54 protein-coding genes and 9 pseudogenes (2 of these 63 only partly in view) are annotated in these 54,698 nt (G+C 69.4%); 35 read left to right on the top strand and 28 right to left on the bottom strand.

The window, feature by feature from the left end; translation table 11 throughout:
* Both LRS10_RS11635 and LRS10_RS11640 read right to left on the bottom strand, forming a co-directional pair.
* Positions 1 to 117, bottom strand: the 5' portion of a protein-coding gene (locus LRS10_RS11635) for a flagellar hook assembly protein FlgD (RefSeq protein ID WP_257837395.1). The gene continues 606 nt to the left of window position 1, outside the view; only the first 117 of its 723 coding nucleotides appear in the window; the start codon lies at positions 115 to 117; the stop codon falls past the left edge of the window.
* Between the two features lies 1 nt (position 118).
* Positions 119 to 787: a flagellar hook-length control protein FliK gene (locus LRS10_RS11640; RefSeq protein WP_257837396.1), complete on the bottom strand. Its 669-nt coding sequence runs from the start codon at positions 785 to 787 to the stop codon at positions 119 to 121.
* A 1,340-nt stretch (positions 788 to 2,127) separates the two neighbouring features.
* Between LRS10_RS11640 and flgK the strand changes: the two genes are divergently transcribed.
* Both flgK and LRS10_RS11650 read left to right on the top strand, forming a co-directional pair.
* Positions 2,128 to 4,230, top strand: a complete 2,103-nt coding sequence (flgK, locus tag LRS10_RS11645) for a flagellar hook-associated protein FlgK (RefSeq protein ID WP_257837397.1) — start codon at positions 2,128 to 2,130, stop codon at positions 4,228 to 4,230.
* Between the two features lie 13 nt (positions 4,231 to 4,243).
* Positions 4,244 to 5,173, top strand: coding sequence for a flagellin (locus LRS10_RS11650; protein WP_257837398.1), 930 nt, complete (start codon positions 4,244 to 4,246; stop codon positions 5,171 to 5,173).
* Between the two features lie 10 nt (positions 5,174 to 5,183).
* Here the strand turns inward: LRS10_RS11650 and LRS10_RS11655 are convergent, their stop codons facing one another.
* Entirely contained in the window at positions 5,184 to 5,381 is a 198-nt protein-coding gene (locus LRS10_RS11655) for a hypothetical protein (protein WP_257837399.1), read from the bottom strand.
* Positions 5,382 to 5,588: 207 nt separating this feature from the next.
* On the opposite strand from LRS10_RS11655, the gene mnmA reads away from it, so the two are divergent.
* Both mnmA and LRS10_RS11665 read left to right on the top strand, forming a co-directional pair.
* Positions 5,589 to 6,782, top strand: a complete 1,194-nt coding sequence (gene mnmA, locus LRS10_RS11660) for a tRNA 2-thiouridine(34) synthase MnmA (RefSeq protein WP_257837400.1) — start codon at positions 5,589 to 5,591, stop codon at positions 6,780 to 6,782.
* A gap of 187 nt (positions 6,783 to 6,969) precedes the next feature.
* Positions 6,970 to 8,162 (top strand): annotated as a pseudogene (locus tag LRS10_RS11665) (acetyl-CoA C-acyltransferase).
* 18 nt (positions 8,163 to 8,180) lie between these two features.
* Here LRS10_RS11665 and LRS10_RS11670 read toward each other — a convergent pair.
* Positions 8,181 to 8,735 (bottom strand): hypothetical protein, encoded by a 555-nt coding sequence (locus LRS10_RS11670; RefSeq protein ID WP_257837401.1) that lies wholly within the window; start codon positions 8,733 to 8,735, stop codon positions 8,181 to 8,183.
* A gap of 97 nt (positions 8,736 to 8,832) precedes the next feature.
* Between LRS10_RS11670 and LRS10_RS11675 the strand changes: the two genes are divergently transcribed.
* Positions 8,833 to 9,105 carry a GNAT family N-acetyltransferase gene (locus LRS10_RS11675; RefSeq protein ID WP_257837402.1) on the top strand — a complete coding sequence of 91 codons (273 nt, stop codon included), beginning with the start codon at positions 8,833 to 8,835 and terminating at the stop codon, positions 9,103 to 9,105.
* A 112-nt stretch (positions 9,106 to 9,217) separates the two neighbouring features.
* Positions 9,218 to 10,024 carry a hypothetical protein gene (locus tag LRS10_RS11680; protein ID WP_257837403.1) on the top strand — a complete coding sequence of 269 codons (807 nt, stop codon included), beginning with the start codon at positions 9,218 to 9,220 and terminating at the stop codon, positions 10,022 to 10,024.
* A 454-nt stretch (positions 10,025 to 10,478) separates the two neighbouring features.
* On the opposite strand, the gene LRS10_RS11685 is transcribed toward LRS10_RS11680, so the two are convergent.
* Entirely contained in the window at positions 10,479 to 10,772 is a 294-nt protein-coding gene (locus LRS10_RS11685) for a hypothetical protein (protein ID WP_257837404.1), read from the bottom strand.
* 347 nt (positions 10,773 to 11,119) lie between these two features.
* Between LRS10_RS11685 and LRS10_RS11690 the strand changes: the two genes are divergently transcribed.
* Entirely contained in the window at positions 11,120 to 12,055 is a 936-nt protein-coding gene (locus LRS10_RS11690; RefSeq protein ID WP_257837405.1) for a hypothetical protein, read from the top strand.
* A 7-nt stretch (positions 12,056 to 12,062) separates the two neighbouring features.
* Positions 12,063 to 12,641, top strand: a complete 579-nt coding sequence (locus LRS10_RS11695; protein ID WP_257837406.1) for a hypothetical protein — start codon at positions 12,063 to 12,065, stop codon at positions 12,639 to 12,641.
* Positions 12,642 to 12,649: 8 nt separating this feature from the next.
* Here the strand turns inward: LRS10_RS11695 and LRS10_RS11700 are convergent, their stop codons facing one another.
* From LRS10_RS11700 to uvrB, 4 genes are all read right to left on the bottom strand, one after another.
* Entirely contained in the window at positions 12,650 to 13,042 is a 393-nt protein-coding gene (locus LRS10_RS11700) for a hypothetical protein (RefSeq protein ID WP_257837407.1), read from the bottom strand.
* A 2-nt stretch (positions 13,043 to 13,044) separates the two neighbouring features.
* Entirely contained in the window at positions 13,045 to 13,974 is a 930-nt protein-coding gene (locus tag LRS10_RS11705) for a ParA family protein (RefSeq protein ID WP_257837408.1), read from the bottom strand.
* A 140-nt stretch (positions 13,975 to 14,114) separates the two neighbouring features.
* Positions 14,115 to 14,492, bottom strand: coding sequence for a GFA family protein (locus tag LRS10_RS11710; protein ID WP_257837409.1), 378 nt, complete (start codon positions 14,490 to 14,492; stop codon positions 14,115 to 14,117).
* 112 nt (positions 14,493 to 14,604) lie between these two features.
* Entirely contained in the window at positions 14,605 to 16,854 is a 2,250-nt protein-coding gene (gene uvrB / locus LRS10_RS11715; protein ID WP_374569846.1) for an excinuclease ABC subunit UvrB, read from the bottom strand.
* 85 nt (positions 16,855 to 16,939) lie between these two features.
* On the opposite strand from uvrB, the pseudogene LRS10_RS25110 reads away from it, so the two are divergent.
* The 3 genes and pseudogenes from LRS10_RS25110 to LRS10_RS11725 form a co-directional block, all read left to right on the top strand.
* Positions 16,940 to 17,224: pseudogene (locus tag LRS10_RS25110) on the top strand (peptidylprolyl isomerase); the annotation flags it as partial.
* A gap of 149 nt (positions 17,225 to 17,373) precedes the next feature.
* Positions 17,374 to 17,454: pseudogene (locus LRS10_RS25115) on the top strand (hypothetical protein); the annotation flags it as partial.
* A gap of 84 nt (positions 17,455 to 17,538) precedes the next feature.
* Entirely contained in the window at positions 17,539 to 17,700 is a 162-nt protein-coding gene (locus LRS10_RS11725) for a hypothetical protein (protein WP_257837411.1), read from the top strand.
* Between the two features lie 244 nt (positions 17,701 to 17,944).
* Here the strand turns inward: LRS10_RS11725 and LRS10_RS11730 are convergent, their stop codons facing one another.
* On the bottom strand, positions 17,945 to 18,127 hold the full coding sequence (locus LRS10_RS11730; RefSeq protein ID WP_257837412.1) for a hypothetical protein: 183 nt from the start codon (positions 18,125 to 18,127) through the stop codon (positions 17,945 to 17,947).
* Between the two features lie 91 nt (positions 18,128 to 18,218).
* On the opposite strand from LRS10_RS11730, the gene LRS10_RS11735 reads away from it, so the two are divergent.
* From LRS10_RS11735 to LRS10_RS11745, 3 genes are read left to right on the top strand one after another with little or no spacing between them, the layout of a single operon-like run.
* Entirely contained in the window at positions 18,219 to 18,911 is a 693-nt protein-coding gene (locus tag LRS10_RS11735; protein ID WP_257837413.1) for a Crp/Fnr family transcriptional regulator, read from the top strand.
* A 60-nt stretch (positions 18,912 to 18,971) separates the two neighbouring features.
* Positions 18,972 to 20,234 carry a dicarboxylate/amino acid:cation symporter gene (locus LRS10_RS11740; RefSeq protein ID WP_257837414.1) on the top strand — a complete coding sequence of 421 codons (1,263 nt, stop codon included), beginning with the start codon at positions 18,972 to 18,974 and terminating at the stop codon, positions 20,232 to 20,234.
* Between the two features lie 10 nt (positions 20,235 to 20,244).
* Complete coding sequence (locus tag LRS10_RS11745) at positions 20,245 to 21,423, top strand: pyridoxal phosphate-dependent aminotransferase (RefSeq protein ID WP_257837415.1); 1,179 nt, start codon at positions 20,245 to 20,247, stop codon at positions 21,421 to 21,423.
* Here the strand turns inward: LRS10_RS11745 and LRS10_RS11750 are convergent.
* A complete protein-coding gene (locus tag LRS10_RS11750) occupies positions 21,408 to 21,668 on the bottom strand; it encodes a DUF1294 domain-containing protein (RefSeq protein WP_257837416.1) in 261 nt (86 codons plus the stop codon). The two genes, LRS10_RS11745 and LRS10_RS11750, sit on opposite strands and share 16 nt — an antisense overlap.
* Before the next feature lie 91 nt (positions 21,669 to 21,759).
* Between LRS10_RS11750 and LRS10_RS11755 the strand changes: the two genes are divergently transcribed.
* Complete coding sequence (locus tag LRS10_RS11755) at positions 21,760 to 22,602, top strand: MBL fold metallo-hydrolase (RefSeq protein WP_257837417.1); 843 nt, start codon at positions 21,760 to 21,762, stop codon at positions 22,600 to 22,602.
* Here LRS10_RS11755 and LRS10_RS11760 read toward each other — a convergent pair.
* A complete protein-coding gene (locus tag LRS10_RS11760) occupies positions 22,599 to 23,198 on the bottom strand; it encodes a hypothetical protein (protein WP_257837418.1) in 600 nt (199 codons plus the stop codon). The genes LRS10_RS11755 and LRS10_RS11760 overlap by 4 nt on opposite strands.
* 26 nt (positions 23,199 to 23,224) lie before the next feature.
* Positions 23,225 to 26,207, bottom strand: a pseudogene (locus tag LRS10_RS11765) (hydantoinase B/oxoprolinase family protein).
* A gap of 29 nt (positions 26,208 to 26,236) precedes the next feature.
* Here LRS10_RS11765 and LRS10_RS11770 point away from each other — a divergent pair.
* Positions 26,237 to 26,437, top strand: coding sequence for a hypothetical protein (locus LRS10_RS11770; protein WP_257839246.1), 201 nt, complete (start codon positions 26,237 to 26,239; stop codon positions 26,435 to 26,437).
* Here the strand turns inward: LRS10_RS11770 and LRS10_RS11775 are convergent.
* A pseudogene (locus LRS10_RS11775) lies at positions 26,368 to 26,853 on the bottom strand (hydantoinase/oxoprolinase N-terminal domain-containing protein); the annotation flags it as partial. The gene LRS10_RS11770 and the pseudogene LRS10_RS11775 sit on opposite strands and share 70 nt — an antisense overlap.
* Before the next feature lie 69 nt (positions 26,854 to 26,922).
* Between LRS10_RS11775 and LRS10_RS11780 the strand changes: the two are divergent.
* The 10 genes and pseudogenes from LRS10_RS11780 (at position 26,923) to glf (ending at position 35,038) form a co-directional block, all read left to right on the top strand.
* Positions 26,923 to 27,618, top strand: coding sequence for a DnaJ family molecular chaperone (locus LRS10_RS11780; RefSeq protein ID WP_257837419.1), 696 nt, complete (start codon positions 26,923 to 26,925; stop codon positions 27,616 to 27,618).
* 101 nt (positions 27,619 to 27,719) lie between these two features.
* On the top strand, positions 27,720 to 28,010 hold the full coding sequence (locus LRS10_RS11785; RefSeq protein ID WP_257837420.1) for a hypothetical protein: 291 nt from the start codon (positions 27,720 to 27,722) through the stop codon (positions 28,008 to 28,010).
* Between the two features lie 129 nt (positions 28,011 to 28,139).
* Positions 28,140 to 28,829 carry a PepSY-associated TM helix domain-containing protein gene (locus LRS10_RS11790; RefSeq protein ID WP_257837421.1) on the top strand — a complete coding sequence of 230 codons (690 nt, stop codon included), beginning with the start codon at positions 28,140 to 28,142 and terminating at the stop codon, positions 28,827 to 28,829.
* A 9-nt stretch (positions 28,830 to 28,838) separates the two neighbouring features.
* Positions 28,839 to 29,361, top strand: a pseudogene (locus LRS10_RS11795) (DUF2271 domain-containing protein).
* 21 nt (positions 29,362 to 29,382) lie between these two features.
* Positions 29,383 to 30,189, top strand: coding sequence for a DUF4198 domain-containing protein (locus LRS10_RS11800; protein ID WP_257837422.1), 807 nt, complete (start codon positions 29,383 to 29,385; stop codon positions 30,187 to 30,189).
* A 2-nt stretch (positions 30,190 to 30,191) separates the two neighbouring features.
* Positions 30,192 to 31,178 (top strand): FAD:protein FMN transferase, encoded by a 987-nt coding sequence (locus LRS10_RS11805; protein WP_257837423.1) that lies wholly within the window; start codon positions 30,192 to 30,194, stop codon positions 31,176 to 31,178.
* Positions 31,179 to 31,247: 69 nt separating this feature from the next.
* Entirely contained in the window at positions 31,248 to 31,541 is a 294-nt protein-coding gene (locus LRS10_RS11810; protein WP_257837424.1) for a putative quinol monooxygenase, read from the top strand.
* A 6-nt stretch (positions 31,542 to 31,547) separates the two neighbouring features.
* The gene (locus LRS10_RS11815; protein ID WP_257837425.1) at positions 31,548 to 32,771 is read left to right on the top strand and encodes an acyl-CoA dehydrogenase family protein; all 1,224 of its coding nucleotides are present in this window, start codon (positions 31,548 to 31,550) and stop codon (positions 32,769 to 32,771) included.
* 90 nt (positions 32,772 to 32,861) lie between these two features.
* Positions 32,862 to 33,890, top strand: coding sequence for a hypothetical protein (locus LRS10_RS11820; RefSeq protein ID WP_257837426.1), 1,029 nt, complete (start codon positions 32,862 to 32,864; stop codon positions 33,888 to 33,890).
* Positions 33,887 to 35,038, top strand: a complete 1,152-nt coding sequence (gene glf, locus LRS10_RS11825) for a UDP-galactopyranose mutase (RefSeq protein WP_257837427.1) — start codon at positions 33,887 to 33,889, stop codon at positions 35,036 to 35,038. The genes LRS10_RS11820 and glf overlap by 4 nt, the downstream gene beginning before the upstream one ends.
* Positions 35,039 to 35,040: 2 nt before the next feature.
* On the opposite strand, the gene LRS10_RS11830 is transcribed toward glf, so the two are convergent.
* The 7 genes and pseudogenes from LRS10_RS11830 to LRS10_RS11860 all read right to left on the bottom strand — a co-directional run bounded on the left by LRS10_RS11830 (position 35,041) and on the right by LRS10_RS11860 (position 39,756).
* Entirely contained in the window at positions 35,041 to 35,199 is a 159-nt protein-coding gene (locus tag LRS10_RS11830; protein WP_257837428.1) for a hypothetical protein, read from the bottom strand.
* A gap of 191 nt (positions 35,200 to 35,390) precedes the next feature.
* Positions 35,391 to 35,846 (bottom strand): hypothetical protein, encoded by a 456-nt coding sequence (locus tag LRS10_RS11835; RefSeq protein ID WP_257837429.1) that lies wholly within the window; start codon positions 35,844 to 35,846, stop codon positions 35,391 to 35,393.
* Positions 35,847 to 36,063: 217 nt separating this feature from the next.
* Positions 36,064 to 36,576 (bottom strand): RcnB family protein, encoded by a 513-nt coding sequence (locus LRS10_RS11840; RefSeq protein WP_257837430.1) that lies wholly within the window; start codon positions 36,574 to 36,576, stop codon positions 36,064 to 36,066.
* A 126-nt stretch (positions 36,577 to 36,702) separates the two neighbouring features.
* A complete protein-coding gene (locus LRS10_RS11845; RefSeq protein ID WP_308238018.1) occupies positions 36,703 to 36,927 on the bottom strand; it encodes a CHRD domain-containing protein in 225 nt (74 codons plus the stop codon).
* Between the two features lie 61 nt (positions 36,928 to 36,988).
* A pseudogene (locus LRS10_RS25120) lies at positions 36,989 to 37,183 on the bottom strand (hypothetical protein); the annotation flags it as partial.
* Between the two features lie 128 nt (positions 37,184 to 37,311).
* Positions 37,312 to 38,589, bottom strand: coding sequence for a cytochrome P450 (locus LRS10_RS11855; RefSeq protein ID WP_257837432.1), 1,278 nt, complete (start codon positions 38,587 to 38,589; stop codon positions 37,312 to 37,314).
* A 255-nt stretch (positions 38,590 to 38,844) separates the two neighbouring features.
* Entirely contained in the window at positions 38,845 to 39,756 is a 912-nt protein-coding gene (locus tag LRS10_RS11860) for an SMP-30/gluconolactonase/LRE family protein (RefSeq protein WP_257837433.1), read from the bottom strand.
* 283 nt (positions 39,757 to 40,039) lie between these two features.
* Between LRS10_RS11860 and LRS10_RS11865 the strand changes: the two genes are divergently transcribed.
* Positions 40,040 to 40,555 (top strand): TonB-dependent receptor plug domain-containing protein, encoded by a 516-nt coding sequence (locus LRS10_RS11865; protein ID WP_257837434.1) that lies wholly within the window; start codon positions 40,040 to 40,042, stop codon positions 40,553 to 40,555.
* Positions 40,556 to 40,825: 270 nt separating this feature from the next.
* Positions 40,826 to 42,481: a TonB-dependent receptor domain-containing protein gene (locus tag LRS10_RS11870; RefSeq protein ID WP_257837435.1), complete on the top strand. Its 1,656-nt coding sequence runs from the start codon at positions 40,826 to 40,828 to the stop codon at positions 42,479 to 42,481.
* Positions 42,482 to 42,547: 66 nt separating this feature from the next.
* Here LRS10_RS11870 and LRS10_RS11875 read toward each other — a convergent pair.
* Together LRS10_RS11875 and LRS10_RS11880 are read right to left on the bottom strand one after the other, a co-directional pair.
* Positions 42,548 to 43,067: pseudogene (locus tag LRS10_RS11875) on the bottom strand (dihydrofolate reductase).
* Between the two features lie 38 nt (positions 43,068 to 43,105).
* Positions 43,106 to 44,125, bottom strand: coding sequence for an amidohydrolase family protein (locus LRS10_RS11880; RefSeq protein ID WP_257837436.1), 1,020 nt, complete (start codon positions 44,123 to 44,125; stop codon positions 43,106 to 43,108).
* A 73-nt stretch (positions 44,126 to 44,198) separates the two neighbouring features.
* Here LRS10_RS11880 and LRS10_RS11885 point away from each other — a divergent pair, with 73 nt between their 5' ends.
* The 5 genes and pseudogenes from LRS10_RS11885 (at position 44,199) to LRS10_RS11905 (ending at position 50,628) form a co-directional block, all read left to right on the top strand.
* Entirely contained in the window at positions 44,199 to 44,846 is a 648-nt protein-coding gene (locus tag LRS10_RS11885; RefSeq protein ID WP_257837437.1) for a hypothetical protein, read from the top strand.
* A 69-nt stretch (positions 44,847 to 44,915) separates the two neighbouring features.
* A pseudogene (gene katG, locus LRS10_RS11890) lies at positions 44,916 to 47,163 on the top strand (catalase/peroxidase HPI).
* A 178-nt stretch (positions 47,164 to 47,341) separates the two neighbouring features.
* Positions 47,342 to 47,929 (top strand): alpha/beta fold hydrolase, encoded by a 588-nt coding sequence (locus LRS10_RS11895; RefSeq protein WP_257837438.1) that lies wholly within the window; start codon positions 47,342 to 47,344, stop codon positions 47,927 to 47,929.
* Positions 47,922 to 49,580 (top strand): glycosyltransferase, encoded by a 1,659-nt coding sequence (locus LRS10_RS11900; protein WP_257837439.1) that lies wholly within the window; start codon positions 47,922 to 47,924, stop codon positions 49,578 to 49,580. Before LRS10_RS11895 ends, LRS10_RS11900 begins: the two co-directional genes overlap by 8 nt.
* 226 nt (positions 49,581 to 49,806) lie before the next feature.
* Positions 49,807 to 50,628 carry a hypothetical protein gene (locus tag LRS10_RS11905; protein ID WP_257837440.1) on the top strand — a complete coding sequence of 274 codons (822 nt, stop codon included), beginning with the start codon at positions 49,807 to 49,809 and terminating at the stop codon, positions 50,626 to 50,628.
* Here the strand turns inward: LRS10_RS11905 and LRS10_RS11910 are convergent.
* Positions 50,553 to 50,861: a phosphoribosyl-ATP pyrophosphohydrolase gene (locus LRS10_RS11910; RefSeq protein ID WP_257837441.1), complete on the bottom strand. Its 309-nt coding sequence runs from the start codon at positions 50,859 to 50,861 to the stop codon at positions 50,553 to 50,555. The genes LRS10_RS11905 and LRS10_RS11910 overlap by 76 nt on opposite strands.
* A gap of 2 nt (positions 50,862 to 50,863) precedes the next feature.
* On the bottom strand, positions 50,864 to 51,724 hold the full coding sequence (locus LRS10_RS11915) for a thymidylate synthase (RefSeq protein ID WP_257837442.1): 861 nt from the start codon (positions 51,722 to 51,724) through the stop codon (positions 50,864 to 50,866).
* Between the two features lie 163 nt (positions 51,725 to 51,887).
* On the opposite strand from LRS10_RS11915, the gene LRS10_RS11920 reads away from it, so the two are divergent.
* Positions 51,888 to 52,127 carry a hypothetical protein gene (locus tag LRS10_RS11920; protein WP_257837443.1) on the top strand — a complete coding sequence of 80 codons (240 nt, stop codon included), beginning with the start codon at positions 51,888 to 51,890 and terminating at the stop codon, positions 52,125 to 52,127.
* Positions 52,128 to 52,142: 15 nt separating this feature from the next.
* Here LRS10_RS11920 and LRS10_RS11925 read toward each other — a convergent pair whose 3' ends face one another.
* Positions 52,143 to 52,685: a DUF924 family protein gene (locus LRS10_RS11925; RefSeq protein ID WP_257837444.1), complete on the bottom strand. Its 543-nt coding sequence runs from the start codon at positions 52,683 to 52,685 to the stop codon at positions 52,143 to 52,145.
* 448 nt (positions 52,686 to 53,133) lie between these two features.
* On the opposite strand from LRS10_RS11925, the gene LRS10_RS11930 reads away from it, so the two are divergent.
* Positions 53,134 to 53,814, top strand: a complete 681-nt coding sequence (locus tag LRS10_RS11930; protein ID WP_257837445.1) for an RcnB family protein — start codon at positions 53,134 to 53,136, stop codon at positions 53,812 to 53,814.
* 4 nt (positions 53,815 to 53,818) lie between these two features.
* Here the strand turns inward: LRS10_RS11930 and LRS10_RS11935 are convergent, their stop codons facing one another.
* On the bottom strand, positions 53,819 to 54,289 hold the full coding sequence (locus LRS10_RS11935) for a hypothetical protein (RefSeq protein ID WP_257837446.1): 471 nt from the start codon (positions 54,287 to 54,289) through the stop codon (positions 53,819 to 53,821).
* A gap of 16 nt (positions 54,290 to 54,305) precedes the next feature.
* A protein-coding gene (locus LRS10_RS11940; protein WP_257837447.1) for a Fur family transcriptional regulator crosses the window boundary here: on the bottom strand, positions 54,306 to 54,698 show its 3' portion. Its footprint extends 90 nt past the window's final position; only the last 393 of its 483 coding nucleotides appear in the window; its start codon lies beyond the right edge, outside the window — the gene reads right to left on this strand; it ends in the stop codon at positions 54,306 to 54,308.

A 54,698-nucleotide genomic window follows, 5' to 3' on the forward strand; every position in this document is an offset into this window, starting at 1 on the left:
CGGGTCCTGGTTCTTCAGCTGTGCGGTCAGCAGCGCGAGGAAGGTGTCGAAGCTCTCCGCCAGCCGGGTGCGGCCCAGGGCGCTCTTGTCTGTCGCTGCGGAAACGGCGTCGACCATGTCAGATCCTCACGTCCACGCCGGCGCTCACGCCGCGCCGCAACCTCAGTTCGCCGGACCCTGCCGCGAGGTCGGCCTCGTTGGCGGTCTCCAGCGCCTGCTGGAAGGCCCGGCCGCGGAAGCCGTCCCTGCCGTCCTGCCAGTCCTGGCGCGCCTGGCCGCGGTCGCCGGGCGTGTCGAACGACAGCCCGCCCGACAGGTCGAAGCCCGCCTGTTCCAGCGCCTTCTGCAGTTCGCCCGACCGCGCCTTCAGGTCGGCGGCGGCCTGCGGGTTCTCGAAGCTGAGGGCGGCGGTCATCCGGCCGTTCGCGCCGATCTCGACGCGGACGTCCACCTTGCCGAGGCCCAGCGGGTCGAGCTCGACGTCGAAGCGGGTGGAGCGGGCGTCGAGCTTCTTGATGATCTCGGCGGCCAGGCTGGCCACGGTCTCCGGCGCGCCGCGCACCGGGTGGGCGGCCGGGCCGGCGGCCTGGGCGGCTGGGCTGGACGCGCGGCTCTCCGCCGCCTGCACCGGGTCGAACCGCTCCGGCCGGTCGGACGGCCGGGCGTCCAGCTCCGGCGCCGCCGGCTTCGGCGCCTTGGCGGCGGCCGGCCCGCCCTGGCTGGTCGCGGCCGCGGCGGCCGTCGGTCGGGCCGCTTCGCCGCGAGTGTCGGCGCCGGCGTCGCCCAAAGCCTCGGTCCGGGTCTCGCCGCCGCCCTTGGCGGCCGCGCCCGGCTTGTTCTTCTCGGTCCTCGACGGCGGCAGGCCCGGCGTCGCATCCGCCGCCCGCGCGATCTGCTCCGGGGGCGCCGGCCTGGGCCAGCGCCGCCGGCGGCGGGACGACCGCGGGATCGGCGGCGCTCGACGGCGCGTCCGTCGGCTGTGCGGCGTCGCCCGTCACGGCGCTCCCGGCGGCGCCCGGAGCGGCGGCGGCCGGGGCCGGCGTCTGCGCCGCGGCTTGCGCCGCCGCTGGAGGCCCTGCGGCAGGCGCAGCGTGGGCCGCAGGCGTGGCCGCCTGGGCGGCCGTCGCGAACTGCATCGCCTCGGCCCGGACGGGGCCGGCAGCGGCGCCCGTCGCGGTCGCGGGGATGGTCGCGGCGTCGGCGTCGGTCTTGCCCGTGGCCGATGCGTCGACGTCCGCCTGGCCCGTCGGCGGATCCGTCGCCCGGTCCGTCACCTGACCGGCCGCCTGACCCATCGCCTGGCTGGCGGCGACGGCGGGTTGGCCGGCGTCCGGCGCCGCGGCCGTGGTTTCGGCAACCGCCGGCGCTTGTGCGGGCGGCGCGGCCGCCAGGGCCAGCAGCGCGTCGGGAACGGGCAGGGCGTCGGCGGCGTCCCCGCCGACCGCGGCGATCTCCGCGGGCGGCGTCTCCGGACGCGCGGCGGGGTCTTCGAAACTGGCGAAAAGCGGCGCCGCGACCGGCGGACCGCCCGGGGGTCTGCCGGCCAGCGCGGACATCGGGGCGGCCGGGGCGAGCGAACTGGACCCTCCCGTCACGCCGGCGATGTCGGCCTCGCCGAACAGGGCGGCGAGCAGGGCTTCGAAGCCGGCCAGCGGACCCGCGGCCTGACCGTTCCCGCCGCCGGCCAGGCCGGGCAGGGCAGAGGTCACAGGACTGATCGCAGGTGCGGTCATGGGGCGGCGGGACACCAGGGCTCGAGGATCAGCGCGTCTTGCGCCGGGTTCATTCGACCGGTCCGCAGCAACCTTCGCGCCAGAATCGCAAGTGATTGAAAACGCATCGGAACCGCTCTTTCGGCTCCGGACCGGGAGGCGCCGGCGAGGGCCGAAATTGCCGAGCCGGTGGGGCGTTCCCTGCCGCCCTGCAGACCTTGGCCCTGCAGCGCCGTCCAGGCCCTGCCGCGCTCTGGCGCCGGAATTGCGCAGCACAGCCCAAGCTCACCGGGCCTAGAAGGGCCCACCCTTGAAACGATTAGGTTTTCCCGGCGGCGTACGCGCGCGTTCATCCTTCTCCCGGCAGAATCCGCCGGGCGCGGGGGTGAGCCTTTGCCGGGCGGAGCGTTAAGCGATGTCGCTGAACGTCACCTTGCAGACCGCCTCCTCGGGCCTCAATGCGGCCCAGGCCGCCTTGCGCGCGGTCTCCGACAACATCGCCAACGTCAACACGCCCGGCTACGTCCGCAAGGCGGTCGACCAGCAGCCGCTGGTGGTGGACGGGGTCGGCATGGGCGTCCGCGTCCAGGGCGTGAAGCGGATCACCGACGACTATCTGCAGATGGCCAGCCTGACGGCGGCGTCGGACTCCAGCCGCTGGGCGATGGTCTCCCAGTACCTGGACAACGCCCAGAGCCTGTTCGGCAACCCGTCCAGCGACACCTTCTTCTTCAACCGCCTCGATGCGATCTACGGCGCCTTCGCCACGGCGGCCGACGATCCGTCGTCCAGCCTCCTGCGCAGCCAGGCGCTGTCCAACGTCCAGGATTTCCTGGCCGAGGCCGACCGGATCAACGTTCAGCTGAAGGAGCTGGGCGGCACGATCGAGACCAAGATCATCGCCGACATCGACCGGGCCAACAGCCTGCTCACCCAGATCAACCAGCTCAATGTCGAGATCGGCCGGGCGAAGCTGGTGAACGCCGACGCCTCGGGCTCCGAGAATATCCAGAGCCAGCTCCTCGACGAGCTCTCGACGCTGATGAACGTCCGCATCATCCAGCGGGATTCCGGCGGGGTGACGGTGCGCTCCAACGAGGGCGTGCTTCTGGCGGGCGACGGCGTGGCCGCCAAGCTGGCCTATGTGCGCAGCGACACCACGCCGGGCTACATCACAGCCCAGCCCAGCGCCGGTTCGGCCGCCCAGCCGATCCAGATCGCCAGCGGCGAGCTGCGCGGTCTGATGGACCTGCGCGACGTGGAGCTGCCGCAGCTCTCCGACCAGATGGGCGAGTTCCTGACGCGGGCCGCCGACCGGATCAACGCCGCCCACAACGCCTCGGTCGCCTATCCCGCGCCCAACTCGCTCACCGGCCGCAACACCGGGCTCGACCTGCCGACCGCGGTCAGCGGCTTCAGCGGCCAGACCACCATCGCGGTGATGGGCGCCACCGGGGTGCTAGCCCGCCGCGTCGACATCGACTTCACGGCCGGCACGATGAGCGCCAACGGCGGCCCGGCGGTGGCGTTCACGCCCGCCACCTTCCTGGCGACGCTGAACGGCGAGCTTTCCGGCCAGGCGACCGTGGCGTTCACCAACGGCACGATGTCCCTTACCGGCAACGGCACGAACACGGTCGCGGTGGACGAGGGCACCTCGATGAAGTCCGGCCGGGCGTTCTCGCACTTCTTCGGCCTGAACGACCTGATCCGCTCCAACGGCTTCACCAACTACGACACCGGCCTGACCGGAACCGACGCCCACGGCTTCACCGCCGGCCAGCAGATCTCGCTGCGGCTCTCCAGCCCCGAGGGCCTGCCGCTGCGCGACGTCGCCGTGACGGTGCCGGCCGGCGCCACGATGAACGACCTGCTCGCCGCGTTGAACAACACCACCAGCGGCGTCGGCCTCTACGGCAGCTTCAGCCTGGACGCCCGGGGCAACCTCACCTTCCAGGGCGCGCCGCCGACGGACGCCAAGCTGTCGGTCATCACCGACAACACCGAACGCGGCGGCGCGGGCGGCCCCTCCATCAGCCAGCTGTTCGGCCTGGGCGGCCTCGAGCGCGCCAGCCGGGCCAGCCGGTTCCGCGTGGACACCACGCTGGACAGCGACCCTACGCGGCTCGCCTTCGGCAGGCTCGACTTCTCCGGCGGCTTCACCCAGCCGCTGATCCGCCCCGGCGACGGCCGCGGCGCGCTGGCGCTGTCGCAGGCCGGGGACGTGCCGACCGGCTTCCAGGCCGCCGGTTCGCTCGGCGATGTGACCATGACGGTCTCGCGCTACGCCTCGGAGTTCGGCGGCTCGATCGGCCGCAAGGCGGCGGCGGCCGAGACCCGCAAGGAGAGCGCCGCGGCGGTGATGACCGAGGCCACGGCCCGCCGTCAGTCCGTCGAGGGCGTGAACCTCGACGAGGAACTGGTGAACATGACGACCTACCAGCAGGCGTTCAACGCCTCGGCCCGGGTGATCCAGGCGGCCAAGGACCTCTACGACGTCCTGCTGGGCATGGTGTGAGGAGACTGAAGCGATGGTGACCCGCGTCTCGACCCCCGGAAACTATTCCGCCGTCCTCTCCAACCTTCTGGCCGCCCAGCAGCGCCAGATGGCGGCCGGCGTGAAGGTGGCCACCCAGAAGAACGGCTCGGACCTCAAGGACTACGCGCGCGACGCCGAGATGCTGACGGCCATGCGCTCGCTGAAGACCCGCATCGAGGTCTATCAGGACCAGAACACCTTCATCTCCGAGCGGCTGGCCACGCAGGACACGGCCCTGAACGCCATCGCCAATTCCGCCCAGGGCGTGCGCCAGGCGATCGCGGACGCCCTGGCCTCCGGCCGGGTCGACACCCTGATGGAGGACCTGCAGGCCCATTTCCGAACCGCCATCGAGGGCATGAACGCCCGCTACGGCGGCAAGTACGTCTTCGCCGGCGGCCAGGTGGATACGCGGCCGGTCACCGCCACCGCCCTGGCCGACCTGACTTCCGGGCCGCCGATCGCCAGCTGGTTCCAGAACGACCAGTTCGTCGTCGAGGCGAAGGTCGACGAGGCCACCAGCGTGCAGCTGGGCATCCTGGCCAACAACCTCGGCACGGGGATGCTGACCGCGCTCCAGACCATCCAGACCTTCCACGAGGGCGGCTCCGGCCCGTTCACGGGCCAGATGACCGCCGCCCAGCGGACCTTCCTGGAGGGCCAGCTCTCAACCTGGGACGGGGTGCGGGAGAACCTGACCAACATCACCGCGCGCAACGGCCTGCTCCAGAAGCGCGTCGAGAGCGTGCGCGACGACCTGCAGACCCGCCACAACCAGCTGTCCGGCATGATCGGCGACATCACCGACGCCGACATGGCCGAGGCGGTGGCCCAGCTGGAGCAGGCGCAGCTGGCGGTGCAGTCGGCGGCCCACGTCTTCACGACGCTGCAGGAAAGCTCGCTGCTGAACGTTCTCCGCTAGGCCGGCCTTCTCAGGCCGGCAGGCCCAGCCTGAGCTCGCCGCCCAGGCGGGCGACCAGCCGCTCGCCCTGCCACACCTCGGCGGCGTAGCCGTGGCCCAGGGCGGTCTCGGCCCGCCGCAGGGCCGCCGCGTCGGTCTCGAACACCGCCTCGATCAGGTCGGCGATGCGATCATGCGGGTTGAGCACATAGATCCGGTAGGAGGTCACGACGCGTCCCCTCTGCTGCACAAAGGGAGGCGGGAGCCCGTCACAAGTCTCTCGGCCGCCGACGCCTCGTGGAATACATGCCGGCGATGGGACCTATCCTACGCCTGGACTATGACGGGGCTGCCATCACGAATCCGAGCGCTTGCCGTTTGTGATGTGAAGGCCGCACCCTCGAAAAAGTCCGGCCCAACCGCTACATAGGCGCCCATGAGCGTCTGCACGGTGCCCGCCGCCATCACCGCCGATCGTCTGTCCGACGGCCTCGTCGAGGCCGCGCGCGACGCCGTGCGCCTGCCGGTCGGGACCCGCATCGTCGCCGCCATGTCGGGCGGGGTGGACTCCACGGTCACCGCGGCCCTGCTGGCCCGGGCCGGCTACGACGTCGTGGGCGTCACGCTGCAGCTCTACGACCACGGCGCCGCCATCCAGAAGAAGGGCGCCTGCTGCGCCGGCCAGGACATCCACGACGCCCGCACGGCGGCCCAGTCGCTGGGCATCCCCCACTACGTCCTCGATTACGAGAGCCGCTTCCGGCAGCAGGTCATCGACGACTTCGCCGACGCCTACCTTCGCGGCGAGACGCCGATCCCCTGCATCCGCTGCAATCAGACGGTGAAGTTCCGCGACCTGCTGGACGTCGCCCGCGACCTGGGCGCCGAGGCCATGGCCACCGGCCACTACGTCCGACGCGTCGAGGGCCCGGCCGGTCCCGAACTCCATCGGGCCTTCGATCCGGCCCGCGACCAGTCCTACTTCCTGTTCGCCACGACGGCCGAACAGCTGGCCTACCTGCGCTTCCCGCTGGGCGGGATGCCGAAGCCGGCCGTGCGCGCCGCCGCGGCCGAGCTGGGCCTCGCCGTGGCCGACAAGCCGGACAGCCAGGACATCTGCTTCGTGCCCGAGGGCAAGTACACGACCCTCATCGACAAGCTCCGCCCGCAAGGGGCCGAGCCCGGCGAGATCGTGCACCTCGACGGCCGGGTGCTCGGCCGTCACGACGGCGTCACCCGCTACACCATCGGCCAGCGCCGCGGCCTCAACGTCGCCGTGGGCGATCCGCTGTTCGTGGTGAAGATCGACGCCGAGGCGCGCCAGGTCATCGTCGGGCCGCGCGAGGCGCTGCTGACCCGCGCCCTGTCGCTCAAGGAAACCAACTGGCTGGGCGACGAGGCCTCCATCGACGCCGCCTGCGGCGCCGGGCGTCCGGTGCTGGCCCGCGTCCGCTCGACCCGCGAGCCCGCGCCCGCGCGGCTGGCCATCGTCGACGGCGTCCCGGGGCTCACCTTCGACGCCCCCGAAGAAGGCGTCGCCCCCGGCCAGGCCTGCGTCCTCTACGCGCCGGAGGCTCCCACCCGCGTCCTCGGCGGCGGCTTCATCTCCGGAACCGTCCGCGACCACTAAGTCCCTCCTCTTCAGGGGAGGGACAGGCCGCGCAGCGGCCAGGGTGGGGGGGGACCGTGACCGGGCGCAAGGTCGGCCCGCGGCCCACCCGGTCGACACACCCCCCACCCGACCTCGGCTTCGCCTCGGCCACCCTCCCCTAAAGAGGAGGGGTGAAGTTCATCGCATGCCGAATTATATCCCGCCCATGACCCAGACCTCCGATCCCGTCGTCATCGCCGCCTACGCCCGCACGCCGATGGGCGGCTTCCAGGGCGTCCTTACCGGCGTGAAGGCCACCGAACTCGGCGCCGCGGCGGTGAAGGCGGCGGTGGAGCGCGCCAAGGCGCCCCGCCGACGCCGCCGAGCAGATCCTGATGGGCTGCGTGCTCCCGGCGGGCCTTGGCCAGGCGCCGGCCCGCCAGGCCGCGCTCGGCGCGGGCCTTCCGAAGTCGGTGGAGGCCACCACGGTCAACAAGATGTGCGGCTCGGGCCTGCAGGCCGCGATCCTCGCCCACGACGCGCTCGCCGCCGGCACGGCGGACGTCATCGTCGCCGGCGGCATGGAGAGCATGACCGGCGCGCCCTACCTGATGACCAAGCACCGCGGCGGCGCCCGCATCGGCCACGACACCATGTACGACCACATGTACCTGGACGGCCTCGAGGACGCCTACGAGCCCGGCCGGCTGATGGGCTCCTTCGCCGAGGAGACCGCCCGCCAGTACCAGTTCACCCGGGAGCAGCAGGACGAGTACGCCATCGGCTCCTTGACCAAGGCCCGCGCCGCCGCCGAGAGCGGCGCCTTCGCCCGCGAGATCGTCCCGGTCACCGTCCCGGGCCGCAAGGGCGACACGGTGGTCGAGCACGACGAGCAACCGCTGAAGGCCGACCCGGCCAAGATCCCGACGCTCAGGCCCGCCTTCGCCAAGGACGGCACGATCACCGCCGCCAACGCCAGCTCGATCTCCGACGGCGCCGCCGCCCTGGTGATGACCCGCGAGAGCGTCGCCCGCCGGCTGGGCATGACCATCGTCGCCCGCGTCGCCGGCCATGGGGCGCACGCCCACGAGCCCGGCCTGTTCACCACCGCCCCCGTGCCGGCCATGCAGAAGGCGCTGAAGCGCGCCGGCTGGAGCGTCGACGACGTCGACCTGTTCGAGGTCAACGAGGCCTTCGCCGTGGTCGCCATGATCGCCGAGCGCGAGCTGGGCCTCGACCGCGACAAGCTGAACGTCAACGGCGGCGCCTGCGCGCTCGGCCACCCGATCGGCGCGTCCGGCGCCCGCATCCTGGCCACCCTGCTCAGCGCCCTGGAAGCCCGCGGCAAGCGCGAAGGGCCTGGCCTCGCTCTGCATCGGCGGCGGCGAGGCCGTGGCCATGGCGGTGGAGCTGGCCTAGGGCCCTGGCGCATCGGCCCTAGCGCATGGGCCGGGTGTTCAGCAGGCTGAAGCGCTCGCCGTTCTCAAGCCGCACCTCGCCCGGCCGCCAGCCGTCCGGGCAGGGGCCTTCCAGCTCGGCCTCGATGCGCGTCTGGTGACGGCCGTTGGCCTGGGCGAACGCGGCGCCTTCGACGATCGAGGTGGCGGTCATCGCCCAGCGCCGGGCCAGGTCGCCGGTCACATGGCCGGTCACCTCCTGGCGCCCGTCGCTCAGCAGGTCGCACTGGTGCTCGAACGACCAGCCGTCGCCGTCGCGCCAGGTGCGGTTGGCCACGCACCGGAACCGGGCCAGCTCGTCGCCCATCAGGTTCAGCCGCCGCGCCGCCGCCGCGTCCAGGCAGATCCGCCGCGTCTGGGCGCTTCCGTCGGCCGTCACCGCCTCGCGCCACAGCCCGGGCGCCCGGTTCGGCATGATCTCGCCCGGCGCCGGCGTCTCGCCCGCCGGCCGGCGCTCCTGGCAACCGTTCAGGCCGGCCGCCAGCCCCCCGGCCAGCGCCAGCCCCGTCATCATCGTCCAGACACGCCCCCGCATCTTGCCGACTCCCTCGCGACGTCCAAGCTTAGGCGGGAGCCGCCGGGCCGGCGAGGGGTTCTAGGCCTGACGACCGCAATCCGAGGAGACCTGCCCGATGGACAAGAGCACGCTTCGCGATACGGGCGACCGCTACGAGATGGACGAACAGGGCCTGACCTCCCACGCCGACTACCGGCTGAAGGACGGCGTGCTCTACATCGACTACGTCTTCGCCCCGCCGGCCCTGCGCGGCACCGGCGCGTCGGACCGGCTGATGAAGGCCATCGGCGCCGACGCCCGCGCACGCGGCCTCACCATCACCCCCATCTGCGGCTACGCCGCCACCTGGCTCCGCCGCTCCAGCGAGTTCCGCGACCTGTTGAACTAGCCCCGCCCGCATACCCCATCTGGGGGAGGCGGGGCCGCGCGACCCCATGCTTAAGCTTCACCCGAGGGGAACGCCGGTCGCCGACCGGCATCTTTTAGGGGGAGCTACCACTGTGAGGACCACTCTGTTCGCCGCGGCCTTCGTCGCGGTCGTCGCGCTCGCGCCCATCGGCTGCGCCTCCGCCTTCGCGGGCGAGCCCATCCAGGGCGCCACGGGCAAGTACATGAGCCCGTTCACCACCGACGGCACCACGTCGGGCTGGGTCACCAAGTCGATGCAGGTGCGGGCCACCGGCCAGGTCGCCGGCCTCGCCGGCCAGTACGCCGCCCAGAAGGCGCTCGAGAACGTCCCGTTCGTCGGCATGTTCGGCAAGCAGATCGGCGAACAGGCCGGCCGCGCCGTCGCCCTGCAGTCGATCGGCGGCGAGGAGTTCCTGAAGTCCACCTCGGACCTGTCCTTCGCCACCGCCCAGGACCTGGCCGACTATGTGAAGGCCCACCACGCCGACCATCCCGAGATCGGCAAGGTGATGGAGGCCACCTACGCCATCTACCCCGACGTCCAGCAGGCGTGGCTGATGGCCAAGCGGCCGCTGGCGGTGGGCCAGGCGCTGAAGGCCACCGGCCCCGCGCCCGCGGCCTTCGACTACTACCGGATCTCGAACGTGAAGGCGGGCCAGGCGCTCTCCGTCACCCTCGAATGCGACACCATGGAGCCCACCGTCAGCCTGACCGACGCCAAGGGCCGCAAGGCGCTGGGCTACGTCCAGGCCAAGAAGGGCGAGAAGACCGTCACCTTCGACGCCACGGCCCCGGCCGACGGCGAGTACCTGCTGATGGTCACGCCCACCTCGCGCTTCATGGGCGGCTCGCCCGGCGGCGGCGTCTACACCGTGACCGTCGCCGAGAAGAAGCTCTAGGGCGTCCGCGCCCTCCCGAGCTGCGGGCCCACTGACTACCCCAAGGGGGCCCAGCGGCCCCGCGCCGCGCCGCCGTACCCGGCGCGGCGCGGGTTGCCGGCAAGTCCCTCCTCTTCAGGGGAGGGACGGCCGCACCGAACCCTGCGACGGCCGACGCCGCGCCAGGCTGATCCAACAGGCTGAAGAACCGCAGTTAATGGCCGGCTGCGTCCGGCTTTGCATCTCGTGGGGCGCCACGGTTAAGGCGGGAATGACCCATCCGCCTCGCGGTCCGCCGGCGCTTCTGCGCCGCGGCCGACCGCCCTCCGGCCCCTTCGAACTGTCCGCCCGCCGCCGGCCCCTCGCGCGCCGGCCATGCAGGTGTCAGCTCGTGCTCATCGTCGTTCGCCGGTCACGGCCCCGATGGGAGGCCCGACACGGAGAGACGCGCGCCACGACGAGCGCGTCGCCGCGATCAGGTGCGGGCGACGATGGCTTCCAGGGTCTGGACGCGGCTGTCCATGTCTTCCACCAGCCGGCGGGCCAGGTCGCGGACGCCCGGCGGATAGGCTTCGCCGCCCTCGGCGATCTCGGCGGCCATCTCCTCCACGGCCACGATCTGGGCGGTCAGCGCCTTGATGTGGTCCTTGGCGAGTTGCTTGGCTTCCTGCTGCAGACGCTTCACGCGCTGCGCGACGGTCTCTGTCTTCGAGACGTTCGGACTGATCTTCAGGTCGTTATCGGCGACCACACTGAGAGACGGTGACATCCTCAAATACCTCAAAATCCCAACCCAGGTGCTTGGGAAGATCCGCGGTCCACAATGGTCCGCTGCGGACGATCTTCCCGCCCTGGCTGTCTCAACTTACGCTCATTGACAGCACAGGTTCCCTGTCTCCCGCATGAACGGCGCCAGTTAAGGCTGTTACAGCCGGAGGTGGGGATTTGTGGTCACGGTGTGTGGTTAGCGGGGATGGTTAGAGGGCATCGCGCAGGTAGGAGCTCGAGTTCTACCAACGAGCGAGTTTGACAAGAACGAAAACAGAACGTAATGTCTTGCGGTTGCTAGCCAGCTCGACTCGCCCATGGGTTTAATCTCAGCGGGAGGCGTACCGAATGGCGATGCTAGAGCTGTCTTCGCGATGGGTTTTGCACTTGGAGATTGCGATGCTGAGCAATCCTGCCGAAGCGCCCACGCTGTGGCTACGGGACGAAATGGGGGTGTTGTTCGAAGCCCTAGAAACCGGCCAAGCTGTTCAGTTAATCAACAACGAGACGGCAGCCATTCGGCTTCGAGACATCCGCTTCGATGCTGAGCACGACGCCTTGATCCTGCTCTTTAACTATTCAGATAAGAACATCTCTGACCCGGTGTTCGAGAACCTTGAGACAGGCGACCTGCGCACCGAACCTAAGCTTGAGGGCGAAGGCGTGGCAGTATCTGCTCACATGGTAGTGGATCTGCGGCCGGTACAGGCCGGCGTGTCTGCGTACAGGGCAGTCTTGGAAGATGCGCCAGGCATCGGGCGATCGAAGATCGAGCCGTTCCTTACCTACCTCTACAGGATCGCTTCTCGCATCCAGTTCGCAGCGCCGGATGGGCGGGTGAAGCGGTGTCGGCCGCTGTTTGAAATGTCGGGCAGGCAGAGCGAGACCCTGCGTAATGATCTCCAGAACGGCAGACTGTCTATGATCGAGCTAGTCCAGCATCTGCCGGCGGGCGACGGTTTCGATGAGGATGGCGGCGTCAGGGTCGAAGCAAGAACTCTCAAGCTCAGCGTGGAACAACATGCGGGTGAGCAAGCTATCGACCTTCTCAACCGCGTACGCGGGCGTGCCCGCGAGCTCGGCTATCCGAACATGAAAGTGCGTTGGACCCAGGGGCGACAAAAAAGCGCCGAGTTTGGCACTGCTAGAGAGGATGCTGGCGACGTTTTGGTCTTCAGAACTACCGAAATCCGGTCCGACGTGCCTTTGCCTCAATGTGAAAGCCGCATCCGTGATGCCTCGGCCACGCGCCTCATTGAGGTCCTGCGCGCCGACGAGGAATGATGTCTAATTGAACCGGCTACTTCAACCGTTGGCCTACTGGCGTATCCGTCATCCTGCGAAGTGGCGGTATGATCTGGGGCTGCCTGCAGCCGTTGCCGTGCCGCTAGCGGCGCTTCTGCTGTGGGGGCCGCTAGATCTTAATCTGGTCGGGCAAAATGGCCTGCTCGACAAGATAAACGGTCTAATTGGCATCCTGTCGGGATTTTTCATTGCGGCTTTGGCCGCAGTGGCAACGTTTGATCGCCCTTCTATGGATGATCCGATGCCGGGTGACCCGCCGAAGCTGCGAATTGTCGAGCGTGGCGCAGCATATGATGTTGCGATGTCGCGTCGTCTATTCCTGAGCATGCTGTTCGGATATTTGAGCCTCGCTTCGTTCGGAATTTACTTCTTCGGGAGCGTCCTGCAACTCGCCGCTCAAGCTGATGCGGATATAAGCGCGCGGGTCATGTTTTTTGCTCGACCCGTACTAACTGCCAGTTATCTATTCGTTGTGTCGAACATATTCGTCAATACTGCTCTCGGAATATACTATTTATCTTATCGGCTCCATGATGTGACGTCGAAGCTTGTCCAAAGAGAATAGTTACTCCGTCATCCGCCGCGAATAGCAAGAGAATTAAGTCGAGCTCCCACCAGTGCTTCCACCAGCTTCTGCTCAAGAGTTCCGATATTATCTTCTTTGACGATGTGGACGTTGCGGTATTTTGCTAATGCAGCAAGCTCGCGTCTGCTGAGATTCAGTTTCTCCATCTGACGCAGCGCGTCTTCCCGGCTCGCCGCGCTGCCAAGCTCTTGCAATGTTTTCTCGACCCAGATGCGGTCAATCTTCTCCGTTGGCCCGCGTCGAGGAGCGATGTCGCGCCCACGCACGGGCTTGGGTCGTTTGCTCATGCCATTAATGAGCGCCTCGACATCCTCGGGGGAGGCGTTCTCGACCGCTCGTGCGAGAGCCCGCAACAGCTTCGCGAATGTTGGTCCATCCATGGCTAAATTCCGAGAGTTGTAGCGAACTCAGTCGTAACGGCCTCTAGGCCGTCGACTACGCTTTGATGGCTTTGATTGTTGTGGGCGGTTAAGACCACGGGCACCCCGTACTCCGGAGCGCCTGCGAACAACGTGTCGTTCCGTTTGATATAGGATTCGAAGACGGGGAGCTCGCTGTCGCGCTGCACGCGCGCGATATAATTGCGCTGAGCCGAAATGGGTCGGTCACCGTACTCTTGGATCATCGTAAACACGATGCCGACGACCGCCGGCTCGATTGGCTCGTCACCATCCACTGAGTCTACGGCTACATATTCGTTGTAGTCTTTAATCAATCCGCGAATGCTTCGCATCAGGTAGTCAATGCCAAGGGTTGATAGTTCATCGGGGCGAGTTGGGACTAGGATGTAGTCACTGGCAATGATCGCGGTTTTTGTGACGATGTTGAAGTTGGGAGGGCAGTCAATCAGGACGATGTCATAGTCCATTTCCTCGGCGAGGACTTCCAGGCCTTCGGCGAGGCGTCGGTGGATTGCGATGAAGTTTTTCTTGGCTTGGGAGAGATTCGCGCCACCCAGCTTCGTTGCCAACTCCAAATCAACGTTGATCAGGCCAAGGTGCGAGTAGATCACATCGAGCTCACCGCGGCCTCTGAGCTTTTGCTTCATGCGCTCAGGGCTGTGGACCAACTCGGATAAAGGCATCGGCGCGCCAGACTCGTGCGCGTCGAACCAGGCTTTGATTGTCCCGGACGCCTCGAAATTTGAACTCCATTCATCAGGCTTGATAAACGAAAAGGTCAGGCTTGCTTGTGCGTCCAGATCGATGAGCAGCACGCGTTTGCCTCGCCAAGCTAGCTCTGCGCCAAGGTTGGCGGTGAGTGATGTTTTGCCGACGCCACCCTTGTAGTTAATGACCGAAACTACCTTCATCTTCCGTCCCCGGCCCCTCGCTTTGGCGCACCTTATCTACCGGGGTTTGGAGGCGCTAGACGGTTGGGTCGGCTTCCGTGCAGTGGTGGGATCGGCCGATAGCTGCTGAGCCACATTACGCGTTACGCCTCACTCTGCTCCTAGTCCTCCCGATCCCGCGCATAGCTCCGCGCCAGCGGAAACGGCGGCAACCACCCCTCCCGCCGGATGGTCCAGTTCTCGTAGGTCGGGGTGAGCTGGTCCGGGGCGTCGAGCGCCCCTAGGTGCACCTCCACCTCGTCGGCGTAGCGGGCGAAGACGGAGGAGCCGCAGCGGGGGCAGAAGTGGCGGTTCTTCCAGTGGCGGGTCTCGCCCTCGATGGCGACCGAGGCCTCCGGGAAGATGGCGGCGGCGAAGAACAGCGCCCCGTGGTGCTTGCGGCAGTCGAGGCAGTGGCAGATCCCCACGCGGTTCGGCTGGCCTGTCGCCGTGAGCCGCACCTCGCCGCACAGGCAGCCGCCGGTGAAGGTCTCGGACATCGTGGGGCTCCGGTTCGATGGGGACGGTCGGGGTTTAAGTTCTGGCGGGGAGGTTGGCTCCGCCTTGCCGGCGCCTCAAGGCGCAGGCTCGGCCCGGCCTTAGGCGCCGCCCCTACCGCCGCCCACGGCCCTTTCGGAACGCTTCGGCCTTCTCGGCCCGCGCCTCGGCCCGGACGCGCTTGACCGCATCCTTGTCGCCCGTCTCGCCCTCGCCCGCCAGGGCGTCGGCGGCGAACTCCAGGTCCAGCAGCTTCAGCCGCTTGACCTCGTCGCGCAGGCGGGCGGCCTCCTCGAACTCGAGGTTCGAGGCCGCCTCGCGCATCCGGTTCTCGAGGTCGCGCAGGGTGGCCTTGAAGTTGTCGCCCATGAACGGCTTGCCGTTCTCGGCGACGCCGACCGGCACCAGCACGTGGTCCTTCTCGTAGGGGCTCGCCAGGATGTCCTTGATCTGGCTCTTCACGCTCTCGGGCGTGATGCCGTGCTCGAGGTTGTAGGCCTCCTGCTTCTCGCGGCGGCGCTGCGTCTCGGCCATCGCCCGCTCCATCGAGCCGGTGATGTGGTCGGCGTAGAGGACCACCTTGCCCTCCACGTTCCGCGCCGCCCGGCCGATGGTCTGGATCAGCGAGGTCTCCGAGCGCAGGAAGCCCTCCTTGTCGGCGTCGAGGATGCCCACGAAGCCGCACTCGGGGATGTCGAGGCCTTCCCGCAGTAGGTTGATGCCGACCAGGATGTCGAAGGCGCCGAGCCTGAGGTCGCGGATGATCTCGATCCGCTCCAGGGTGTCGACGTCGGAGTGCATGTAGCGCACGCGCAGGCCCTGCTCGTGCATGTACTCGGTCAGGTCCTCGGCCATCTTCTTGGTCAGCACGGTGATCAGGCTGCGGTAGCCGTTCGCCGTCGTCTGGCGGACCATGTCGATGACGTCGTCCACCTGGCTGAAGCCGTCCTTCGAGACCGGGCGCACCTCCACCGGCGGGTCGATGAGGCCCGTCGGGCGGATCACCTGCTCGGCGAAGACGCCGCCCGAGCGTTCCATCTCCCACGGCCCCGGCGTGGCCGACACGTGCACCGTGTCCGGCCGCATGGCGTCCCACTCCTCGAACTTCAGCGGCCGGTTGTCGATGCACGACGGCAGCCGGAAGCCGTACTCCGCCAGCGTGAACTTCCGCCGGTAGTCGCCCCGGTACATGCCGCCGATCTGCGGCACGGTCTGGTGGCTCTCGTCGACGAACAGCAGGGCGTTGTCGGGGATGTATTCGAAGAACGTCGGCGGCGGCTCGCCCGGCCGGCGGCCGGTCAGGTAGCGCGAATAGTTCTCGATGCCGGCGCAGGAGCCGGTGGCCTCGATCATCTCGATGTCGAAGGTGGTGCGCTGCTCCAGCCGCTGGGCCTCCAGCAGCTTGCCGTTGGCCACCAGCCAGTCGAGGCGCTCCTTCAGCTCCACCTTGATCTGGTTGATCGCCTGCCGGAGCGTCGGCCGCGGCGTCACGTAGTGGCTGTTGGCGTAGATCTTCACGCCCTCCAGCTCCGAGGTCTTCTTGCCGGTCAGCGGGTCGAACTCGACGATGGCCTCGATCTCGTCGCCGAACAGGCTGATGCGCCAGGCGCGGTCTTCGTAGTGGGCCGGGAAGATCTCGATGGTGTCGCCGCGCCGGCGGAACGTGCCGCGCTCGAAGGCCTGGTCGTTGCGCTTGTACTGCAGGGCCACGAGGTCGCCGAGCAGCTTCTTCTCGTCGATCCGGTCGCCGGGCTTCAGCTGGAAGGTCATGGCCGAATAGGTCTCGACCGAGCCGATGCCGTAGATGCACGAGACCGAGGCCACGACGATGACGTCGTCGCGCTCCAGGATCGCCCGCGTCGCCGAGTGGCGCATCCGGTCGATCTGCTCGTTAATCGAGCTGTCCTTCTCGATGTAGGTGTCCGTCCGCGGCACATAGGCCTCGGGCTGGTAGTAGTCGTAGTAGGAGACGAAGAACTCGACCGCGTTCTCGGGGAAGAAGCTCTTGAACTCGGAATAGAGCTGGGCCGCCAGCGTCTTGTTGGGCGCCAGGATCAGCGCCGGCCGCTGGGTCTGCTCGATGACCTTGGCCATGGTGAAGGTCTTGCCCGAGCCGGTGACGCCCAGCAGCACCTGGTCGTGCTCGCGGCCCTCGAGCCCCTCGACCAGCTCCTTGATCGCCTGCGGCTGGTCGCCGGCCGGCTCGTAGCTGGAGACCAGCTTGAACTTGCGGCCGCCCTCGCTCTTCTGCGGCCGCTCCGGACGGTGCGGCTTCCACAGCAGCGGCATGGTGTTCTCGTCGTAGTCGAAGGCTCCGGACATGTCGGAGACGCCGGCAGGCGCGGGAACTTGGGCTTTGGGCATGGGCGTGAACGTAGGTATTCCAGGCTGTGTCCGCCACCATAACGCACAGGGCTGCTGACAGCAGAGTGGCAGCATCGGAGGAGAGATGATCGCGCTGGCTCTGGCGGCCGCCCTGGCGGCTTCCGACTTCCGGCCGCTGGACCCGGAGAACACCCTGGTCATCGAGACCAGCAAGGGCCGGGTGGTGGTCGAGATGCAGCCGGCGATGGCGCCCAGGGCCGTCGCGCGGATCAAGACGCTGGCCCGGGAGGGCGTCTACGACGGCCTGCAGTTCCACCGCGTCATCGACGGCTTCGTCGCCCAGACCGGCAACCCCGACAACCGCGACGGCGGGGCCTCGGGCCATCCGGACCTGCCGCCGGAGTTCCAGTTCCGCGTGCCGGCCGAGGCGGTGTCGATCGCCGTGGAACGCAGCGACGGGATCGAGGGCCTGATGGGCGCGACGCCCTTCGCCGGGGTGAGGATGGCCGACGGCCGGGTGCGCGGCTGCTGGGCGCCTACTGCCCGGGCGTGGTCGGGATGGGCCGGCAGGCCGACCCCGGCACCGCCAACTCGGAGATCTTCTTCATGCGGGCTCCGGCCCGGAGGCTGGATCACGAGTACACCGTCTGGGGCCGGGTGGTGCAGGGGCAGGCGGCGATCCTTGCCGTCGCCGCCGGCGAGCCGCCGAAGGTCCCCGACCTGATGCTGAAGGCCCGGGTCGCCGCCGACCTCCCCGCCGCCGAGCGCCCGACCGTCCGGGTGCTCGACGAGAAGGGTCCCGCCTTCGCCGCCCGGCTGGCTGCGCTCAAGGCCGAGAAGGGCGCCGCCTTCACGATCTGCGACGTGGACCTGCCCGTCCGGTAGCGCCCAGGTATTTCTACGGCTGCGACTCTCCGTCCGGTTGTTGCCCTCTCCTCAGACGCGTAAGCGGCGCCGTATGAGGTACGAGGTGGTGGAAAACTCCGGCGAGTGGGTCGTCTCCCCGCGACGGCCAGGAACTCGCCCGGTTCGCCGGTCAGGACGAGGCGTTGCACGACGTCGCCGCCCGCCTCCGTGGCGCGGACACCACCCAGGCCACCACGCTCTGCATGCGCTACGAGCGCCGCAACTAGTCCGAGTTCGCGGGCTGCCGGCGCGCCTCGGCCGCGGCGGTCGTGAGCCGGCGGGCGGACTCCTCCGCCGCCTCCGGCGTGAGGGCGACGGCCACGGAGTCGGGGCCGAGCACGACAACCTCGCCCTCCACCGCATGGGCGGTCATGGCTTCCGAGAACGGTACTCTGAGCTCATTCATCTTCTAGACCCTGCGCCGCCCACAACCCGGCGCCCGGGCAAGCTGTTCCCGACCCTGTGAACTGGCCAAGCCTCACCGCGTTGTGTGACGCGTGAGCCGCATCAATCACTTCCTGGACAGCCTGGACGCCCAGGACTTCGCGGCCATCGAGCCGCGGCTGGAGCGGGTGTCGCTGCGGCGTGACGACGTGCTCAACCAGACCGGCACGCCCGTCACCCACGTCTACATGCCCGTCGACTGCATCCTGTCGGTCGTCGTCGTCATGCGCGACGGGGCCCAGATCGAGAGCCGCACGATCGGCCGGGAAAGCGCTTACGGCCTGCTCCACGCCCTCGGCTCGCGCATCGCCTACGAGACGATGCTGGTGCAGGTGGCCGGCGACGCCTGGCGCATGCCCGCCGCCGAACTGCAGGCGGCGGCGGCGAAGAGTCCCGCGCTGACCCGGGCCATCGTCCAGCATGCCCAGGCGACGAGCGTGCAGTCGGCGCGGGCCGCGGCGTGCAACGCCCTGCACCCGGCGGAGAAGCGGCTGTGCCGCTGGCTGCTGATGACCCAGGACCGTCTCGACGCCGACCTGGTGCCGCTCACCCAGGAACATCTGTCGATCATGCTGGGCGTGCAGCGGACCACGGTCACGGGCATCGCCTCGCAACTGCAGGCGCGCGGCGCGATCCGCTACTCCCGCGGGCGCATCCGGATCCTCGACCGCGGCTCGCTCGAGAGCTGCGCCTGTGAGTGCTACGGCGCGATCCAGGAGGCCGCGCGGCGGATCCTGGAGGACTGATCGCGCTTGCGGCGCCCCGGCGTTCCGGGCCAGATCGCGCGTTCCTCTGGAGGGTTGGGGTTGGGTCTTCTGAAGTCCTTGAGCGTGCGGGTCCTGCTGGGCCTGATCCTCGGCCTTGTCATCGGCGCGGCGGCCGCGGCGGCCGGCGACCCCATGGTGACCCGCGTGATCGAGGGGATCGAGGCGTTCGGCGGCCTTTGGCTCAACGCCTTGAGGATGACGGTCATCCCGCTGATCTTCGCGATCCTGGTGACCGGGATCGCCCAGGTCTCCGACGCGGCGGCGACGGGCAAACTCGCCGGCCGCGCCCTGGGCTGGTTCCTGGGCCTCCTGCTGCTGGGGTCGCTCTACAGCATCGCCTTCACCAACGGCCTGCTCGCGCTGTGGCCCGTCTCGCCGGAGGGGGCGATGGCGCTCCGCGCCGGCGCGCCCGGGACCTCGATCGAGAGCGCGACGCCCGACTTCGCAGCCTGGGTGCGCAGCCTCGCGCCGTCCAACCCGGTGAAGGCGGCGGCGGAGGACGCGGTGCTGCCGCTGGTGGTTTTCGCCATCTTCACCGGCTTCGCCCTGACCCGTCTGCCGCCGGAGCGTGGACGCCCCCTGGTCGAAATCTTCCAGGCCGTCGGCGACGCCATGATCATCATCGTCCGCTGGGTGCTGCTGGCCGGTCCGATCGGCGTCTTCTGCCTCGGCCTGGGCGTTGGCCTGCGCGCCGGCGTCGGCGCGGCCGGGACGCTTGGCCACTACATCGCGGTGGTTTCTCTGGCGGGGCTCGGGATCACCATCATCGGCTACGCCCTTGCCGTGATCGTCGGCCGTGTGCCGCTGGGCCGGTGGGCGCGGGCCACGGGCCCGGTGTTGGCGACGGCCTTCGCCACCCAGTCGTCGTTGGCCTGCCTGCCGGCGATGATCGAGCGTTCGACCGATGATCTGGGCGTGCCGAAGCGGATCGCCGGCCTCGTGCTGCCGCTGGCGGTGGCGGTGTTCCGCATGACCAGCCCGGTGATGAACCTGGCCGTCGCCATCTTCGTGGCCCACCTCTACGGCCTGGAGCCGACGCCGCTGCAGTACGCCGGGGCGGTGCTGGTGGCGCTGGCGGTCAGCGTCGGCTCGGTGGGGTTGCCGGGGCAGGTCTCGTTCATCATCAGCGTCGGCCCGATCTGCCTGGCGCTGGGCCTGCCGATCGAGATCCTGCCGATCCTGCTGGCGGTCGAAGTGGCCCCGGACATCTTCCGGACGCTCGGCAATGTGACGGGCGACATGGGCGTGACGGCGATCCTGGCGCGGGACGAGCCCAAGACCGCCGAACCCCAAGGCGCCTAGGGCGGCCGGCATGTTCCCCGCCGTCGCCCGTCCCGAGGTGCTGAGCCTCCGCCCGTCCAAGATCCGCGAGGTGGCCAACGCCGGCCTGGGCCGCGCCGACGTGCTGCCGTTCTGGTTCGGGGAGTCCGATCAGCCGACACCCGCCTTCATCCGAGAGGCGGCGGCCCGAGCGCTCGGCGAGGGCCGCACGTACTACACGCACAACCTCGGCACGGCCGAGCTGCGCGGCGCCCTTTCGGCCTATCTGCAGGACCTGCACGGGCGGCCGATCACAGAGGACCGTCTGGCGGTGACCAGCTCCGGCGTCAGCGCCATCATGCTGGCCGCGCAGCTGGTGGTCTCGCCCGGCGACCGCGTCGTGGTGGCGGGGCCGATCTGGCCGAACGTCCCGGAAATCCCCCGCATCCTGTCCGGCGACGTCCAGATCGTCCCGCTGGAGCCGGCCCTTGATGAACGTGGGCAGGGCCGCTGGCGGCTGGACCTGGACCGGCTGCTGGACGCGCTGACGCCGGACACCCGGGCCCTGGTGCTCAACTCTCCGAACAACCCGACCGGCTGGACCTTGCCCGCCGAGGCGAGAGGGGCGGTGCTGGAGCGCTGCCGCAGGTTGGGGATCTGGTTGATCTGCGATGACGTCTATGAACGGCTGACCTTCGGGGCGGAGCGCTCCGCCCCCAGCTTCCTGCCGTTAGCGGATCCGCGGGATCGGGTGATCGGCGTCAACAGCTTCTCCAAGGCGTGGCGCATGACCGGCTGGCGGCTGGGGTGGATGGTGGTTCCGCCGACGCTGACCGACAGCCTGGGCGTCCTGCTGGAGTACAACACCTCCTGCGCTCCGGACTTCCTGCAGACGGCCGCCGTCGCGGCGTTACGAAACGGCGAACCCCACGTCGCCGCCCTGCGGACGGAGCTGTCGACCGCGAAGGACCAGGTTCTTGCAGGCCTCCGCGCGCTGCCTGGCGTCGAGGCGCCGGAGCCGGACGGGGGCATGTACGCCTTCTTCCGTATCGACGGTTGCGCGGACTCCGTCGCGCTCGCCAAGGAGCTGATCGCCGAAGTGGGACTGGGGCTCGCGCCCGGCGTCGCCTTTGGGCCGGAAGGCGAGGGATGGCTGCGCTGGTGCTTCGCGGCGCGCGCGGAGAAGAACGCCGCCGGACTGCAGCGCCTGAGCCGTTATCTGGCGAAATAGATCCAGGCCGCGCACGCCGCCTGGGCCGCCGCGATCGACCAGAGCAGACTGCGGAAGGGCTCCTTGCGGGTCTTGTGGCGGAGGATCTGTTGGGCTGCGATCCCGCCCGGCGCGCCGCCGACCGCCACCAGCAGCAGCAGCGTCGCCTCGGGCGTTCGGCGCCGCCCGTCGATGGCGGAGCGCTTGTCGGCGGCGAAGGCGTAGAAGGTGACGAGGCTGGCGAGCGCGATCCAGGCGAGGAGCATGAGCCGGGCATAGCCGCCCAGCCCCTAACAAATGTTCCTAGGCGGAACGGCGCCCCGGCTGCCCGGTTGGGCTTCCGCACGGAGGGACGCCATGCGGATTCATCACCTCAACTGCGGCACCGACTGCCCCTTCGGCGGCGCGCTCTTCGACGGGCGCAGCAAGGGTGCGCTCGGCCATCTGGTCTGCCACTGCCTGCTGATCGAGACCGACGCTGGTCTGGTGCTGGTCGACACCGGCTACGGCCTGCGTGATGTGCGTGACCCGTTCCCGCGTCTGAGCCGCCCGTTCGCCGCCATGCTCAACATCCGGCTGCGGGAGGAGGAGACGGCCGTTCGGCAGGTCGAGCGGTTGGGCTTCTCGGCGGCCGATGTCCGGCACATCCTCATCACCCACCTGGACTTTGACCACGCCGGGGGATTGGAGGACTTCCCGAACGCCACCGTGCACCTGACGCGGACCGAATTCGAAACCTACAGCACGAAGCGGCACGGTTTCATCATGAAGAACCGCTACCGGCCGATGCAGGTGGACGAGGTGCGGAACTGGCGGACCTACGACCCGCAGGGCGAGCGCTGGTTCGGCTTCGGGGCCGTGCGCCAGCTCGAGGGGTTGCCGCCCGAGATCCTGCTCATCCCGCTGCGCGGCCATACCTGGGGCCATGCAGGGGTGGCGATCGACACGGACGACGGCTGGCTGCTGCACGCCGGCGACGCCTACTTCTACCGTGACGAGGTGCGCAGGCCCGACCGGCGCTGCACGCCGGGCCTGCGTGGCTATCAGACGATGATGGAGGTGGATCGGGCTGCGCGGCTCGCCAATCAGGATCGCCTGCGGGCGCTGTCTCTCGACCGCGCCTCGGGCGTGCGGATGATCTGCGCCCACGACGTGGTCGAGTACGAGGCCTGCTCGGGCGGACGCCCGCTTGGGCTCTAGCCGGCGGGCGGGCCGTCCGGCTGCGGTGCGTCGGCGGGCGGAGCTTCCGCGGCCGGCGCGGCCGGATCGCTGCCGCGGAGTGTGGCGGCCGCCAGGGTGGCGCGGCGTTCCAGGGCGGCGGCCGTGGTCTCGCAACGGGCGGGCAGGGCCCAGCTCATCCATTCCTGGGCCTTACGGGCCTTGGTGACGCCGGGCCCGGCGTTCCAGACGGCGCGCCCCTGCTTCACCGCCTCGGCGCCGGCCGCGTTGATCGGGCGAACCGAAGCCCGCTCGGCTGCGGTGATCGCCGACTGGAACAGCTTCAGCTTCTCGCGGCCGTCCTTCTGCATGTCGGCGTACACCTTCATGTCGTCCGCGAGGCTGGTGCCGGGCTTGCGGAACTGCTTCTCGATGCGGGTGACCTCCGGGATCACTTCGTCGTGCATGTCGAGATAGCCGCGCAACGCGCCGTAGCACCAGGCGACGAACTGGTAGTCCTCGCGTGGCGCGCCGGTCGGCCAACGCTCTTCCGCGGCGGCGGCCGGCGCGGCCTGGGCCGGTGCGGCGGCCGGCGCGTCTTGGGCGAAGAGGGCGAGGGCGATGGCAAGCGGGGTCATGAACAACCTTGTGGTCTGGAATCTTGTCAGCTTCGCGCCGATCCGGCGGGAGCGCCGTAACCGCCGCCCCCCGGGGTTTCGATCTCGATCGCGTCGCCAAGCTTCACCATAACGGAGAAGCAGCCGGGAAGTTCACTAACCTCGCCCGAGGCTTGGATCAAACGCTGCCGTCCCGCCAGGCCGGGCGACCCGCCTGCCGCCCCCTGCGGGGGCATGCTCCCGCCGGGAGGAGAGCAGAGCGACGTCCATGGGCGCCAGGAAGCGGATTCGTCGGAGCGCGCCGTCCCCGCCGCGCCGCGCGCCCGCCCCGCCGGACCCCCGGCGAACGCCGAATGTCTCGACGCGAACCGGGAAGCGCCGCTCGAGGATTTCGGGATCGGTGAGGCGGGAGTTGGTCATGTGGGTATGGACGGCGCTCGCCCCGTCGGCCGTGGCCGTCGCGCCCGCGCCGCCGCAGATGGTTTCGTAGTACTGCCGGGTCTCGTCCCCGAAGGTGAAGTTGTTCATCGAACCCTGGGCGTTGGCCATGACGCCCAGCGCGGAATAGAGGGCGTCCACGACGTGCTGGCTGGTCTCGACGTTGCCGGCCACAACGGCGGCCGGTGGTCGTGGGTCCAGCATCGAGCCTTCGCGGGTGCGGATCTCCAGGGGCTCCAGGCAGCCCGCGTTCAGTGGAATGTCGTCGTCGACCAGGGTCCGGAAAACGTAGAGCGCCGCAGCGTCGACGATGGCCGAGGGCGCATTGAAGTTGGATCCGAGCTGGTCGGCGCTGCCGGTGAAGTCGAGGGTGGCGGTCCGGGCCGCGGCATCGACGGTCGTCCGGACCACGACCTCGCCGCCGCCGTCCATCGGCACGCGGGCTCCGCCGTCCGACAGGCGGCCCAGCGCCCGACGGACCGCCTCGGCGGCGTTCTGCTGGACGAAGCCCATGTAGCGGGCGACGGCCTCGGCGCCGAACGTGCGGATCATGGCGGCGACGGCCGCGCCGCCGGCCTGGCAGGAGGCGACCTGGGCCTTGAGGTCTGCGATGTTGCGGTCGGGCGCGCGTGCGGGCCACCGGCCCTCGCTCAAGGCGGCGCGGACCTCTGTTTCCAGGAAGCGGCCGCCGGTCATGATCGGCAGCGCGTCGAGCAGAACGCCCTCCTCGTCGATGGTCTTCGAGAAGGGCGGCATGGAGCCGGGCTGCACCCCGCCGACGTCGGCATGGTGGCCGCGCGCGGCGACGTAGAAGGCCGCCTGCGCATCGCTGTCGGCCATGAACACTGGCATGACCACGGTGATGTCCGGCAGGTGGGTGCCGCCGGCGTACGGGTTGTTGAGCGCGAAGGCGTCGCCGGGCCGCAGCGTCGGATGCCGGTCGCGGACGGCCCGGACGCTGGCCCCCATCGAGCCGAGGTGCACCGGCATGTGCGGGGCGTTGGCCACCAGCCCGCCCTGGGCGTCGAACAGCGCGCAGGAGAAGTCGAGGCGCTCCTTGATGTTCACGGAGTGTGCTGTGCGCTCCAGCGCCGCCCCCATCGCCTCGGCCACGCCCATGAATCGGCGGTTGAACAGCTCCAGCGTCACCGGGTCGGGCCTGTCGAGGGCGACCGCGGCCTGGACCGCTGAGCCGATGCGGGTCAGGCGGATCAGGCCATCGGCTTCCCGGGACGCGCGCCAGCCTGGCGCAAGCGCGATCTGGGTGTCGCGGCGCACGATGAGCGCCGGACCGTCGGCGGTGGTGAGGGTGTCAGCGTCGAGCACCGGGGCCTCGTGCCAGGCGCCTTGGGCGAAAAGGCGCGTCAAACCCTCCCCCTTGTGGAAAGGGTCGAGCCGCGCAGCGGCCGGGGTGAGGAATGCCTGGTCCTCCCACCCGTCCGGGGCGTCCCCTCGGCCACCTTCACCGGGAAGCGTAGGAATAGACAGGGCCTCCGCCTCCACCGCCGCGATGAGGATGGTTCGCTCCGGTTCGATGAAGCCGAACAGGCGCTGGTGCGCAGCCTCGAACTCGGCCCGAATGTCTCCCGGGGGCTCCGGCAACGAGACCGGCAGCTCGGCGTCGGCGCCGTCGTAGCGGAGGCGGAGCGTGCGACGCACCTCGCCCACGGCCGCGTCCTGGGCCGAGAGGTCTGCGCGGGTCGCGGCTTCCACCTCGGCGAGCAGGGCCTCGGCCCGCTCCAGGCCCTCGGCGCCGAGCGGCGTCTCCAGGCCGGCCTGTCGCAGCGTCGCCACCTGGGCCTGGCCGATGCCCCAGGCGGAAAGGACGCTGCCGTACTTGGGGCAGAGGACTTCCGAAACGCCCAACGCCTCCGCCGTCTGGCAGGCGACCTGGCCGGCCGCGCCGCCGAACGCGACCAGCGCATGGCCGCGCGGGTCAAAGCCGCGCTCGGTGGAGATCCGGCGCACGGCCTGGGCCATCTGCTCGACGGCCACGGCGACGAAGCCTTCGGCGGCCGCCTCGACGCTCTCGGCGCCCATCGCCTCCGCCAGCTCGGCGAGCCGCGCGTGGGACGCCGCGGGATCGAGCGGCCCATCGCCGTTCGGGCCGAAGACATACGGAAAGGCCCGCGGATCGATGCGGCCGAGCACCAGGTTGGCGTCGGTCACCGTCGCGGGCCCGCCGCGGCCATAGCAGGCGGGGCCGGGGTCGGCGCCGGCGCTGGCCGGGCCGGCGCGGGCGCGCATGCCGTCGAAGGTGAGCACCGAGCCGCCGCCGGCCGCCACTGTCTCGACATCCAGCATCGGCGCGCGGAGCTTCGCACCGGCCACACGCGCGGTGTCGCGGCGTTCCAATGCCCCGGCGAACCGGCAAACGTCCGTGGAGGTGCCGCCCATGTCGAAGCCGAGCACGGCGTCGGAGCCGGCGGCGTCGGCCGTTCGGGCCACGCCGACCACGCCGCCGGCGGGCCCCGAGACCACGGCGTCCCGGCCGCGGAACGCCTCGGCGCGGACCAGGCCGCCGGCCGATGTCATGAAGAACAGCGGCGCGCCCTCGACCGCATCGGCGACCCGGCGGACATAGGCCTGCAGGACGGGGGGTCAGGTAGGCGTCGGCGACAGTGGTCTCGGCGCGCGGGATGAACCGCGGCAAGGGCGAGACCTCGTGGCTGAGCGCCACGAATTCGAACCCTGCGGCCCGCGCGATCTCGCCCGCGGCGATCTCGTGCGCGGGGTTGATGTCCGAATGCAGGAAGGCGATCGCCGCGGAGGTGAAGCCGTCGGCGACGGCCGCGTTCAGCGCTGCCCGCAGGGCGTCGTGATCCAGCGGTGTCTCCATGGCGCCGTCGGCGGCGAGGCGTTCGTCGGCTTCCACAACGCTGGCGTAAAGCGGCGCGGGCTTCTCGATCACGAGGGCGAACAGGTCGGGCCGGGCCTGGTCGCCGATGGCCAGCGCATCGGCGAAGCCGCGGGTGGTGACGAGCAGGGTCTTCGCGCCGCGCCGCTCGAGCAGCGCATTGGTGGCGACGGTCGTGCCCATCTTGATGGCTTCGACGCGGGCGGCCGGGAACGGCGCGTCAGGCTCCGCGCCCAGGATCCGACGCATCCCTTCCACCGCTGCGTCCGTATAGGCCGCAGACGACGACAGCAGCTTCAGCGAGGTCTCGGCGCCGTCCTCGCGCCGACCGATGACGTCGGTGAAAGTGCCGCCGCGGTCGATCCAGAAACTGAAGCGCATGTCCAAAACTTAACCTCGGGCGCTGATTGTCATGTCGCGGCCATAGTCCTAAGGCTTCCGCTTAGTCACATGAGCTTCTGGCGCAAGATAGCTGGGCTCGCCGTCCGCAAGATCGATGAAGCGGAATGCGACGAATGCCCGCCCGGGCTGCCCGGCGAGGATCCCGCCTTCTCCACGGCGGTGACGGCGCTTGGGGCGAAGCTCGCCAAGGCCGACGGGGAGGCGCACGCCGGCGAGTACGACGTCTTCGCCACCGTCTTCCAGTCTGAACCCGGCAGTGAAGGCAATGTGCGGCGCCTGTACCAGCTCGCGCGCCAGACCACCCGCGGCTTCGAGAGCTACGCGCGGCGGCTGAAGAAGCGCTACGGCGGCTGCCCGCAGCTGCTGGAGGACGTGCTGGACGGCCTGTTCCACATCGCCGCGTCCGACGGCGCTGTCACCGGTGACGAGCTGGCTTACCTGGAGCGGGTCTGCGAGCTGTTCGGCCTCTCGCCGCTCACCTTCCGGCGCCTGAAGGCGACGCACCTGGGCGCGGCCAACGACGATCCCTACGCCATCCTGAGCGTCGCGCCGGACGCTTCCGACGAGGCGGTCCGGGCCGCGTGGAAGGCGCAACTGAGTGAGGCCCATCCGGACCGCGCCCGCGCGCGGGGCCTGCCCGCGGAGTTCATCGAGGTGGCCGAGGCCAAGGCGGCGCAGATCAACGCCGCCTATGACGAGATCGTGCGCGAACGGAAAGCGATGCGGCTCGAAGGCGCGGCATAGGCGCGGAAGTCGCGCCGTTCAGCCCCTGTTGAGGTTGACGGCGGGAACCTCAGGGCCGAGATATTGAGTTACAGGCCTGAGGCAGGCCTAGAGGAAGGTCGATGGTGCACAACTTCGCCGCCAAGAACGGATCTGCGCTGAGCGGCCTGGCCGCCGTTGGGGCGACGCTCGCGACCGCCGCGGCCGTCGTGGTGGGCGCCGTCCTCGCGGTGTTCGCCGCCGCCACGGTGGCGGTGATCGCGGTGATGACCTCGGCCCTGCTGGCCTTCGCCGGTCTTGCGCTCCGCGCGCGCCGCCTGCGCGCGCGCCGCGCGGCGGACAACGGTCTGATCGAGGCCAAGCACCTGGGCGGTCATCACTGGGTCGCCTACGGCTGGAACGAACGCCCCTGATCCTCGCTGTCGCCCCGGCGTACGCCGGCTAGATCGCTCCCCGGAACCGACGTCGGCGAAGCATCTTCGCTTGCCTCTTGCGCTTGTCATGATAATGCGAGGCGTTCTTAACTAGACGCCTGGTTCCGCTTGACCGTCACCACGCCTCCCCACGCGTCGCTCGACGCCGCCGCCCGAGCCGCCCACGAGGCGCGCGCGCGGGCGAAGAAGCGCGCCCAGGCGCGGGCCGCCTTCCTGCGGCAGGTGATGCAATGGCATTGGATCAGCGCTGCCATCTGCCTTGCGGGCATGCTGCTGTTCGCGGCGACAGGGATCACCCTGAACCACGCCGCCGACATCAAGGCCGAGCCGAAGACGCTGGCGCGTGACGGCGCCTTGCCGGCCAGCCTGCTGCAGCCGCTGCAGGCCGCCGAGGCTTCGCAGGGCGAGCTGCCGGCCGGGGTGCGGAAGTGGCTCGGTGACGAGATGAAGGTGAAGGCGCCGGCGGGGCCGGTGGAGTGGTCCGCGGGCGAGGCCTATGTGGCGCTGCCCGGTCCCGGCTCGGACGGCTGGGTGACGCTGGACACCCAGACGGGCGCGGTGGCCTACGAGCGCACCGAACGCGGGTGGATCGCCTACCTCAACGACCTCCACAAGGGCCGCAACACCGGGCGGGTCTGGTTCTGGTTCATCGACGTCTTTGCCGTGGCGTGCGTCGTCTTCTCGATCACCGGCCTGCTGCTGCTGCAGCTCCACGCCCATGCCCGAAAGTCGACGTGGCCGCTGGTGGGCGCCGGCCTGGTGATCCCCGCCCTCATCGCCCTGTTCCTGATCCACTGAGGAGTGCGCATGCGCGTTCGCATCCCGACCTTGTTCGCCGCCGCCGGAGCCGCCGCGGCGCCGGCCGCCGCTGACGCCGCCGAGCTGCTCGTCACCGTGGAGATCCCGAAGCTGAACGTCGCCGAGTATCACCGGCCCTATGTGTCGCTGTGGATCGAAGGCCCGGACCAGTCCGCGGTGAAGACCCTGGCGGTCTGGTACGACGTGAAGCTGAAGAACAACGAAGGGACCACCTGGCTCAAGGACATGCGCCAGTGGTGGCGCAAGGCCGGCCGCAACCTGAGCCTGCCAGCCGACGGCGTCAGCGGTCCGACCAAGGGCGCCCGGGAGACACCAGGTGACCTTCGGCGCGGCTCAGATGCGCGGGGTCTCCCCGGGCCAGTACACGCTTGCCGTCGAGGCGGCCCGCGAGGTTGGCGGCCGCGAGGTGGTGCGCGTGCCGTTCACCTGGCCTGCGAACGGCGGGCCGAGGTCCGCCTCCGCGGCCGGCTCGTCCGAGCTCGGGCAAGTCACCGTCACCGCGAAACCCTGATCCTTCCGGAGAGATCGTCCGATGTCGAAAGCCTTCCGCGCGGTCGTCGCCGCCGCCCTGCTGAGCCTGGCCGCCGGCCCCGCCGCCCACGCCCACCGCATGTGGCTGGCGCCCTCGGCCACGGTGCTGTCGGCCCAGGATCCGTGGGTGACGGTGGACGCCGCCGTTTCGAACACCCTCTTCTATCCAGACCACGTCCCGATGCGGCTGGAAGGCGTTCAGGCGATCGGCCCCGACGGGCAGCCGGTGGAGCTGAAGAACGCGTCGACGGGCAAGTACCGCTCGACCTTCGACCTGCAGCTGACCAGGCCCGGCACCTACCGGGTGGCGAACGTCGCCGAGACGACGATGGCTTCATATAGGCAGGGCGGCGAGCAGAAGCGCTGGCGCGGCCCGGCGGCCCAGCTCGCCACCGCGATCCCCAGGGACGCCACGGAGGTGCAGGTGACGCACAGCCTCCGCCGCGTCGAGACCTTCGTCACCGCCGGTGCGCCGAACACCGCCGCGCTGAAGCCGACGGGTCGCGGCCTCGAGCTGGAGCCGATCACCCACCCGAACGATCTCGTGGCCAGCGAGAAGGCCCGCTTCCGGCTCCTGAACGACGGCAAGCCCGCGTCGGGCGTCGAGGTCGAGGTGGTGCTGGGCCAGGCCCGCTATCGCGACAAGGGCGTGGAGCTGAAGGTGACGACAGGCGCCGACGGCGTGTTCGAGATCGCCTGGCCCGAACCGGGGCTCTACTGGCTCGAAGCCGGCGTGCAGGGCGCGGGCGAGGGCGGGCAGCGGCGAAGCCTCGGCTACGTCGCGACGCTCGAGGTGATGCCCGACTAGGGATGCGCCGGGTCGCCGTTCCGCTCGATCTGACGCCGGACGCCGCGCGGCCGCGGGATGGTCGCGACGTGGCCCTCTCCGGACCGACCATGGGCGTCACCTGGACGGTCCGGGCCCGCGCGCCGGACAGCCTCGGCGACGGCGCCCTCCGGACGGCGGTGCAGGACGCCTGCGACCGCGTGGTGGCGCAGATGAGCCACTGGGAGCCGGACAGCGATCTCTCCCGCTTCAACCGCGCGCCCGCGGGGAGCTGGATCCCCTTGCCCGAGGAGTTCGAGGCCGTGATCAGCGCCGCCCTCGAGGTCGCCGAGGCGACCGGCGGGGCGTTCGATCCGACGCTGGGCCGCCTCACGGACCTGTGGGGTTTCGGCCCCGCCGGCCCGATCGATCGCCCGCCGCCAGTCCTCGCGCTCAATGGGCCGCGCACCGGCTGGTGCGCGCTCCGGCTGGAGGCGGGCCGCCTGCTGCAGCCGGGCGGCGCGGCGCTGGACCTCTCAGGCATCGCCAAGGGCTATGGAGTCGATTTGGTCGCCCGGGCGCTCGCGGCCCTGGGCGTGCGCGATTACCTGGTCGAGATCGGCGGCGAGCTGCGCGGCTCGGGCGTCAAGGGCGACGGTCAGCCCTGGTGGGTCGAGCTGGAGCGGCCGCCCGACGCAAGCCTGGGCGATCCGCCGCTGCTCGTGGCGCTGCACGGCCTGTCGGTCGCGACCTCCGGCGACTGGCGGCGCAGCTTCGTCGCCGACGGCCGGCGCTACAGTCACACCCTCGACCCTGCGGCGCGCAGCCCGGTGTCCGGCGCGACCGCCGCGGTCACGGTGCTGCATCCCGAGTGCCATCGCGCCGACGCGCTCTGCACGGCCCTGATGGTTCTGGGGCCTGAGGCCGGCGCCTTCGCCGAGGCGCATGATGTGGCGGCGCTGATCCTCACGCGGACGCGCGAGGGCTATGCCGAGGTGCTGACGCCCGCGCTCGAACGGCTGCTTGCCTGACGATGCGCTTGCCGCGCGCGACGCGGGGCTCTACCGTCCATTCAAACAAGCGTTGGGAGGATGGCCGAGATGACCATTGGCGTGATTGCGAAACTGCCGATCCAGGAGGGCAAGGCGGCCGAGTTCGAGGCGTTCTTCACGGAGCTTGCGCAGCAGGTGCGCGCGAACGAGCCCGGCAACCTCGCCTACCAGCTCACCAAGAGCCGGACCGAGCCCGGCGTCTACAAGGTGCTGGAGGTCTACAAGGACCAGGACGCCCTGACCCATCACGGCGGCACCGAATACTTCAAGGCGGCGGGTCCGAAGTTCGCCGGCTTCCTGGCGGGCCGTCCCGAGATCGAATACCTCGACGGCGTGGGGTAGTGCGCCATGGACCTGGACTTCGCCCCTGAGGACCTCGCCTTCCGTGACGAGGTCCGTGCGTTCATCGCCGAGGCCTACGACGAGGACATGCGCGCCCGCATGGCGCAGTCCAAGAACGGCTACCTCGACAAGGCGAGCCAGGTCCGCTGGCTGAAGCGGCTGGGCGAGAAGGGCTGGATCGCGCCCGACTGGCCGGTCGAATACGGCGGCACGGGCTGGTCGCTGGGCAAGAAGTACGTCTTCGACATGGAGATGGCGCTGGCCGGCGCGCCTTCGACGTCGAACATGGGGCTGAAGATGTGCGCCCCGGTCGTGATGGCTTTCGGGACCGAGGAACAGAAGCAGCAGCACCTGCCGAAGATCCTGTCGACCGACGTCTGGTGGTGCCAGGGCTACTCCGAGCCGGGCTCCGGGTCGGACCTGGCGTCGCTCGCGCTGAAGGCCGAGCGCGACGGCGACCACTACGTCCTGAACGGCTCCAAGACCTGGACGACGCTGGCCCAGTGGGCCGACTGGATGTTCTGTCTGGTGCGGACCTCCAACGAGGACATCCGCCAGAAGGGCATCAGCTTCCTGCTCATCGACATGAAGACGCCGGGCATCACGATCCGGCCGATCCCGACGCTGGACGGGCCGGTGGAGGGCGAGCAGGAGATCAACGAGACGTTCTTCGACAACGTCCGCGTGCCGGTCGCCAATCGCATCGGCAAGGAAGGCGAGGGCTGGACCTACGCCAAGTACCTGCTGCAGTTCGAGCGCGGCAACGCGTATGCGCCGGGGCTGCAGAACCAGCTCCGCAAGGTGCGCAAGATCGCGAGCCTCGAGCGCTCGGACCGCGGCGGCTCGATGCTGGCCGACCCGGACTTCCGCCGGAAGCTGGCGGAGGTCGAGATCAAGGTCGAGGCGCTGAACGCCACCGAGCTGCGCATCTTCGCCGGCCGGGCCAACGGCGAGGCCATGGGCGCGGTCTCCTCGATGCTGAAGCTCGAAGGCAGCCAGATGCAGCAGGCGATCACCGAGCTGGCTCTGGAGGCCGCCGGCCTCTACGCCCAGCCCTTCGTGCGCGACACCTGGGCCGAACTGAACGGCGACACGAACCAGTTCCGGGCCGGTCCGGACTATGCCGCCACGGTCGCGCCGCAGTACTTCAACTACCGCAAGACCTCGATCTACGCCGGGTCGAACGAGATCCAGCACAACATCATGGCCAAGATGGTGCTGGGGCTGTAGCGGCCGCACGGCCAGCCGGTTCGCGGATCGCGGCGGGCCGGCTGGGCGCTGTCTAGCCGACGTCGCGCCCGAAGAGCCGACGCACCTGGCGTGAAAAGGCCCCCGCTCCGCGCGGATCATCTCGCGGAACTCAGCCTGCTGGCGCCAGTACGGTTCGGGCGCGTCCATCACCGCCTGGACGCGGCGCGCGAGGTCGCCGGACTGCAGGTCCGCGTCGCAGAACTTGAAGGCGTCCGGCAGCGGGAAGTCTTCCGCGAAGGCGGCCGCGCCCGCAGCGTTGAGGAACACCGTGGCTCCGCAGGCGGCGGCTTCCCGCGGCAGCCGGTCCTGGCCCGGGAAATGGCCGAAGTCGATATAGACCCGCGCCTGCGAGAAGATTTGCTTCAGCTGGCTCTTGCTGAAGCCCTTGAGGCGCATGCCGCTGAGCTGCGGATTGTCGGCGAAGAACCGATCGCCCGTGTCGCCGCCCTTGGCGGCATTGTAGGCGCAGACGCGTTTGGGCGAAGGCGCCGTGGCCGGCGCCTGGGTGAACAGCGGCGAGGTGTAGTCGCGCAGCTCGCCAACGTTGGCCGCCCCGTTCCGATGCAGGAAGTCGCGCGCGTAGGCGCTCTGGTAGAGGTGGATGAGGTCGGGACGGCCGAACAGCTCACGCGCGAAGGCTTCCTCCCGCAATTCAGGAATCAGGACGTAGGCGTTGTCGACGGAGAGCCACCAGATCGCCACCTTGCCCCTCGGAAACGTCCGATGAAGATGCGCCATCGTCTCGGGCAGGATGACCAGGCTGTCGTCGTCCCACTCCAGGCGTTCGGTATGCCGGGGCGCATACTCGGCGTAGAACTGCATGATCTCCGGCGCCCGAGGCGCGATATTCTGGATGTGGTCGTGGGCCACGCGGTTCCTGTGCTCCGCGTCGGTGTAGATCATCCAGCTCTCGAGGCCGATTTCGCCGGCGACCTGGGAAAGCTGATGCAACGCCTCGGGTCCGCCGCTGGCCCAGACCGGACACACCACGGCGACTCGCTTGATACCGGTGAGGTCCATCGATCCTTCCCAAAGGCGCCAGCCCCTGTCAGCGATCTGCCAATGTCCGTCAAGCTGATGCGCCTGAGGCCACGATGACAGGGTCGCCCGCTATCCGGCCCGCCGGCCGCAACAAGCCTTTCGACTATCTGATCGTGGGCGCGGGCTTTGCCGGCTCGGTGCTGGCCGAGCGCCTGACCAGCCAGCTGGGCAAGCGCGTCCTGCTGGTCGACCGCCGGCCGCACGTGGGCGGCAACGCCTATGACGAGAAGGACGCCGGCGGCGTGCTGATGCACAAGTACGGCCCGCACATCTTCCACACCAACTCGGAAGAGGTGTTCCGCTACCTGTCGCAGTTCACCAGGTGGCGGCCGTACGAGCACCGGGTGCTGGCTTGCGTGAGGGGCGGGCTGCACGTGCCGATGCCCATCAACCGCACCACGCTGAACATGCTGTACGGCGTCAACCTGCAGACCGAGGCCGACGCCGAGGCCTTCCTGGCCAGCCGTGCGGAGCCGGTGGAGAAGATCCGCACGTCCGAGGACGTGGTGATCAGCCAGGTCGGCCGCGAACTCTACGAGATGTTCTTCCGCGGCTACACCCGCAAGCAGTGGGGCATGGACCCGTCCGAGCTGGACAAGGCGGTGACGGCCCGGGTGCCGACGCGGACCAACACCGACGACCGCTACTTCACCGACAAGTTCCAGGCCATGCCGCTCGACGGCTACACGCGCATGTTCGAGAACATGGTCGACCAGAAGGGCGTCACGCTGCAGCTCGGCGTCGAGTACGAGGACGTGCGCGACGAGGCCGACTTCGACCGGCTGATCTTCACCGGCCCGATCGATGAGTACTTCGACCACCGCTACGGCAAGCTTCCGTACCGGAGCCTGCGCTTCCAGCACGAAACCCTGGACCAGCCGTGGTTCCAGCCGGTGGCGGTGGTCAACTATCCGAACGAGGAGACGCCCTACACCCGCGTCAGCGAGTACAAGCACATGACCGGGCAGCAGTGCGACAAGACCACGATCACCTACGAGCACCCGAGCGCCGAAGGCGACCCCTACTATCCGGTGCCGCGTCCTGAGAACCAGGCGCTGTACAAGAAGTACGAGGCGCTGGCGCTGGAGACGCCCGAGGTCCACTTCGTGGGGCGGCTGGCCACCTACCGCTACTACAACATGGACCAGGTCACCGGGCAGGCGCTCGCCACCTTCCGCCGCATCGCCGAACGCGAGGGATCCTAGCCTCAGGCCGCCTGGGCGGGAGCCTGCACGAGTTCGGCGGCCTTGCGCCGCCAGATGCCGGCGAGTTCGAGATAGCGCCGACGGTTCGCCTGCCAGTCGACGCGGCCGGCCTCGGCTTCCGCCTCCTCGGCAAGCTTCAGATAGCTGGCGGCGTTGCGCATGGCCCGATCCTTGTTGGCCACATCCAACGCCGTTCGGCCGGCTATGGTTGCGCTTGATCCCGAGACGCCGCGGATCGTCAGGCGACGGTCGCGCGCCGGACCCGCTGCCTCGCATCGGGTCCGGCGCGCCTGCCCTCAGGCGAACTGGAACGGTCGGTGCTCGCGCCGTTCGCGCGGCGCCGCCTTGCGGTTCAACTCGCCGAACAGCACCACCGTGGCGAGGCCAGCGTTGATAAGGGCAAGGCTGAGATGCGCCCCCGGTCGCCCTTGAGGCCCAGGGCCTCGATCTCGGCCACCGCCTGTCCCGCGGCGAGGGCTGCCGTCAGCGGCCCGTAGTCCGGAATGTTCCAGCCGAGCCAAGGCGTCAGGTGCAGGACGACGAAGCCCAGGGAGACGGCGAGGGTCACGCCGGCGGCCGCGAGCCGGGTCGGCCGCAGCACCAGCAGGACGGCAAGCGCCGCCGCGGCGACGCCGAAGATGTAGCGGCCGGTCGGGTCCAGCCAGCCGGCGCCGGTCCGCGCCTCCGCCCAGCCGAAGATCGGGTGCACGTCGCCCACGGCGAACTTCGGCCATACCCAGAACGCGACGAGGCTGATGGCCAGCATCGCTGCGCCGCTCACGCTCCAGAGCTTTCCTTGATTGGTCATAGCGTTCCTCCGTCGTTTGCCGCGGAGCCGCAATGTCGTCGGCCCCGCGCATGCGCGGCCCGACATCGCGACGTCGGCGTCGCCAGAGGGGCCCGGGCCGCTCCTCGATCTGGGAGCTTGGCCACGGGCTTCAAGTCCAACGTCGATTGCAAACGCTCATGGCCTTGATGAGCGTTGCTGAACGCGGGACGGCTGAGCGCCGTCCCGCGGTTGCTTCTTAGCGGTAGCGATAGCCGTCGTAGCGATAGCCGTCGTCGTGGTCGCTCAGGGCGCCGCCGATGATCAGGCCGATGACGCCGCTGGCGATCGCCGCCATGATCACGTCCCCGTTGGTGTCGCGATAATACCGGTAGCCGGGCCGCGGAGCGGGAAGGCCGTAGGCGCCGTAGTTCGGCAGGTAGTAGCGGCTGTCGCGATAATTCGAGTAACGCGCGCCTTCGCGCCAGCGGCCCTGGTACCCGTTGTAGCCGTACTGGGCGCCATAATAGCGGAAGCGGCGCTCCTGGGCGTAGCGGCCGTCGCGGCGGTTATCCCGACGATCGTACTGATCGGGCCGGCCGTCGCGGTCGCGGTCGCGGTTCCACTCACGATAGTCCGGCCGCCCGTCACGGTCGCTGTCGCGATACCGCTCCTGGCCGTAGTAGCCGGGCTGGGCCGCGGCTGATCCGGCCACAGCCATGCCGCTGAGAGCGGTGGTGGCGGCCAGAGCGGATATCAGAAGGCGCTTCATGGATGTCTCCTTGTGGGAGTTACCTACGCCTTCCTGGATGACCTCAATGGCTCCAACGCCGTTCATCTCCCGCTCATCCGCGGCCTCATCCCGCGCCGTGCGGAAGGCGGCCGCAGGCGCTGGCGGCTACTTGCTGAGCTGACCGCGCACCGCGCCGGGCGGGAACTCGGCGTTGTGGACGTTGACGTAGTACATGCCGGGGTTCTGGAGGATGTCCTTTACGACCGCCGCGTCGGCCGTGGCGCAGTCCTTCACCTTGCCGTCGGCGCCGGGGGTCTTGAGCGGGACAACCGGCGGACCGGCGACATCGGGACCGCCCTTGTGGATGTGGGCGGCGGTCGCCGGCGCGATCTTTTTCGACCATCAGGTCGTAGCAGACCTGGTTCTGGCCGACGTTGACGCGGAAGGTGGCGTGGCCCTGGCCGTCGGGATCGCCGGGGTTCGGCTTCTCTGCGGCGCCGGTCAGGTGAGCCGACAGCGGACGGCCTGCTTCGGTCTTGGCGGCGCCAGTCTTGGTGTCCTCGGCGTAGGCGGCGATGGCGAAGAGGCCGACGGCCGTGGCGACGAGAACGGCCGGAACGTAGCGGACGATGCGCGCGTGCGACATGGGCGTCTCCCCTTATGGGTTTCGCCCCACCCGATCCTGAGCGGCGAGACTGAAGCCCAAGCGGGCTTCAGCGTCAATCCGGGACGAATTCCGGGTCAGGACCACCCCGGGCCACCCGCCCGCAAGGTTCAGTTGCGGGTCGGGATCACCACCGGAAGATGCTCGTAGCCCTTCACGAAGGACGAGAAGACCCGCTTCGGCGGGCCGACCACCTCGATCCGCGGGAAGCGGGCGAGGATCTCCTCCCAGATGATCTTCAGCTGCAGCTCGGCCAGGCGGTTGCCCACGCACCGGTGGATGCCGAAGCCGAACGACAGGTGCTGGCGCACCCGCGGCCGTTCGATCCAGTAGTCGTTGGGACGCTCGATGACCGTCTCGTCGCGGTTGCCCGACACGTACCACATGGCGACCTTGTCGCCGGCCTTGATGGTCTTGCCGCCCAGTTCGTAGTCCTGCAACGCGGTCCGGCGCATGTAGGCCAGCGGCGTCTGCCAGCGGATGGTCTCGGACACCATGTTCGGGATCATGCCGGGATCGGCGCGGAGGATGCGCTCCTGGTCGGGGTTCTGGCTCAGCGCCAGGATCGAGCCGGAGATCGTGTTCCGCGTCGTGTCGTTGCCGCCGACGATCAGCAGGATCAGGTTCCCGAGGTACTCCATGCGGTCCATGTTCCGGGTGGACTCGCCGTGGGCCAGCATCGAGATCAGGTCAGGCTTCGGCGGAGCGTTCACCCGCTCGTTCCACAGCCGCATGAAGTAGTCGACGCACTCGAACAGCGTCTGACGGCGGAGCTGCTCGTGCTCGTCGGGGTCGGTGGTGCCCAGGATGCCGCTCTCGGGCGCCGAGGTCGCGACATCGGACCAGTGGGTCAGCTTGCGGCGGTCTTCCCAGGGGAAGTCGAACAGCGTGGCCAGCGTCATGGTCGTGAGCTCGATCGAGACCTTGTCGACCCAGTCGATCTCCTCCCCGATCGGCAGGTCGTCCAGGATCTTGCCGGCGCGCTCGCGGATGATCGGCTCGAGGTAGGCCAGGTGGTTCGGCGCCACGATCGGCTGGACCGTCTTGCGCTGCACGTCGTGCTTCGGCTGGTCCATGGCGATGAACATGGGCAGCGTGAAGTCGTCGGCCGGGTCCGGCAGCACGATCGTTGGCTCGGACGAGAACACCTGGTGGTTCGTGTCCACCGCCATGATGTCGTTGTACTTGGTCACCGACCAGTAGCCGCCGACATCCTCGTAGGGCGAGACCGACCAGTGGACGGGGTCCTCCTTCCGCAGCCGCTCGAAGTAGGGCCACATGGTATCGGTGCGGAAGAGCTCGGGGTCGCCCGGATTGATGTCCTCCAGCGGCATCGAATAGGCCGCGTCGCGCGCCGCGCGCTTCAGGTCGATCGAGGCGTCATCCATGGGTCATCCTCCGGCGAAATCTTGGAGCACGGGTCATCGGTCGGCGCCCGCGGCTTCCGCTGAGTGAACGATGATCCCGAACCGAAGGCGAGTCAATCAAACATGACGGGGGCGTCAACTTTGTGCTTCCGACAATCCCTCTCCTTGATGGGGAGGGAAGCTCGCGAAGCGAGCAGGGTGGGGGGAGCGGCCTCATACCCCACTCGGCTGCCGCTTCGCGGCATCCACCCTCCCCATGAAGGGGAGGGATGGTCCTTAGGCGTTGAAGTTCAGCTTCAGGCCTGGCCTGGGCCACGTCGCCTTGTAGAGTTTGCCGGTCGCCGAGGCGGTGATCCACGCCGTCGTCATGTCCGGGCCGCCGAAGCAGATGTTCGTCACCACGAGGTCGGGCACGGCCACGTGCTCGGTCGTCCCGTTCGGGTCGAAGATCGTGACGCCGCCATTGATGATGGTGGCGACGCACACCTTGCCCGACGCCTCGACGGCCAGACTGTCGAGCAGCTGGTAGTCGGGCAGATTGGCGATCACGCGCCCGGGCGCGAAGCCGGGGCCTTCGGCGAGCTTGCCCGGCGCCTCGACGTCGAAGGCCCAGAGGCGGCCCAGCATGGTGTCGGCGACGTAGACGACCGTCTCTTCGGGCGAGAGGCCGATGCCGTTCGGCGAGATCAGGTGGTCGCGCTGGCGGGTGATCTGCGAGCCGTCGGCCCTGGCGTAGTAGACCGCGCCGTTCTTGCGGCCGTCCTCGGTGGAGCAGCCGTGGTCGCTGAACCAGAAGCCGCCCGACCTGTCGAAGACGATGTCGTTGGGTCCGACCAGCCGCTTGCCGTCGCAGGCCTCGTACACCGTCTCCAGCTTGCCGGACGTCAGGTCGTAGCGCTGGATCATGCCGCCGGTGTGGGTGGGCGGCGTCGGCCCCGGGATGGTCAGGCCATCCCGCTCGAGCCACACGAACGAGCCGCCGTTGTTCGTGATCCAGATGGCGCCGTCCGGGCCGATCGCCGCGCCGTTCGGGCCGCCGCCGGTCTCGACCACGGTTTCCTTCTTGCCGTCGGGCGTGACGCGGGTGAGCCGCTGGCCCTTGATCTCGGTGAGGATCACCGATCCGTCCGCCATGGCGATCGGGCCTTCCGGGAACTGCAGCCCTTCGGCGACCAGCTCGATATCCATCCTCGTCCTCCCGTGTCTCGTTTTGCCGAGACTATAGCCACAGCGGCCCCGGGGAGGTGAAGCGGGAACCGCGCCTTACGTGACGTAAGATATTACGCTTCATCGTCATGCGATTTCTAACGTTACGTAAGATGCGCCATCCGGATGTGGCGCGGATACTTCACCTATCATTTTCGATAGCTTGTCGAGACTTGTCGAACATCTCAGGTTCTCGCCGCATTGGCCGATCCGCGGCCGACAGGTGACGCGCCCGACAGAGGCGCGCCCAGGGAGGGATTTTGAGATGCTGACACCCCGTTCGCGCGCCGGCCTCGTGCTGGGCGCTTCCGCCATTGCGCTGCTGACTGCGTCCGGCGCGTTTGCCCAGACCGCTCCGCCGGCTCAACCTTCGGCCACGGCGCTGGACGCCATCGTCGTCACCGCCCAGCGGCGCGAGGAAAGCGCCAACGACGTCGGCATGGCGATCCAGGCCGTGCGTGGCGAGGTGCTGGAACAGCTGCACGTCACCGACACCCGCGACCTGAGCGCGTTCGCGCCAAGCTTCACGGTCTCGCAGAGCTACCAGGGCGTGCCGACCTATACGCTGCGCGGCATCGGCTTCAACACGATCAACATCTCGGCCACCTCGACGGTCGGCACCTATGTCGACGAGGTCGCTTACGCCTATCCGTTCATGATGACGGGGCCGATCTTCGACCTGGAACGGGTCGAGGTCCTGAAGGGGCCGCAGGGCACCCCTGTACGGGCGCAACACGACCGCCGGCCTCATCGACTTCGTCACCCGCAAGCCGACGGATGAGTTCGACGCCTCCATCACCGGTGAGGTGGGCAACTACGAGACGTTCAACGTCGAGGGCTACGTCAGCGGCGCGATCGCCGAGGGCCTCTCTGGGGCCTGGCGTTCCGCAGCGAGAACAGCGGCAAGGGCTGGCAGGTCTCCAACACCCGCGGCGAACGCCAGGGCGAGGTCGAGCGCTGGGCGGTCCGCGGCTCGCTGGCTTTCAATCCGACCGAGCGCTTCTCGGCCGACGTCTCGCTGACCTACTGGGAGAACCAGTCTGACACCGTTGTGGCGCAGGGCATCGGCTTCACGCCGGCCACCGCCAGCAGCCCGTTCCTGGCCCCCGGTCTCGCCGCCTACATCGCCGCCAACCCGCCGACCAAGGCGAGCCAGGCCGACTGGGCGCCGGCTTCGGTGCGCGGCGTCGACATCGGCATCGGCGCGGGCCTCGCCGGCCCGCTGGCCGAGGACAACAGCTTCCTCGGGCTGAAGGTGCGGCTGGGCTACGACCTGACCGACAGCGTTCGCCTGGTCTCGCTGACCGGCTACAACGACCTGAAGCGACGGGCGCTCTCGGACTGGAGCGGCGCGCCCTACGAGATCCTGCTGCAGCGGGCCGAGGGCGACATCGAGTCCTTCTCCGAGGAACTGCACCTCGAGGGCGGGGACGAGCGCACCAACTGGCTGGTCGGCGCCTACTACGCCAAGGACGAGATCGTCGACGCCAACCGCACCCTGCTCGGTCAGAACGCCAATGTCGGCCTGATCCGCGCCGCCGGCCTTCCGCTGCTGGGCACGCCCTTCAACACCGGCGGCTATACGCCCGCACAGCTGGCCCAGGCGTTCCGCACCTACGTCGACCGCGGCGACATCGAGACCAGGACCTGGAGCGTCTTCGCCAACGGCGACTACAGGATCACCGAGCAGCTGAAGCTGACAGCCGGCATCCGCTACACCGAGGACAAGCAGGACTACGCGGGCTGCTCGCGCGACTTCAACGGCAGCATGCTGCCGAACGTGAACGTCGTGAACCGGGCCCTGTACTTCCAGGTCTATGGCGTGATCCCGACGCCGATCGTCGCCAACGCCTGCAACACCTTCGATCCGGCCACCGGCCAGTTCGGCCTGGTGACCTCGACCCTGGACGAGGACAATCTCGCCTGGCGGGTGGCGCTGGACTGGACCCCGACCGAGGACCTGCTGCTGTTCGGCTCGGTCTCGCGTGGGGCCAAGGCGGGCGCGACGCCGGTCAACGCCGCCAACATCTCGACCCAGAACGCGCCGGCGAAGCAGGAACTGCTCACCGCCTACGAGGTGGGCTTCAAGGCGAGCCTGCTGGACCGGCGGATGCAGGCCAACGTCAGCGCCTTCTACTACGACTACAAGGACAAGCAGCTCAGCGTCTATTTCGCCGACCCGATCTACACCGCGCTCTCGCGGCTGCAGAACGTGCCGAAGGGCGAGGCCTACGGCCTGGACGGCGAGGTCACCTGGCGGCTGACGCCGGAGTTCACCCTCATCGCCTCGGGCACGCTGCTGAAGACCGAGGTGCAGGACTATGTCGGGATCAATTCCGCCGGCCAGCCGCAGGACTTCGACGGCGCCCCGTTCCTCTACAGCCCCGAGAAGTCGGCGGCGCTGACCGCGCTCTACAACCGCGAGCTCAACGGGAGCCTCGGCCTGCAGGTGGCGGTGAACGCCCGCTGGCAGGACGACAGCCACGCCGATCTGGAAGGCGATCCGCGGTTCAAGATCGACGCCTACGGCCTGCTGAACGCCAGCATAGGCGTGCACAGCCTGGACGACCGCTGGCGGGTGCAGGTGTGGGGCCGCAACCTCACCGACGAGTACTACTGGACCGCGGTCAGCTCGAACGCGAACGTCGTGGTCCGCTTCCCCGGCCAGCCGCGCACCTACGGCGCATCGCTGACCTACAGCTTCTAGACCTTCCTGGTTCCTCCCCTGACGCCGGAGGCGGCTGGCGCCGCCCCGGCTCCTTTTTTGCCGGGCCTAGACGCGTTCCAGGATCCGCCACGTGAAGGGGTAATCGTCGGACTCTGACGCGGGGTGATCCTCGCGGGAGACCTCGCGCCACTGGCTCTCGTCGATCGGCGACAGCGCCACATCGCCGGCCACGTCCGCGTGCACCTCCGTCAGGTAGAGGCGGCCCGCCTTCCTGAGCGCCAACTCGAACAGGGAGGCGCCGCCGATCACGCAGACCTCCCCCACGCCGTCCTCGGCCGCCTGCTCGCGGGCGATCTGCACGGCTTCCGAAAAGTCCTCGACCACCAGCGCGCCCGGCGCCCTCGTAGCTCTGGTCCTTCGTCAGCACGATGTTGGTGCGGCCGGGCAGGGGCTTCTTGGGCAGGCTCTCCCAGGTCTTGCGGCCCATGATCACCGGCTTGCCCATGGTCGCCTCGCGGAACATCCGCAGGTCCGACTTCAGCCGCCAGGGCAGGGCGCCATCCCTGCCGATCACGCCGTTGCGGGCGCGGGCGATGGGGCCGGCGGCGAGGATGATGCGCGACATGGCCGGGTGATAGCCCGGCCGCCGTCCGCCGCCAACGCTCAGCGGGCGGCGGCGCGCTCCGCCTTCTGACGGTCGACCATGGCCTTCACGTCGGCCAACAGCGCACGGGCGTCGTAGGCCACGCCGCGCGCCACGGTCCAGCGGACGCCGCCCACCGTCTCGATGCGGTTGTCGGCGGAGAGCCGCTGGTGGCCGGTGCCGTAGAGCGTCTTGAAGTTGGCCAGCGGGTTCTCGGGCGTGATCACCAGGTCCGCGCTCATGCCGGGCCGGACGATGCCGAAGCTGGGCGCCTGGCCCCTCGGCTCGGCCAGCGCGCGGCCGCCGTTGCTGGTGGCGGCCTGGATCACCTCGAGCGGGGTGAAGCCCGCCTCCTGCAGCAGCTCCAGCTCCTCGATGTAGCCGAAGCCGTACAGTTTCCAGATGAAGCCCGAGTCCGAGCCGGTGGTCACCCGCCCGCCCATGTTCTTGTAGTCGTTCATCAGCCGCATGAAGCGGCCGTAGAAGTTGCGCCAGGCGACCTCGTTCGACGTGGTCCAGTCGAAGAAGTAGCTGCCGTGGTTGTCGCGCGTGGAGACGAAATAATCCGTCAGCGTGGGCAGCGTGTAGGCCTGGTGCCAGTCGGCGTTCTTCGCCCGCATCAGGTCGCGGGAGGCGGCGTAGATGGTCATGGTGGGGTCGAAGGTGACGCCCGCCGCCTTCTGGGCCTCGAGATAATCGGTCCAGGCCTTCGAGCCCGGCTCGACCTCGTCCCAGATCTCGGCCGCCTCGCCGAAGCGCTTGGCCTCGTCGTAGAAGTTGTAGTCGTTCGGGTACTTCTGGAGCCGGCCGTTCGCGAGCATGCTCTCGAAGTGGCCGTAGAAGTGGGTGACCGTGCCCAGGCCCTTCTCGCCGAACTGGCGGGCGTTCATGCCGGCGACGCCAGGCTGGGAGATGTGGGCCACCGTTCCCAGGCCGACCTTCTTCGCCTCTTCGAGGGCGGCGGTCATCACCTCGGGCGTCTCGTCGTTCCAGCCGAAGAACTTGATCCCGTCGACGCCGTTCTTCGACGCCCATTGCACCCAGGCGCGCGCCTTGGCCGGGCCGTCGATGCGGCCGCCCGACCAGCCGGAGCCCAGGGTCTGATAGTTGTAGATGCGCGGGGCGACGATCTCGCCGCGGGCGCTGCGGCCCTTCTCGGAGACGGTGATGTCGTGGGGGGGCGAGGCTGACGCCGCGCACGGTTGTGACCCCGTGCGCCAGCCAGAGCTTGTAGGCGTATTCCAGGTTCGGCGACTTCTTCGGATCGCCGCCGTGGACGTGCATGTCGACGAAGCCCGGCAGGGCGTACATGCCGGTGGCGTCGATCTCGTGGTCGGCGTCGCGGGGCGCCCGCTCGGCCTTCAGCGGCAGGCCCGGCCAGCCGGCCTGCAGCACGTCGGTGATCCTGTCCCCCTCGATGACGATGTCGACCGGGCCGCGCGGCGGCGCGCCCGTCCCGTCGATGAGGGTGACGCCACGGATGACCAGCTTGCGGTAGGGGCCGAAACCCTCGTCCTGCCGCCGGGCGGGCGCGGGGTTCATCGCCGGCCTGGCCTCGGTGGGCGAGGCGGGCTTCTGCGCCGCCAGGGGCGCGCCGCCGCCCAGGCCGATCGCCGCCGCCACCGCCACGGCGCCCAGCCGCCACATCGCACGTCGCATGGAAGTCCCCGTCTCCGCTCGTTCCACCTATGCGGCGGCGCAGGCGGGGCCGTAAAGCGCGGCCAACAGAAAGCCGATAGATTGTTCCACTTCCATCGATAGGGTTTTCCGCTTTGTCAGGTCCGTCGGCCTGGGCGTAGCGTCACGGCAATCAAACCCGGAGGACGCCCGATGGACGATGCAAGCCCGCTTAGCGATCACCGCAAGGAGCCGCGCGCGCTGCGCAGGCTCGTGGGCCGGACGAACCGCGACTGGTGGCCCAACCAACTCTCGCTCGAGATCCTGGATCCGCATGGGCCCAAGGGCAGCCCGTACGGCGACGACTTCGACTACGCCAAGGAATTCCAGTCCCTCGACTATGCGGCCGTGAAGCGCGACCTGACCGCGCTGATGACCGACAGCCAGCCCTGGTGGCCGGCCGACTACGGCCACTACGGCCCCTTCTTCATCCGCATGGCCTGGCACAGCGCCGGCACCTACCGCACCGGCGACGGCCGCGGCGGCGCCAACTCGGGCAACCAGCGCTTCGCCCCGCTGAACAGCTGGCCGGACAACGCCAACCTCGACAAGGCGCGGCGCCTGCTCTGGCCGATCAAGCAGAAGTACGGCCGCAAGCTCAGCTGGGCCGACCTGACGATCATGGCCGGCAACGTGGCCATCGAGTCCATGGGCGGCCCGGTATTCGGCTTCGGCGGCGGCCGCGCCGACGTCTACGAGCCCGAGCGCGACGTCTACTGGGGCACCGAGGAGCAGTGGGTCGGCCAGGAGGGCAACAAGTACCGGATCGACCAGGAGTCCGGCAAAGCGCTCGAGAACCCGCTGGCCGCCGTCCAGATGGGCCTGATCTATGTGAACCCCGAGGGGCCCAACGGCGTCCCCGACCCGCTGGCCGAGGCCCGCGACATCCGCGAGACCTTCGCCCGCATGGGCATGAACGACGAGGAGACCGTCGCGCTCACCGCCGGCGGCCACACCTTCGGCAAGTGCCATGGCGCCGGCGACGCCAAGAAGGTGGGCGCCGAGCCTGAAGGCGCCGACATCGCCCAGCAGGGCCTCGGCTGGCAGAGCGGCCACGAGAGCGGGATGGGCGACCACACCATCACCTCGGGCCTCGAAGGCGCCTGGACGCCGACGCCGATCCAGTGGTCGATGAACTACTTCCGCATGCTGCTGGAGTACGAGTACGAGCTGGTCCGCAGCCCGGCCGGCGCGCAGCAGTGGCAGCCCATCAACCAGAAGCCGGAAGACATGGCGCCGGGCGCCCACAGCCCCGACCGCCGCCTGCCGACGATGATGACCACGGCCGACATGGCCTTCAAGGTCGACCCCGAGTACCGCAAGATCTCCGAGCGGTTCTACGCCAACCCCGACCAGTTCGCGGACGCCTTCGCCCGGGCCTGGTTCAAGCTGTGCCACCGCGACATGGGGCCGAAGTCTCGCTACCTCGGCCCCGAGGTGCCGGCCGAGGACCTGATCTGGCAGGATCCGCTGCCCAAGGCCGACTACGAGCCGATCAACGACGCGGACGTCGCCTCGCTGAAGGCCAAGCTGCTGGCCAGCGGCCTCTCGGTCTCCGACCTCGTGAAGACGGCCTGGGCCTCGGCCTCGACCTATCGCGGCTCGGACCACCGCGGCGGGGCCAACGGCGCCCGTATCCGCCTGAAGCCGCAGTCGACCTGGGAGGTGAACGAGCCCGGAGAACCTGGCCCGGGTCCTGGGCGTGCTGGAGAAGATCAAGGCCGAGTTCGACGCGGTCGGCGGCGGCCGCAAGGTCTCGATCGCCGACCTGATCGTGCTGGGCGGCTCCGCGGCCATCGAAAAGGCGGCCAAGGACGCGGGCCATGACGTCAGCGTACCCTTCACGCCGGGCCGCGTGGACGCCACGGCCGAACAGACCGACGCCGACAGCTTCGATGTGCTCGAGCCCCGCGCCGACGGCTTCCGCAACTACCTGCAGGTGGCGTTCAGCGTGCCGACCGAGGAGCTGCTGGTCGACCGCGCCCAGCTGCTCACGCTCACCGCGCCCGAGATGACGGTCCTGGTCGGCGGCCTGCGGGTGCTGGGCGCCAACCACGGCGGCTCCAGGCACGGCGTCTTCACCGACCGGCCGGGCCAGCTGACCAACGACTTCTTCGTCAACCTGCTCGACATGGGCACGGCGTGGAAACAGGTCGACGGTCACGCCGACGAGGTGTTCGTGGGCACGTGCCGCAAGACCAATCAGGAGAAGTGGACCGCCACGCGCACCGACCTGGCCTTCGGCTCCAACTCCCAGCTCCGGGGCCTGTCCGAGGTCTACGCTTCGGCCGACGCGGGGCGGATGTTCGTCGACCACTTCGTCGCCGCCTGGACCAAGGTGATGAACGCCGACCGCTTCGACATGCCAGAAGTCCGCAAGCGCGCGACGATGCCGGCCTGAGGCCTGGGGCCGCGTCCTCGACAGGGGGCGCGGCTCGCTTCTCGGCGGCCCGGCCAGCCGAAGCCGCCGCCCGGCGTCCGAACCTCGCGGGGCGGCGGCATGGCCAGCTCGCGCTGCTATCGCGGCGCTCGCGCAGGACGGCTAGCCCGCCCCGGATAGAACTCCTAATCACGCGAGCATGGAGCTGCGGCGCTTTCAGACGGCCTACGGTGAAATCTGGCTACGGGGCGAGGCGCACGCCTTTGACGCCGACACGCCGATCCTGCTGGCGCTCGCACGCGAGTTCGCCACGGACGGCGATGCATTGTTCAGGCTCCAGCCGCACGTCCCGGAAGCAGGCGTCCTGATCGGGCACATCCCGGGGAACCACTGCCCAGCGCTCCGCGAGATGTCGGTCGAAGCCATCGGCGCGGCCTATTCCGAAGCGATCGAGACGTTGAACCGGCCCGTCGTCGTGGTGGCGGAATCCGCTGGCGCTCTCGTCGCCCTGGCGATGCGAAGCGCCTGCGTGCGCGGCCAGGTATTGCTGGAGCCCCCGCTCAGGACCGCAAAGCTCTGGCCGATCATCGAGCTCCTGCGCAGATCTCTCGGCTCCGCCGATCGAGAACTCGTCAACGCCGTGTTCGGCTGCTTCGAGTCGCGGATCGAGGATCGGGACCACCGCTACCTGCTCGGCGATGTGAGAATTCCGACCCAGGTGTTCTGGGGTGCGATCCCCTTGGGGGGCGCCTCGCCAGACCGAGCCCAGCCCAAGCCTCGTGGATGAACCCGAGCGCGCCCTGTTCCGAGCCCACCCCTGGGTCCGGACGGCCGTGGTTCGCGACGCCGGTCATGCGGTGCTGGCCAAGGGCGGCCGCGCGATCATCCAGGCGTGCAGGCATCTGCTCAAGGACTTCGCGACGCCCTCAGGCGTTCAGGCGGCGCCCTCCCGAAACGAGCCGGCGGAGCGGGCGCTCGTTCGGCGGATCCCGCTGACGGCGCGGCGTGTCCTGTACGTCGGTGACGCCTCCGCCGCCGTCGAGGCGGAGCTCAGGTCTGGCCATGCCTGCGTCGACCTGCAGGCCGTACCGGTGGGCAGCCTCCCGGCCAAGGCCGCCGCGTTCGACTGCGTGGCGGTCTCCGACCTGCGTCCCGGGGACGTCCCAGGGCTGGCCGCCTTGCTCCAGGACGGGGGCGACCTTGTCGCCGCACTCTCCGCCATGGCTCCGGAAGCCGTCACAGCCCTGCGGACCGAGTTGGCGCAAGCGGGGCTCAGGGCGATGGCGGTCCACGACCCGAAGCTCGACCATCTGTTGAATGATGCGCGCGGCGACCTGCTGGCGGTCTTCGAAGCGAACGTGGTCTCGCAGCCTGTCGTCCTGGCGGCTCGGAAGACCCCCCGCCCGCCGCAGCGGATGCTGGTCCAGCTCGCCGCCTACGCGCCGTTCGGGATGGATATCCGGACGCGGTTGCCGCTCGAGGGCATGCGCTCGAGACCGGATGTCGCCGTCGCGCTCTGCGGCGCGCCGGCGATGCTCCTGCCGGCGCCGGCGCACCGTCCCAAGGTGCTCATCCTGCAACGCCCCACGCGGACAGGGTTCGAGCTGTGGAGACGTGAACTTGCCGACGCGGTGCGCAGGGACTGGATCACGGTCATGGAGTTCGATGACCACCCTGACCTCATGGCCAGGATGGGCGGAGGCCAGACGGACTGGCGGCTGTTCAGCTTCACCCATGCGGTTCAAACCTCGACGCCGCCTCTGGAAGAGGCCTTCCGCCCGTGGAACCCGGAGGTGAAGGTCTTCGAGAACGCCGTCTTCGATCTGGGGCCTTTCGCGGACCGTCGGCCGCCGCACAGGATCTTCTACGGCGGGCTCCGGCGCGGGCCTTTCGCGATGCAGGTCGCCGCGTCGATGCGGCGGGTCGCTGAGGCGTTCCCCCAGGTGCAGTTCGTCGTGGTCGGCGACCGCGCCATCTTCGACGCGCTCCCCGGCGGCCGGAACGAGTTCCACGATCTGCTGCCTTACGAGCGCTACCTGGAGGTGATGTCGTCCTGCTCGATCTCGCTGTCTCCGATCGAGGACGCGCCGCTCCTGGCGACGAAGAGCGACGGCAAGTTCCTGGATGCCTCGTCGCGCGGCCTGCTGACCATCGCCTCGCCGACCGTCTACGACCGCACCATCCGCCATGGCGAGACCGGGCTGATCGCGGAGCGTCTCGAAGACTGGGCCGAGCTGACGATCGAAGCGCTGCGGGACGAGTCGGCGCGCGATAGGATCGCGAGGGCGGCCTGGTCCTACGTGCGCGAGCAGCGGATGTTCGCCCATCAGCTGCCCGACCGTATCGAGTGGTACCGCAGCCTTTGGGAACGCCGCGCCGAACTGACGGCCGGCCTTGTGGCGCGGGTGCCCCGGCTCGGCGCAGAACTGAGCGTCTAGGCGAACGCGTCAGCGGACGCCGGGCCATCGTTCGTCCCCGCGCACGCCCTGCCGCGCCGCGCCCGCGAGCCGCAGCCCTCCCTTCGACTTTCGGCCCGCCGATCAGAACCTCCGGGCGTCTCACCCATTGGTATTGGTTCACCAGCCCGCTCCATGCGTCCGCCTCGCAACGTCGACTGCGGGATACGCGCGGGTCCGAGCCGCACAAAGCAGAGAGGATATCGCCATGCCTGAGAAGCACCCGAACACTGTGCGCTGGGGTGGTCCAGGCGCCAGCCACGAGGATGCGACGAAGCCGATGCCGGAGCCGCCGCCCGCCCATCCGGAAGGCGCCGTCAGCACCAACCCGCGGGTCAGCCAGGTGTCGGGCGGCGGCGGCGAACGTGATGAAAAGCACAGCCACGTCGACGGGATGCGCAGCTCGAAGTCGCATGCCACCGACAGCCCCAGCCCGACCTCGACCCGCGAGTGGCGGCCGAACCGCTCGCGCAACGACATCGAGCGCGAACGCCAGCGGGAGGAGGCGGCCGAGCCCCGCAGCTTCGCGGAGGCGCAGGACGAGGCGAGCGATGAGACGGAGGCCGGGGCGCCCGGTTCGGAACGTGGTGTTCAGGTCCTGGTCAACACGGACAACAACACCCCGGGCGTGGAGCGGCTCGCCGACGCTGTCGAACGCTCGGTCCGCAAGTCGCTGCGCCGCTTCGAAGGACAGCTGACCCACATCGAAGTCTTCCTGGCCGACGAGAACGGCTCGAAGAGCGGGCCTGGCGACAAGCGGTGCTCGATCGAGGCGCGGCCGCGGGGCTCCGATCCGCTCGCCGCGAGCGGTCGGGGCAGCACCATCGAGGATGCCGTCTCCGCGGCCTTGGGGGGCGATGACGCGGGTGCTCGATCGGGAGCTCGGCCGGCGTCGCGATCACAAGGGCGGCGAGTCGATACGCGGCAGCTTCTAGCCGCCTCCGTCGCAGGTGGTCAGGCCGGCTCCAGCCAGCTCAGCCACTTGCGGCGCACGGCGGTGTCGGGGTCGATCCCGAAGCGGCGGCAGTAGAGCAGCAGCATGCAGAGCACGTCGGCGGCCTCGTCGGCGCGATCCTGTTCGCTGGCCTCGCCACGGCCCCGGGACGACAGGCGCAGGTGCGCCTGGGCGAGCTCGCCCAGCTCCTCCTGCAGCTTGAGCAGGAACCAGTCGTCGTCGCGGTCGATGCCGTAGTTGCCCGCATAGATGTCGGAAATTCGGGCCGCGGCGTCGGAGACCTCGGCGAGGGTCAGCCGCTCGGCCACCTTCAGACCGCGATCGGCGCCGGGATCGACGGATGCGCCTGATAGCCCTCGAGCTTGAAGTCCTCGTAGTCGAAGCCGAACAGGTCGGTTCTCGGCGCGAGGGTCAGGCGGGGCAGGGGCAGCGGCTCGCGGCTGAGCTGCAGCCGGGCCTGGTCGAGGTGGTTCATGTAGAGGTGGGCGTCGCCCAGCGTGTGCACGAACTCGCCGGGCTCGTAGCCTGCGACCTGCGCCATCATCAGGGTCAGCAGGGCGTAGCTGGCGATGTTGAAGGGCACGCCCAGGAAGACGTCGGCCGAGCGCTGGTAGAGCTGGCACGAGAGGCGCTTCACGCCGTCCTTGTCGGGAGCGACGAAGAACTGGAACAGGCAGTGGCAGGGCGGCAGCGCCATGTCTTCCACCTCGGCCGGGTTCCAGGCCGAGACGATGTGGCGGCGGCTGTCGGGGTTGGTCTTCAGGCTCTGCACCACGGCGGCGATCTGGTCGATCACGCGGCCGTCGGGCGCGGCCCACGAGCGCCACTGCTTGCCATAGACGGGGCCCAGCTCGCCTGTGTCATCGGCCCACTCGTCCCAGATGGAAACGCCCCGCTCCTGCAGCCAGCGGACGTTCGTGTCGCCCCGCAGGAACCACAGCAGTTCCAGGATGATCGACTTGCGGTGCAGCTTCTTCGTGGTGAGGAGCGGGAAGCCCTTGGTGAGGTCGAAGCGCATCTGCCGCCCGAACACGCCCAGCGTGCCCGTGCCAGTACGATCGCCGCGCTGGGCGCCGTTGGCCAGGATGTCGGCGAGCAGGTCCAGGTACTGACGCTCCGGATGGTCCGGAGCGGCCTGGTAGCGGTCGGCGATGGAGACGTGCGCGTTCATGGAAGATCAAAGGTCGCCCACGAAGTGATTCGCGAATAGGCGCCTTGCAGCCGCGGTCCACAGGCGGGGCGCGTCCGTCCCCACATTACGAACTCACAACTTGGCGTAGCGAGGATCTTTGGCTAAAGGCGACGATCCAGTTTTTAATGTAGGTCCGGATAACATGTTCGCTTCGACGCTGCTCGCCCTTGCCCTGTTCGCCGCGCCGGAGGCCGCCGCCGCCAACGCTGGCGCCGCCGCGCCGGCCGCCCAGGCCCAGCCGGCCGCTGAGGCCAAGCCGAAGAAGACGTGCGTGAAGCAGCCGGAAGTCTCGGGTTCGCGGCTGGCCAAGAAGGTGTGCGTCACCGAGACGCCGAAGGCCGCGCCGGCCGACGCCAAGGCCGAGGACAAGCCGGCGGCCTGACCGCCGCTCGCCGGCTCAGCCGGCGAAGCCGCCCTCGTCGAGGAACGTCTGCTCCTCCGGTGTCGTGACCCGGCCGAGCGCCGGGTTGCGGTGCGGGAAGCGTCCGAAGCGGACGATGATGTCGCGATGGATCTCGGCCCATTTCAGCGTCTCGGGATCGCCCAGCTCTCGCGCCAGCGCCACCGCGCGGTCCTGGTCGGACGGATCCTCGGAATGCTCGAAGGGCAGCAGGAAGAACTGTCCGAACGGAACCTCGCACGAGAGGTGCCATCCCTGCTCGACGGCGCGCCGCGCCGCCGCCCGGGCCTTGGGATCGGTGGCGAAGGCGTGGGCTGAGCCGCGGTAGAGGTTGCGCGGAAACTGATCCAGCAGCAGGAGCAGGGCCAGGGCGCCCTCCGAGGTCTCGGCCCAGGCGTCGTACTCCCCGCGGGCCGCCGCATGGTGGGTGGGCTCGAACCGCAGCCGGATGGCCTCGTCGAAGGCGGCGTTGCGAGCGTACCACTTGGCCGGGCCGGCGTTGCGCCAGAACCCGATGATGTCGTGCGGCGTCGCGACCAAGGCTCTCGATCCCTCATGCTCATGATCTGAACCGGGACAGTTGGGCGGAAGCGCCGGCTTGTTCAAGCGCGGTTCAGCCGGGGAGGCGGCATACTGGCGGCGAGAGGGAAGCTGCGGCCTGCGGTTTGCAGGTCGTCACGAGTGATGGCCATGAACACCAAGACGATGACCGCGCTGGCGGCGTTGATGCTGGCGGCGACGAGCCTGCCGGCGGCGGCCCAGGAGCGCGGCGACCGCGGACCCCGCGGCGAAGGGCGCGCGGAATCCCGCCAGGAATGGCGGCAGGAACGTCGCTCCGAAGGCGGCGAGCGCCGTCGCGAGTGGACCGGCGGCGAGCGTAGCCGGGCGTCGCAGGCTCGCGCGGCGCCGCAGGCCGCGGAGGCGCCGCGAGCGCCCGGAGCCCGCCCAGGCGCCTCGCGCCCGGCGTGCGGGCGACGACGGTCAGGACATGTGGCGTGGCGACCGCCAGCGCGGCGGCCCCGACATGAACCGGCCCGGCCGTTGGGTGGACCGCGAAGGCGACGACCGCACCAACGCCTCGCCTGCAGACCGCGCCGATCGGCAGGACCGCGACGGGGCGCGTGATGCGCAACGCTGGAACGGCGGCAATGTGCAGTGGGACGGCCGTCAGATCCGCGACGGGGCGCAGCGTGACCCCTCCCGGGACGGCGACCGCCGCTGGGAGGGCAACCGTGACGGCCGGCGCGACGGAGACCGGCGCTGGGATGACGGCCGGCGTGATCGCGATGGCGACCGGCGCGGGTGGGACGGCCGCTGGAGCCGCGACGACCGCGACCGCTGGGATCGTCATGACCGTGACCGCGACCGTCGGCGCGGCGATCGGGCGTACTGGAGCCAGGGCCGCTATCCGTTCAGCTATCACAGCACGCGTCGGTACCGCGGGCCGGCGTGGATCGCGCCGTCCGGCTTCTACCTGCGCACATGGAGCTACGGCGACTACCTCCCGTGGGGCTGGTATGGCGCGAGCTATCGGCTGAACGACTGGTGGTCCTACGGCCTGCCGTGGCCGCCTCCCGGCTACGACTGGGTCCGCAACGGGCCCGACGTGTTGCTCGTCGACCGCTTCACCGGCCGCATCGTTCAGGTCGTCCGGATGGTCTTCTGGTAGACGGCTAGAGATAGCCCAGCGCCCGGAGCTCGGCGATCGAGCTCCGGGCGTTCTTGTGATGCACGAACCGGCCGCCGGCCGCCTCCCAGAGGTGACGGTGCTTGTCCCGGTCGTCGACGAGGACATCGCCCGAATGGCAGTGCTCGCGCTTCAGGGCGGCCATGGTGGTGATCACTTCCACACCCGGGAACCAGCGCTCGGCCCAGCGGCGCTTCTGGGGCTCGGCCCAGTTGCCGCGCGGGAGGCCCGTGAGGATGATCGGGTTCTGGTCCTTCACGGCGTCGTAGAGCTCGAAGGCGTCGGGCATCGGCTCGAGATTGGCGAAGAAGTCCGGCGCGGTGGCCAGGCGCTTCCAGAACAGGCCGGGATTGTAACGCTTCTCGAAGGTGCGCGGCGGCATGCCGAGGATGGCCTCGGCGCCCTTGTCGAAATCGGCGAGCACGCCGTCGCAGTCGAGATAGATCTGTTTCCGCATCAGCCGCTGGAAACGCTCAATGCTCGCGGCAGGCTCCGCAGAGGCCGCGGGCTTCCAGGGTGACCGAGCGCACCGCATAGCCGGCCCGCCGCGCCGCTTCGAGCTGAGGGCCGAAATCGGGGTCGAACTCCTGCGCCGCGCCGCAGCACTCACAGATCAGGAAGGCTGCGGCGTGTCCGCCCTCGATGCGGCAGGGAACGTAGGCGTTCAGACTTTCGATCCGGTGGGCGAAGCCCAGCCGCTCCAGGAACTCGAGCGCGCGGTAGACCGTCGGCGGCTTGGCGGGCTCGCCGGTCTGGCCGAAGGCGGCGATCAGGTCGTAGGCCTTCAGCGGACCTTCCGAAGCCAGCAGCAGCTCCAGGACCCGGCGCCGCGGCGGCGTGAGCCGCTCCTGGGTCTCCGCGCACTT

Origin of the sequence: Phenylobacterium sp. J426, from assembly GCF_024699945.1 — a bacterium.
Classification (GTDB): Bacteria; Pseudomonadota; Alphaproteobacteria; order Caulobacterales; family Caulobacteraceae; genus Phenylobacterium.

Excerpts from the sequence above, each read along its gene's own strand:
- LRS10_RS11760 (WP_257837418.1), bottom strand. The coding sequence starts at position 23,198 with ATGACCCCGCTTGCCATCGCCCTCGCCCTCTTCGCCCAAGACGCGCCG.
- flgK (WP_257837397.1), top strand. The coding sequence starts at position 2,128 with ATGTCGCTGAACGTCACCTTGCAGACCGCCTCCTCGGGCCTCAATGCG.
- LRS10_RS11670 (WP_257837401.1), bottom strand. The coding sequence starts at position 8,735 with ATGCGGGGGCGTGTCTGGACGATGATGACGGGGCTGGCGCTGGCCGGG.
- LRS10_RS11805 (WP_257837423.1), top strand. The coding sequence starts at position 30,192 with ATGCGCCGGGTCGCCGTTCCGCTCGATCTGACGCCGGACGCCGCGCGG.
- LRS10_RS11755 (WP_257837417.1), top strand. The coding sequence starts at position 21,760 with ATGCGGATTCATCACCTCAACTGCGGCACCGACTGCCCCTTCGGCGGC.
- LRS10_RS11810 (WP_257837424.1), top strand. The coding sequence starts at position 31,248 with ATGACCATTGGCGTGATTGCGAAACTGCCGATCCAGGAGGGCAAGGCG.
- LRS10_RS11780 (WP_257837419.1), top strand. The coding sequence starts at position 26,923 with ATGAGCTTCTGGCGCAAGATAGCTGGGCTCGCCGTCCGCAAGATCGAT.
- glf (WP_257837427.1), top strand. The coding sequence starts at position 33,887 with ATGACAGGGTCGCCCGCTATCCGGCCCGCCGGCCGCAACAAGCCTTTC.
- LRS10_RS11745 (WP_257837415.1), top strand. The coding sequence starts at position 20,245 with ATGTTCCCCGCCGTCGCCCGTCCCGAGGTGCTGAGCCTCCGCCCGTCC.
- LRS10_RS11830 (WP_257837428.1), bottom strand. The coding sequence starts at position 35,199 with ATGCGCAACGCCGCCAGCTATCTGAAGCTTGCCGAGGAGGCGGAAGCC.
- LRS10_RS11935 (WP_257837446.1), bottom strand. The coding sequence starts at position 54,289 with ATGCGGAAACAGATCTATCTCGACTGCGACGGCGTGCTCGCCGATTTC.
- LRS10_RS11725 (WP_257837411.1), top strand. The coding sequence starts at position 17,539 with ATGCTGAAGGCCCGGGTCGCCGCCGACCTCCCCGCCGCCGAGCGCCCG.
- LRS10_RS11865 (WP_257837434.1), top strand. The coding sequence starts at position 40,040 with ATGCTGACACCCCGTTCGCGCGCCGGCCTCGTGCTGGGCGCTTCCGCC.
- LRS10_RS11930 (WP_257837445.1), top strand. The coding sequence starts at position 53,134 with ATGTGGCGTGGCGACCGCCAGCGCGGCGGCCCCGACATGAACCGGCCC.
- LRS10_RS11730 (WP_257837412.1), bottom strand. The coding sequence starts at position 18,127 with ATGAATGAGCTCAGAGTACCGTTCTCGGAAGCCATGACCGCCCATGCG.
- LRS10_RS11700 (WP_257837407.1), bottom strand. The coding sequence starts at position 13,042 with ATGGATGGACCAACATTCGCGAAGCTGTTGCGGGCTCTCGCACGAGCG.
- LRS10_RS11815 (WP_257837425.1), top strand. The coding sequence starts at position 31,548 with ATGGACCTGGACTTCGCCCCTGAGGACCTCGCCTTCCGTGACGAGGTC.
- LRS10_RS11650 (WP_257837398.1), top strand. The coding sequence starts at position 4,244 with ATGGTGACCCGCGTCTCGACCCCCGGAAACTATTCCGCCGTCCTCTCC.
- LRS10_RS11785 (WP_257837420.1), top strand. The coding sequence starts at position 27,720 with ATGGTGCACAACTTCGCCGCCAAGAACGGATCTGCGCTGAGCGGCCTG.
- LRS10_RS11750 (WP_257837416.1), bottom strand. The coding sequence starts at position 21,668 with ATGCTCCTCGCCTGGATCGCGCTCGCCAGCCTCGTCACCTTCTACGCC.
- LRS10_RS11675 (WP_257837402.1), top strand. The coding sequence starts at position 8,833 with ATGGACAAGAGCACGCTTCGCGATACGGGCGACCGCTACGAGATGGAC.
- LRS10_RS11705 (WP_257837408.1), bottom strand. The coding sequence starts at position 13,974 with ATGAAGGTAGTTTCGGTCATTAACTACAAGGGTGGCGTCGGCAAAACA.
- LRS10_RS11840 (WP_257837430.1), bottom strand. The coding sequence starts at position 36,576 with ATGAAGCGCCTTCTGATATCCGCTCTGGCCGCCACCACCGCTCTCAGC.
- LRS10_RS11885 (WP_257837437.1), top strand. The coding sequence starts at position 44,199 with ATGCGCGGGGCGACGATCTCGCCGCGGGCGCTGCGGCCCTTCTCGGAG.
- uvrB (WP_374569846.1), bottom strand. The coding sequence starts at position 16,854 with ATGCCCAAAGCCCAAGTTCCCGCGCCTGCCGGCGTCTCCGACATGTCC.
- mnmA (WP_257837400.1), top strand. The coding sequence starts at position 5,589 with ATGAGCGTCTGCACGGTGCCCGCCGCCATCACCGCCGATCGTCTGTCC.
- LRS10_RS11915 (WP_257837442.1), bottom strand. The coding sequence starts at position 51,724 with ATGAACGCGCACGTCTCCATCGCCGACCGCTACCAGGCCGCTCCGGAC.
- LRS10_RS11710 (WP_257837409.1), bottom strand. The coding sequence starts at position 14,492 with ATGTCCGAGACCTTCACCGGCGGCTGCCTGTGCGGCGAGGTGCGGCTC.
- LRS10_RS11800 (WP_257837422.1), top strand. The coding sequence starts at position 29,383 with ATGTCGAAAGCCTTCCGCGCGGTCGTCGCCGCCGCCCTGCTGAGCCTG.
- LRS10_RS11905 (WP_257837440.1), top strand. The coding sequence starts at position 49,807 with ATGCCTGAGAAGCACCCGAACACTGTGCGCTGGGGTGGTCCAGGCGCC.
- LRS10_RS11920 (WP_257837443.1), top strand. The coding sequence starts at position 51,888 with ATGTTCGCTTCGACGCTGCTCGCCCTTGCCCTGTTCGCCGCGCCGGAG.
- LRS10_RS11860 (WP_257837433.1), bottom strand. The coding sequence starts at position 39,756 with ATGGATATCGAGCTGGTCGCCGAAGGGCTGCAGTTCCCGGAAGGCCCG.
- LRS10_RS11685 (WP_257837404.1), bottom strand. The coding sequence starts at position 10,772 with ATGTCACCGTCTCTCAGTGTGGTCGCCGATAACGACCTGAAGATCAGT.
- LRS10_RS11690 (WP_257837405.1), top strand. The coding sequence starts at position 11,120 with ATGGCGATGCTAGAGCTGTCTTCGCGATGGGTTTTGCACTTGGAGATT.
- LRS10_RS11895 (WP_257837438.1), top strand. The coding sequence starts at position 47,342 with ATGGAGCTGCGGCGCTTTCAGACGGCCTACGGTGAAATCTGGCTACGG.
- LRS10_RS11835 (WP_257837429.1), bottom strand. The coding sequence starts at position 35,846 with ATGACCAATCAAGGAAAGCTCTGGAGCGTGAGCGGCGCAGCGATGCTG.
- LRS10_RS11855 (WP_257837432.1), bottom strand. The coding sequence starts at position 38,589 with ATGGATGACGCCTCGATCGACCTGAAGCGCGCGGCGCGCGACGCGGCC.